53 protein-coding genes (1 of these 53 only partly in view) are annotated in these 53,027 nt (G+C 65.4%); 13 read left to right on the forward strand and 40 right to left on the reverse strand.

Annotation, left to right across the window (positions count from 1 at the left end):
• The 6 genes from HNR60_RS13610 to phnC form a co-directional block, all read right to left on the reverse strand.
• Nucleotides 1–120, reverse strand: partial view of a four-carbon acid sugar kinase family protein gene (locus HNR60_RS13610; RefSeq protein WP_184258348.1) — the 5' end (the start) only. The gene continues 1,131 nt to the left of window position 1, outside the view; the window shows 120 of its 1,251 coding nt (coding positions 1–120); its start codon is at nucleotides 118–120; its stop codon lies off the left edge, out of view.
• Between the two features lie 2 nt (nucleotides 121–122).
• A complete protein-coding gene (locus HNR60_RS13615) occupies nucleotides 123–1,163 on the reverse strand; it encodes a 2-keto-3-deoxygluconate permease (RefSeq protein ID WP_184258350.1) in 1,041 nt (346 codons plus the stop codon).
• Between the two features lie 548 nt (nucleotides 1,164–1,711).
• Nucleotides 1,712–2,560: a phosphonate ABC transporter, permease protein PhnE gene (phnE, locus tag HNR60_RS13620; protein ID WP_184258352.1), complete on the reverse strand. Its 849-nt coding sequence runs from the start codon at nucleotides 2,558–2,560 to the stop codon at nucleotides 1,712–1,714.
• Complete coding sequence (phnE, locus tag HNR60_RS13625; RefSeq protein WP_184258354.1) at nucleotides 2,557–3,438, reverse strand: phosphonate ABC transporter, permease protein PhnE; 882 nt, start codon at nucleotides 3,436–3,438, stop codon at nucleotides 2,557–2,559. Before phnE (HNR60_RS13625) ends, phnE (HNR60_RS13620) begins: the two co-directional genes overlap by 4 nt.
• Nucleotides 3,439–3,643: 205 nt before the next feature.
• Nucleotides 3,644–4,585 (reverse strand): phosphonate ABC transporter substrate-binding protein, encoded by a 942-nt coding sequence (gene phnD / locus HNR60_RS13630; RefSeq protein WP_184258355.1) that lies wholly within the window; start codon nucleotides 4,583–4,585, stop codon nucleotides 3,644–3,646.
• 66 nt (nucleotides 4,586–4,651) lie between these two features.
• A complete protein-coding gene (gene phnC / locus HNR60_RS13635; protein WP_184258356.1) occupies nucleotides 4,652–5,467 on the reverse strand; it encodes a phosphonate ABC transporter ATP-binding protein in 816 nt (271 codons plus the stop codon).
• Nucleotides 5,468–5,644: 177 nt separating this feature from the next.
• On the opposite strand from phnC, the gene HNR60_RS13640 reads away from it, so the two are divergent.
• The 3 genes from HNR60_RS13640 to HNR60_RS13650 are packed head-to-tail and all read left to right on the forward strand — an operon-like array spanning nucleotide 5,645 to nucleotide 8,255.
• Nucleotides 5,645–6,313, forward strand: a complete 669-nt coding sequence (locus HNR60_RS13640) for a DapH/DapD/GlmU-related protein (protein ID WP_184258357.1) — start codon at nucleotides 5,645–5,647, stop codon at nucleotides 6,311–6,313.
• Entirely contained in the window at nucleotides 6,310–7,500 is a 1,191-nt protein-coding gene (locus HNR60_RS13645) for an alpha-D-ribose 1-methylphosphonate 5-triphosphate diphosphatase (RefSeq protein WP_184258358.1), read from the forward strand. Before HNR60_RS13640 ends, HNR60_RS13645 begins: the two co-directional genes overlap by 4 nt.
• A 20-nt stretch (nucleotides 7,501–7,520) precedes the next feature.
• On the forward strand, nucleotides 7,521–8,255 hold the full coding sequence (locus HNR60_RS13650; RefSeq protein ID WP_184258359.1) for a DUF1045 domain-containing protein: 735 nt from the start codon (nucleotides 7,521–7,523) through the stop codon (nucleotides 8,253–8,255).
• A gap of 211 nt (nucleotides 8,256–8,466) precedes the next feature.
• Here the strand turns inward: HNR60_RS13650 and HNR60_RS13655 are convergent, their stop codons facing one another.
• A complete protein-coding gene (locus HNR60_RS13655; protein WP_184258360.1) occupies nucleotides 8,467–9,009 on the reverse strand; it encodes an NUDIX hydrolase in 543 nt (180 codons plus the stop codon).
• Nucleotides 9,010–9,340: 331 nt separating this feature from the next.
• On the reverse strand, nucleotides 9,341–9,547 hold the full coding sequence (locus HNR60_RS13660) for a hypothetical protein (RefSeq protein ID WP_184258361.1): 207 nt from the start codon (nucleotides 9,545–9,547) through the stop codon (nucleotides 9,341–9,343).
• A 217-nt stretch (nucleotides 9,548–9,764) separates the two neighbouring features.
• On the opposite strand from HNR60_RS13660, the gene HNR60_RS13665 reads away from it, so the two are divergent.
• From HNR60_RS13665 to HNR60_RS13675, 3 genes are all read left to right on the forward strand, one after another.
• Entirely contained in the window at nucleotides 9,765–11,003 is a 1,239-nt protein-coding gene (locus HNR60_RS13665) for an O-antigen ligase family protein (protein WP_184258362.1), read from the forward strand.
• Nucleotides 11,004–11,049: 46 nt separating this feature from the next.
• Nucleotides 11,050–12,048, forward strand: coding sequence for a UDP-glucose 4-epimerase GalE (gene galE / locus HNR60_RS13670; protein ID WP_184258363.1), 999 nt, complete (start codon nucleotides 11,050–11,052; stop codon nucleotides 12,046–12,048).
• Nucleotides 12,049–12,170: 122 nt separating this feature from the next.
• Nucleotides 12,171–12,761: a DUF2478 domain-containing protein gene (locus HNR60_RS13675; RefSeq protein ID WP_184258364.1), complete on the forward strand. Its 591-nt coding sequence runs from the start codon at nucleotides 12,171–12,173 to the stop codon at nucleotides 12,759–12,761.
• A 371-nt stretch (nucleotides 12,762–13,132) separates the two neighbouring features.
• Here the strand turns inward: HNR60_RS13675 and HNR60_RS13680 are convergent, their stop codons facing one another.
• On the reverse strand, nucleotides 13,133–13,339 hold the full coding sequence (locus HNR60_RS13680) for a TOBE domain-containing protein (RefSeq protein WP_184258365.1): 207 nt from the start codon (nucleotides 13,337–13,339) through the stop codon (nucleotides 13,133–13,135).
• 247 nt (nucleotides 13,340–13,586) lie between these two features.
• Here HNR60_RS13680 and HNR60_RS13685 point away from each other — a divergent pair, with 247 nt between their 5' ends.
• Nucleotides 13,587–14,141, forward strand: a complete 555-nt coding sequence (locus HNR60_RS13685; protein ID WP_184258366.1) for a peroxiredoxin — start codon at nucleotides 13,587–13,589, stop codon at nucleotides 14,139–14,141.
• Nucleotides 14,142–14,147: 6 nt separating this feature from the next.
• Nucleotides 14,148–14,693, forward strand: coding sequence for an alkylhydroperoxidase, AhpD family (gene ahpD, locus HNR60_RS13690; RefSeq protein ID WP_184258367.1), 546 nt, complete (start codon nucleotides 14,148–14,150; stop codon nucleotides 14,691–14,693).
• A 690-nt stretch (nucleotides 14,694–15,383) separates the two neighbouring features.
• Here ahpD and HNR60_RS13695 read toward each other — a convergent pair.
• From HNR60_RS13695 to HNR60_RS13845, 31 genes are all read right to left on the reverse strand, one after another.
• The gene (locus tag HNR60_RS13695) at nucleotides 15,384–15,680 is read right to left on the reverse strand and encodes a ferredoxin family protein (RefSeq protein ID WP_184258369.1); all 297 of its coding nucleotides are present in this window, start codon (nucleotides 15,678–15,680) and stop codon (nucleotides 15,384–15,386) included.
• A 50-nt stretch (nucleotides 15,681–15,730) separates the two neighbouring features.
• Nucleotides 15,731–17,038 (reverse strand): FAD-dependent oxidoreductase, encoded by a 1,308-nt coding sequence (locus tag HNR60_RS13700; RefSeq protein ID WP_184258371.1) that lies wholly within the window; start codon nucleotides 17,036–17,038, stop codon nucleotides 15,731–15,733.
• Nucleotides 17,039–17,049: 11 nt separating this feature from the next.
• Entirely contained in the window at nucleotides 17,050–18,159 is a 1,110-nt protein-coding gene (locus HNR60_RS13705) for an electron transfer flavoprotein subunit alpha/FixB family protein (protein ID WP_184258373.1), read from the reverse strand.
• Between the two features lie 23 nt (nucleotides 18,160–18,182).
• Complete coding sequence (locus HNR60_RS13710) at nucleotides 18,183–19,028, reverse strand: electron transfer flavoprotein subunit beta/FixA family protein (protein ID WP_041803198.1); 846 nt, start codon at nucleotides 19,026–19,028, stop codon at nucleotides 18,183–18,185.
• A 345-nt stretch (nucleotides 19,029–19,373) separates the two neighbouring features.
• Nucleotides 19,374–19,721: a nitrogenase stabilizing/protective protein NifW gene (gene nifW / locus HNR60_RS13715; protein ID WP_184258374.1), complete on the reverse strand. Its 348-nt coding sequence runs from the start codon at nucleotides 19,719–19,721 to the stop codon at nucleotides 19,374–19,376.
• 44 nt (nucleotides 19,722–19,765) lie between these two features.
• On the reverse strand, nucleotides 19,766–20,965 hold the full coding sequence (nifV, locus tag HNR60_RS13720) for a homocitrate synthase (protein WP_184258376.1): 1,200 nt from the start codon (nucleotides 20,963–20,965) through the stop codon (nucleotides 19,766–19,768).
• The gene (nifS, locus tag HNR60_RS13725; RefSeq protein ID WP_184258378.1) at nucleotides 20,958–22,169 is read right to left on the reverse strand and encodes a cysteine desulfurase NifS; all 1,212 of its coding nucleotides are present in this window, start codon (nucleotides 22,167–22,169) and stop codon (nucleotides 20,958–20,960) included. Before nifS ends, nifV begins: the two co-directional genes overlap by 8 nt.
• Complete coding sequence (nifU, locus tag HNR60_RS13730; RefSeq protein ID WP_184258380.1) at nucleotides 22,166–23,182, reverse strand: Fe-S cluster assembly protein NifU; 1,017 nt, start codon at nucleotides 23,180–23,182, stop codon at nucleotides 22,166–22,168. The genes nifS and nifU overlap by 4 nt, the downstream gene beginning before the upstream one ends.
• 19 nt (nucleotides 23,183–23,201) lie before the next feature.
• On the reverse strand, nucleotides 23,202–23,522 hold the full coding sequence (locus tag HNR60_RS13735) for a HesB/IscA family protein (RefSeq protein ID WP_011474856.1): 321 nt from the start codon (nucleotides 23,520–23,522) through the stop codon (nucleotides 23,202–23,204).
• Nucleotides 23,523–23,958: 436 nt separating this feature from the next.
• Nucleotides 23,959–24,666, reverse strand: coding sequence for a nitrogen fixation protein NifQ (locus tag HNR60_RS13740; protein ID WP_184258381.1), 708 nt, complete (start codon nucleotides 24,664–24,666; stop codon nucleotides 23,959–23,961).
• Nucleotides 24,667–24,678: 12 nt separating this feature from the next.
• Entirely contained in the window at nucleotides 24,679–24,990 is a 312-nt protein-coding gene (gene fdxB / locus HNR60_RS13745) for a ferredoxin III, nif-specific (protein ID WP_184258382.1), read from the reverse strand.
• A 69-nt stretch (nucleotides 24,991–25,059) separates the two neighbouring features.
• Nucleotides 25,060–25,266: a CCE_0567 family metalloprotein gene (locus tag HNR60_RS13750; RefSeq protein ID WP_184258383.1), complete on the reverse strand. Its 207-nt coding sequence runs from the start codon at nucleotides 25,264–25,266 to the stop codon at nucleotides 25,060–25,062.
• Nucleotides 25,267–25,282: 16 nt separating this feature from the next.
• Nucleotides 25,283–25,750 (reverse strand): NifX-associated nitrogen fixation protein, encoded by a 468-nt coding sequence (locus HNR60_RS13755; RefSeq protein WP_184258384.1) that lies wholly within the window; start codon nucleotides 25,748–25,750, stop codon nucleotides 25,283–25,285.
• Nucleotides 25,743–26,150 (reverse strand): nitrogen fixation protein NifX, encoded by a 408-nt coding sequence (nifX, locus tag HNR60_RS13760; protein ID WP_184258385.1) that lies wholly within the window; start codon nucleotides 26,148–26,150, stop codon nucleotides 25,743–25,745. Before nifX ends, HNR60_RS13755 begins: the two co-directional genes overlap by 8 nt.
• A 46-nt stretch (nucleotides 26,151–26,196) precedes the next feature.
• Complete coding sequence (gene nifN, locus HNR60_RS13765) at nucleotides 26,197–27,570, reverse strand: nitrogenase iron-molybdenum cofactor biosynthesis protein NifN (RefSeq protein WP_184258386.1); 1,374 nt, start codon at nucleotides 27,568–27,570, stop codon at nucleotides 26,197–26,199.
• Between the two features lie 8 nt (nucleotides 27,571–27,578).
• A complete protein-coding gene (gene nifE, locus HNR60_RS13770) occupies nucleotides 27,579–29,249 on the reverse strand; it encodes a nitrogenase iron-molybdenum cofactor biosynthesis protein NifE (RefSeq protein WP_184258387.1) in 1,671 nt (556 codons plus the stop codon).
• 25 nt (nucleotides 29,250–29,274) lie between these two features.
• Nucleotides 29,275–30,831 (reverse strand): nitrogenase molybdenum-iron protein subunit beta, encoded by a 1,557-nt coding sequence (gene nifK, locus HNR60_RS13775; protein ID WP_184258389.1) that lies wholly within the window; start codon nucleotides 30,829–30,831, stop codon nucleotides 29,275–29,277.
• Between the two features lie 71 nt (nucleotides 30,832–30,902).
• Nucleotides 30,903–32,363 carry a nitrogenase molybdenum-iron protein alpha chain gene (gene nifD / locus HNR60_RS13780; RefSeq protein WP_184258424.1) on the reverse strand — a complete coding sequence of 487 codons (1,461 nt, stop codon included), beginning with the start codon at nucleotides 32,361–32,363 and terminating at the stop codon, nucleotides 30,903–30,905.
• 79 nt (nucleotides 32,364–32,442) lie between these two features.
• The gene (nifH, locus tag HNR60_RS13785; RefSeq protein ID WP_011474866.1) at nucleotides 32,443–33,345 is read right to left on the reverse strand and encodes a nitrogenase iron protein; all 903 of its coding nucleotides are present in this window, start codon (nucleotides 33,343–33,345) and stop codon (nucleotides 32,443–32,445) included.
• 675 nt (nucleotides 33,346–34,020) lie between these two features.
• Nucleotides 34,021–34,926, reverse strand: a complete 906-nt coding sequence (locus HNR60_RS13790) for an SIR2 family NAD-dependent protein deacylase (RefSeq protein WP_184258391.1) — start codon at nucleotides 34,924–34,926, stop codon at nucleotides 34,021–34,023.
• A gap of 30 nt (nucleotides 34,927–34,956) precedes the next feature.
• Complete coding sequence (locus tag HNR60_RS13795) at nucleotides 34,957–35,229, reverse strand: DUF6129 family protein (RefSeq protein ID WP_184258392.1); 273 nt, start codon at nucleotides 35,227–35,229, stop codon at nucleotides 34,957–34,959.
• 2 nt (nucleotides 35,230–35,231) lie between these two features.
• Nucleotides 35,232–35,435 (reverse strand): putative nitrogen fixation protein NifT, encoded by a 204-nt coding sequence (nifT, locus tag HNR60_RS13800; protein WP_184258394.1) that lies wholly within the window; start codon nucleotides 35,433–35,435, stop codon nucleotides 35,232–35,234.
• 33 nt (nucleotides 35,436–35,468) lie between these two features.
• Nucleotides 35,469–35,699, reverse strand: coding sequence for a nitrogen fixation protein NifZ (locus tag HNR60_RS13805; RefSeq protein WP_184258396.1), 231 nt, complete (start codon nucleotides 35,697–35,699; stop codon nucleotides 35,469–35,471).
• A complete protein-coding gene (locus HNR60_RS13810) occupies nucleotides 35,699–36,007 on the reverse strand; it encodes a nitrogen fixation protein NifZ (RefSeq protein WP_184258399.1) in 309 nt (102 codons plus the stop codon). The genes HNR60_RS13805 and HNR60_RS13810 overlap by 1 nt, the downstream gene beginning before the upstream one ends.
• Before the next feature lie 27 nt (nucleotides 36,008–36,034).
• Nucleotides 36,035–36,574 (reverse strand): hypothetical protein, encoded by a 540-nt coding sequence (locus tag HNR60_RS13815; RefSeq protein WP_184258401.1) that lies wholly within the window; start codon nucleotides 36,572–36,574, stop codon nucleotides 36,035–36,037.
• A gap of 1 nt (nucleotide 36,575) precedes the next feature.
• Entirely contained in the window at nucleotides 36,576–36,932 is a 357-nt protein-coding gene (locus HNR60_RS13820) for a HesB/IscA family protein (protein WP_184258403.1), read from the reverse strand.
• 12 nt (nucleotides 36,933–36,944) lie between these two features.
• Nucleotides 36,945–37,169 carry a 4Fe-4S binding protein gene (locus HNR60_RS13825; RefSeq protein WP_184258404.1) on the reverse strand — a complete coding sequence of 75 codons (225 nt, stop codon included), beginning with the start codon at nucleotides 37,167–37,169 and terminating at the stop codon, nucleotides 36,945–36,947.
• Nucleotides 37,170–37,262: 93 nt separating this feature from the next.
• On the reverse strand, nucleotides 37,263–38,819 hold the full coding sequence (gene nifB, locus HNR60_RS13830; protein WP_184258405.1) for a nitrogenase cofactor biosynthesis protein NifB: 1,557 nt from the start codon (nucleotides 38,817–38,819) through the stop codon (nucleotides 37,263–37,265).
• Nucleotides 38,820–39,291: 472 nt separating this feature from the next.
• The gene (locus tag HNR60_RS13835) at nucleotides 39,292–39,486 is read right to left on the reverse strand and encodes a 4Fe-4S binding protein (RefSeq protein WP_184258406.1); all 195 of its coding nucleotides are present in this window, start codon (nucleotides 39,484–39,486) and stop codon (nucleotides 39,292–39,294) included.
• A 431-nt stretch (nucleotides 39,487–39,917) separates the two neighbouring features.
• Nucleotides 39,918–41,660, reverse strand: coding sequence for a nif-specific transcriptional activator NifA (gene nifA, locus HNR60_RS13840; protein ID WP_184258407.1), 1,743 nt, complete (start codon nucleotides 41,658–41,660; stop codon nucleotides 39,918–39,920).
• 274 nt (nucleotides 41,661–41,934) lie between these two features.
• Entirely contained in the window at nucleotides 41,935–42,777 is an 843-nt protein-coding gene (locus tag HNR60_RS13845) for an SDR family NAD(P)-dependent oxidoreductase (protein WP_430694932.1), read from the reverse strand.
• 368 nt (nucleotides 42,778–43,145) lie between these two features.
• Here HNR60_RS13845 and HNR60_RS13850 point away from each other — a divergent pair, with 368 nt between their 5' ends.
• The 5 genes from HNR60_RS13850 to adhE all read left to right on the forward strand — a co-directional run bounded on the left by HNR60_RS13850 (nucleotide 43,146) and on the right by adhE (nucleotide 52,797).
• Nucleotides 43,146–43,982 (forward strand): xanthine dehydrogenase, encoded by an 837-nt coding sequence (locus HNR60_RS13850; protein ID WP_184258408.1) that lies wholly within the window; start codon nucleotides 43,146–43,148, stop codon nucleotides 43,980–43,982.
• Nucleotides 43,983–44,222: 240 nt separating this feature from the next.
• Nucleotides 44,223–45,866, forward strand: a complete 1,644-nt coding sequence (locus HNR60_RS13855; protein ID WP_184258409.1) for a B12-binding domain-containing radical SAM protein — start codon at nucleotides 44,223–44,225, stop codon at nucleotides 45,864–45,866.
• A 55-nt stretch (nucleotides 45,867–45,921) separates the two neighbouring features.
• Nucleotides 45,922–46,701 carry an enoyl-CoA hydratase/isomerase family protein gene (locus HNR60_RS13860; protein WP_184258411.1) on the forward strand — a complete coding sequence of 260 codons (780 nt, stop codon included), beginning with the start codon at nucleotides 45,922–45,924 and terminating at the stop codon, nucleotides 46,699–46,701.
• Between the two features lie 147 nt (nucleotides 46,702–46,848).
• The gene (locus tag HNR60_RS13865; RefSeq protein WP_184258412.1) at nucleotides 46,849–49,938 is read left to right on the forward strand and encodes an AAA family ATPase; all 3,090 of its coding nucleotides are present in this window, start codon (nucleotides 46,849–46,851) and stop codon (nucleotides 49,936–49,938) included.
• Between the two features lie 162 nt (nucleotides 49,939–50,100).
• On the forward strand, nucleotides 50,101–52,797 hold the full coding sequence (gene adhE / locus HNR60_RS13870) for a bifunctional acetaldehyde-CoA/alcohol dehydrogenase (RefSeq protein ID WP_184258429.1): 2,697 nt from the start codon (nucleotides 50,101–50,103) through the stop codon (nucleotides 52,795–52,797).
• Nucleotides 52,798–53,027 lie beyond the last annotated feature (230 nt).

Genomic DNA, 53,027 nt, shown 5'->3' on the forward strand with positions numbered 1-53,027 from the left:
CTGCGCGGCGTCGGCCTCGCCCCAGGTCACCGCAGCCGCGCGTCCCCTTCGACCGAAGGCGATCGCGCAGTCCGCGGCGCCGGTGAGATCATCCGCGAGGATCAACCAGCCATGGGTCATGGTCAGCGACCGGCCACGGGCGCGACGGGCGCCACCGGCACCGCAGGGGCGATGTCGTCAGCCAACGCCACGGTGTCGTCGGCTTCATCGGCACCGCGGCCGACGATGCCGGCGAGCCAGGCGGTGACGATCGGGGTCAGGATCGCGGTGACCACGACGCAGGCCGCAACCAGGATGGTGGCGGGCCGCGCGGCGTCCGCATAGGCCGGGTTGGCGGCGGCGACGATCGCCGGGACCGCTGCGGCATTGCCCGCGGTGGAGGCCGCAGCGACGCCGGCGATGCCGGTGCCGCCGGTGAGGCGATCGGCGAAGAACAGCGGAATGCCGGTGACCACGACCACGGCGACGCCCATGCCGAGGCCGAGCAGGCCGGCCTGCCAGACCTTGGTGAGGTCAAGCCCGGTGCCGAGCGCGAAGGCGAAGAACGGGATCATCACCGGGACGGCGCGGCTGAGAAACGCGCGCATCTCGCGGTCGAGATTGCCGATGATCATGCCGACGATCAGCGGCAGGATGGCGCCGACCAGGGTCTGCCAGGGGAACGCCGACAGACCGGCGACGCCGAGCGTCACCATGGTGAGGAACGGGCCGCTCTCCAGCGTCATGATGGTGTAGGCGCCGACGTCCTTGGGACGGCCGTACTGGCCCATCAGCGCCATGTAAAGGCCGCCATTGGTGTCGTTCATCGCCGCGACGATCGCCAGCGTCGAAATCCCGGCGAACATGCCGCCGGTGACCGGCGACTCGCCGAGAATGCGGCCGAACACCACGCCGAGGATCACGGCGACGCCGACTTTTACGAACAGCAGCGTGCCGCCCTTCTTGACGATGTAGGGGGTGGAGCGGAAGTCGATGCTGGCGCCCATGCAGACGTAGAACACCGCCAGGATGGTGAGGGCGCCGGAGAACAGCGCGCCGGTGAAGGAGCCGAAGAATTGCGGGGTGCCGGGAAAGAACGTGGTGATCAACGCCCCGATCAACAGCGGGACCGTCATCATCCCGCCGGGCACTTTTTCGATCGCTCGCTTAATCGGAATCTGCATGTTGTGACCTTCCCGCGCCGCGCGCACAATTTGATCAGTTTGCGCAATTTTATGTCGGCAACCGCGCCTGATGGGGCTATTTATGCCCAGAACGCGCAAATCGCAAGCATCTTTGCGCGGTTTGCGCAAACTCTTTGCGCAAACGTGTCATGCGTGGATGCGCACGCGGAGTCATTCGGGGGCGAGGCGCGTTGCGGCGAGCCTCTTCTCCCCTCCCCCTTGCGGGGAGGGGGCGGGGGTGGGGTCCACAAGCACGGCGTTCGGATTCGCTCACCACTTGCAGATGGCCTGAGTGTGGCTCGCCCTGGATGATCCTGACGGCGCGGATCCCGCAGCTACCCCCACCCCCAACCCCTCCCCGCAAGGGGGAGGGAAGCGCGCTGCCGTTGTTGCCGGCTCTGCATTTCAATCTTGAGCGATAAGTGAGTCCAGGTCGCGCTTGGGCGATGAGTTAGTTCGGCAAGCAGAGGCTCTCAAGGAACAGACCGGACGCGTTCGCCGGTGCCGTCTGGCGCCTTCGCCCACCAGCAAAGCCACAAAGCGCAGCCTCACACCACCGCGCGGCGGCCGATGATGGCGAAGCGCAGCCGGCTGGAGATGGCGTCGATCGCCGCCACCGCGACCATGATCATCAGGATCAGGAACGACACCTTCTGCCATTCCAGCACCCGGATCTGTTCGGCGAGCTGCAGCCCGATGCCGCCGGCGCCGACGATGCCGATGATGGTGGCGGAGCGGGTATTCGACTCGATGAAATACAACAGCTGCCCGGCGATCACCGGCAGCACCTGCGGCAACAGCCCGAAGCGGATCTCGTGCAGCGGCGTGCCGCCGGCGGCGCGGATGCCCTCGACCTGCTTCTGATCGGCGGTCTCGAAAGCTTCCGAGAACAATTTGCCGAACGAGCCGAAATCCGACACCGCTATCGCCAGCACGCCGGCGAACGGGCCGAGCCCGACCACGTTGATCCAGACCAGCGCCCAGATCAGCGTATCGACGCCGCGGATCGAATCCAGAAAGCGGCGCACCGGAAACCGCACCAGATTGGTCGGCACGATGTTGCGCGCGGCGAGCAGGCTGACCGGCAGCGCCATCGCGGCGGCCAGCGTGGTGCCGAGCACCGCGATCGACAGCGTCTCGCCCATCGCCGCAAGGTAAGTCGGCAACGAGGCGCCGGGATCGGGCGGGATCATCAGCAACACGAACCAGCCGAGCTGATTGAGCCCCGCCCACATCCGCTGCGGCGAGAACTCCAGCTCGTTGAGGCCGAAGATGAACAACGCGAGTGCTGCGAGGATCAGCGTCGGCACGCCCAGCCGCGACGACGCCGGGCGGTCGAACACCGCGGGATAACGCGCCTTCAGCGCGCGCAGATCGGAGGTCGGAAGCTCGCTCATGTGCGTTCTCCGCCGAACAGGCGGCCGCGCACCCAGCCGGTGCCGATGTCGATCACGAACACGGTGGCGATGATCAGCAGCAGGATCGCGCTGACGTCGGAGTAATAGAATTTGCGGATCGCCACCACCAGCTCCTGGCCGATGCCGCCGGCGCCGACGAAGCCCATCACCGAGGCGCCGCGCACATTGATCTCGAAGCGCAGCAGCGCGTAGCCGGCGAAGCCCGCGGCGACCTGCGGCAGCACCGCAAAGCGCATGCAGGAGATCCAGCCGGCGCCGGTGGCGCGGACGCCTTCCACCGGCTTCATGTCGACGTTCTCGACGATCTCGGAGAACTGCTTGCCGAGCGCGCCGGTGGAATGGATCGCGATCGCCAGCACGCCGGCCATCGGCCCCAATCCGAAAGCGATGACGAAGATCAGCGCGAACACGATGTCCGGCACGGTGCGGCAGAATTCCAGGTAGCGCATCGCGACGATGCGCAGCCAGGGCTGCGGCGCGGTGTTCTTGGCGGCGACGAAATTCAGCACCAGCGCCAGCACCGCGCCGCTCAGCGTGCCGACATAGCTGATCAGCACGGTCTCGCCGAGCAGCGCCAGCCATTTATGAAAGCCCCAGAACCATTCGCCGGGATCCGACCACACCCGGGCGCCGCTCTCCAGCGTGAAGATGCGATCGAAATAGCTGACGAAATTGCCGATCTTGGCGACGAAGGTGGCCGGATCGACTTCGGCGCCGACGGCAGCCGCCAGCAGCGCGGCGACGGCGATCGCGGCGCTGAGCGCGAAGCGCAGCCGCTTGCGCGCCACCGCGCGGCGATAGCCGTCGTTCAGCGCGGCGAGCTGCTGCTCGGGCAGAACGGATATCGCAACCGCCATCAGATCCGACTTTCCAAAGTGCGACATAGAAAAAGTGCGACATAGAAAAGGAGCCGGATCTTGCGACCCGGCTCTCACCATAGCGGGCTCGTCGCTATCTTATTGGGCACCGACTTTCACCTCTCCCCGCACGCGGGGAGAGGGTGGCGATGTCGCACCGCTACTATCACCCGCGACGCCGGGCTCCCCGGCAACCGCTTCGTGCTTACGACGCCTTCTTCTTGCGCAGGGCGTCGACGAACTTGATCAGCTCGATGGTGGCGTCCCAATCCTTGGTGGTGGCGGCGTGGAAGCCCTTCTTCTGGCCGTCCGACAGCCGGTCGAACGCGGCCTTGTCCTTGGTCGGCGACTCCATGAACGCCTTGGCGATCGCCGCCTTGAGGTCGTCCGGCAGATCGGAGCTGTAGGCATACATCGACGGTCCGATGATCGGCGCCGATTTGTGGATGATGCGGAAGTCATCCTTCTTGAACGGCGTGCCATCGGCGTGCTTCAGCATGCCCTTGGTCAGCATCTGCGCCAGCGTGGAGTCGTCGTCGCTGGTCCACTGGTTGGCGGCGACGTCGACGGTGCCCTGCGCCAGCGCCAAGATCGCGTTCTCGTGGCTGCCGGTGAACACCACCTTGCCGAAGTAAGCGTCGGCGTCGGAGATGCCCAGCTTGTCGAGCTCGAAGCGCGGCACGTTGTTGCCGGAGGTGGAGTTCGGATCGACCAGGCCGAGGTTCTTGCCCTTGAGATCGTCGATCGTCTTGAACGGCGTCTTGGCGTTGACGAAGAACACCGAATAGTAGCCGGTGCCGCCATCCGCATTGAGATCGCTGGCGAAGGCATCGGTCTTGACGCCGGTCAGCCGCGCGCGGGCGAACGACGCCGAGCCATAGGCCGCGATCTGGATGTTGCCAGAACGCTGGCCCTCGATCACCGCGGCGTAATCGTTGGCGATCCGCAGGTTGACCTTGACGCCGAGCTCCTTGGACAGATAGGCGACGAACGGGGTCCAGCGCTCGGTGACGCCGGAGGCGTTTTCGGCGGGGACGATCGCAAAGGTCAGTTCGGGATACTTGGTCCTGTAGTCCTGCGCCGCGGCGGCGGAGGCGGTCATCGCCAGCGCGGCGGCGGCCAGAAGCATCGAACGACGGTTGATCATGGTGACATCCCTGTGGTTGTGGTGTGTTCGGTTGCGCGTTGGCAACCCTCGTCTGCGTGACGCGGCTTACGCCGCGGCTGCCCTGCCGAGCGCCGGCAGCATCGGTCCTGCGGGCTGCGGCGCCGAGGCCGCCCCCATCACCTCGTTGGCTTCGAGATCGTAGAGTTCGCGGGCGATGCTCTCGGTCAGCGCCGCGGGCGCGCCGTCGAACACGATGCGGCCGTTCGACATGCCGATCAGCCGGTCGCAATAGCTCCGCGCCAGATCGAGCGAGTGCAGGTTGCACAGCACGGTGATGCCGAAATGCTTGTTGATGCGCAGCAGCGCGTCCATCACGATCCTGGTGTTGCGCGGATCGAGCGAGGCGATCGGCTCGTCGGCCAGAATGATGTCGGGCTCCTGCACCAGCGCTCGGGCGATGGCGACGCGCTGCTGCTGGCCGCCGGACAGCGAATCCGCGCGCTGCGCCGCGACGCCGCCCATGTCGAACTGTTCCAGCGCCGACATCGCCAGCGCGCGGTCGCGCTCCGGCCAGGCCTGCACCAGCGACCGCCACGGCGGCATCTCGGCGAGCCGGCCCATCAGCACGTTGGTGAGCACGTCGAGCCGGCCGACCAGATTGAACTGCTGAAAGATCATCGCCGAGCGGGCGCGCCATTGCCGCAGCTCGCGGCCGCGCAGCGCGGTGACATCCTGGCCTTCGAACATGATGCGGCCCGCGGTCGGTTCGGCGAGCCGGTTGATCATCCGCAGCAAGGTCGACTTGCCGGCGCCGGAGCGGCCGATGACGCCGACGAAGCTGCCGGGCTTGACCGCGAACGACGCATCATCGACCGCGGCTTTCGAACCGAAACAACATGTGAGTCCTTCGACAACCAGCATGCGCCACTCCTGACAAGACTACACACCGCTACCGCCGCCGCTTTACACTGGTGTGACGTTTGTTCGACAGCGCACCGCTTGCCGCGCGTTGCAGGATCGTCATTCAGCCGTCACGGAATGCATCGAAGGAAGGCCATCCCCACCCTGGATGCGCGCGCATTCACAACGGACGTGCTGATGGCTGCTAAAAATCTCTCCGTGGTTCCCTCGATCGCGGCGACCGCCAGCGTGAACGACTGCACGCTCGGCGCCTATTGCGAAGTCGGCGCCCGCACCTCGCTGCTGGAAGTGGCGATGGGCGATTACTCCTACGTCGTCAACGACAGCCAGATCGCCTATGCGACGATCGGCAAGTTCTGCTCGATCGCGGCAATGACCCGGATCAATCCCGGCAATCACCCGATGCAGCGCGCAGCACAAGCGCATTTCACCTATCGGGCCAGCGCTTACTTCGACGGCGAAGCCGACGACGCGGAGTTCTTCGCGTGGCGGCGGCAGCATCACGTGACGATCGGTCACGACGTCTGGATCGGCCACGGCGCGATTCTGCTGCCGGGCCGCAACATCGGCACCGGCGCGGTGGTCGCAGCCGGCGCGGTGGTCACCAAGGACGTCGCGCCCTATAGCATCGTCGGCGGCAATCCGGCGAAGCCGATCCGGCAGCGGTTCTCCGAGCAAGTCGCGGAGCGGCTGATGGCGCTCGCCTGGTGGGACTGGGATCACGCCGCGCTGCGCCGCGCGCTGCCGGATTTCCGCAATCTTGCGATCGAGGATTTTCTCGACAAATATCAACACCGCGCCGGGGCGCCGGCGCCAAGCAGTTTTGAGCGGAGCCAGCACGCATGATTGGATTGACGATCGAGGGCAGCAGCGTGCTGCTGGGCGAGGATTTTTTCGAGGTCTGCGTCAAGCTCGACGGCGAGCGGATCGCCGAGATCGACCGCAAGCCCGATGGCGGCGCGCGGCTCGACGCGCGCGGACTGAAGCTGTTGCCGGGCATCGTCGACATTCACGGCGACGCCTTCGAGCGGCAGATGATGCCGCGCCCCGGCGTCGACTTCCCGATCGACATCGCGTTGTGCGAAAGCGACCGCCAGGCGATCGGCAACGGCATCACCACGGTGTTCCACGCCGCGACCTGGTCGTGGGAGCCGGGGCTGCGCAGCGGCGCCAATGCCGAGCGATTGTTGACCGCGATCGAAACGCTGCGGCCGCAGCTCGCCGCCGACACCCGCTTCCACCTGCGCCACGAGACCTACAATCTCGACGCCGAGCGCACCATCAAGCACTGGATCGCCGCCGGCCGCATCGATCTGTTGGCGTTCAACGATCACACCGACTCCACCGTCGCCAGCCTCAACACGCCGGCCAAGCGCAACCGCATGGTGGAGCGCGCCTGCGTCAGCCATGACGCGTTCGACAAGATCGTCGCGGCCGTGGTGTCGCGGCATCACGAGGTGCCGGGCTCGATCGCCCGGCTGGCGGAATCCGCCCGCGCGATGCAGCTGAAGATGCTGTCGCACGACGACGACAGCCCGGAGCTGCGGCAGGCGTTCCGCGACCAGGGCGTGGCGATCGCCGAATTTCCGGTCAACGAGCCGACCGCGGTTGCGGCGATCGAGGGCGGCGACTTCACGGTGTTCGGCGCGCCGAATGTGGTGCGCGGCGGCAGCCACACCGGCTGGACCAAGGCCGCCGACATGATCGCCAAGGGGCTGTGCTCGATTCTCGCCTCCGATTACTACTACCCGGCGCCGCTTTTGGCGGCGTTCCGGCTGGTCGCCGATGGCATCCTGCCGCTGCCGGACGCCTGGGCGCTGGTGTCGTCGGCGCCGGCCAAGGCGGTCGGGCTCACCGACCGCGGCGTGATCGCCGAAGGCCGCCGCGCCGATCTGATCCTGGTCGACGACAGGGTGGCGCTGCGGCCGCGGCTGGTCGCGGCGATCGCCGCCGGCCGCGTGGTCTATCTCAGCGAGGCCTGGCGGCTCAGCGGCGGCAGCGCGCAGCAGCGCACTTCATTTGCAGCGGCGTGACGGCGGGCTATTCTGGATCGATGTCCCGCTTTCCCCGTTACGCCATCTATTATGTCCCGGCCGCCGACAGCGCACTCGCTCGGTTCGGCGCCGCGTTGCTCGGTTACGACGTCCATCGCGGCGCCGAGCTCGATTTTCCTGCCGATGTTGCGGCGGCTATTGAGGACTGGCGCGAACTGACCGCCGACCCGCGCGGCTACGGCTTCCACGCCACGCTGAAGGCGCCGTTCTCGCTGGCGCCTGCGCAAAGCGAAGCCGCGCTGCTCGCCGCATGCGAGGATTTCGCCGCGGCCGCGCCGACGGTGCCGGTGATTGAGCCGACGGTGGCGGCGATCAGCGGCTTCATCGCCGTGGTGCCGGCGACGGTGTCGCCGCAGCTGATGGACTTGGCGCAGGCCTGCGTCACCGGCTTCGACGGCTTCCGCGCGCCGCTGACCGAACAGGATCGCGCGCGGCGCAATCCGGCCAGGCTGACGCCGGCGCAACTCGGCTATCTCGACCGCTGGGGCTATCCTTACGTGTTCGAACAATTCCGCTTCCACATGACGCTGACCGGACGGCTGCCGGCGGAACGGCAGCCGCCGGTGCTGGCGCTGCTGCAGCAGCGCTTTGCCGCGCTGGCTTTGCCGGAGCTTGCGATCGACCGCATCGCGCTGTTCCGCCAGAGCGATGCCGGGGAGCGATTTCGGGTGATCGGGGAGTTCGAATTGCGACCGGCAGCGGCGGGCGCGTTGCCGGCAGCGGCGCGATTGTAGCGAAGGCAAGCTGCCCAACCGCGGCCGTCATTCCGGATTGCGAGTTCGAAGAACGAGCAAGTCCGGAATCCATACTCCCTGCAGGGGTTATGGATTCCGGGGTCGCTCGCAGTTTACGCTGCTCGCGCCCCGGAATGACGGCGCGGGACTCTTGAAGCGCATCGATCCAATTCGAACGTGAGCCATTTGCCGAGGTTGAAGTCTTCCACCTCTAACCGCCGCCGAGCCAGCGCCAGAATCGTTGCACCGCGGTGACCGGGGGCGGTGCGGGCGGCGGCGGCGCGGGCGGCTCACGCCGCGGACCTTCGCGGTCACTGACCGCGTCGGTCGCGGCCTGCAGCGCCAACGGCCCGACATGGCTGAGAAACGCCTGCTCGTAGCCGCGCGACAGCCGCTCCACCGCGACCTCAAGCGGCAGCCACGCCACCTCCTTGACGTCGTCCATCAGCGGCAGCGTCGGCTCGTCGGTGGCTTCCATGCGCCAGAAATGCACCACCTTGGAGCGACCGCCGGTGTTGTAGGCCAGCGTCCCGATGAACTCGTGCACCATCACGCGGTGTCCGGTCTCTTCCAGCACCTCGCGCTCGGCGGCCTGCCGCGGCGTTTCGCCGGCATCGAGCTTGCCCTTCGGCAGCACCCATTGATTGCGCTTGCGCAGCCGCACGATCGCGACATGCGGCGCCGCCCCGCTCCGCAGCACGACGCCGCCCGCCGCCAGCGACGGCTCCGCCAAATTACGCCGATCCGATTTCATGCCTGTGCCGATCCGCATTTGCGGGCATGATGCCCGCTGGCCCGGCGCAGCGCAAATTGCGGGGATGGGCCAGGAGCGGCCTCACAGCCTGGAAGATAAGCGCACCAGCCCGCTGCGCGGACGCCCTCACCTCTCCCCGCTTGCGGGGAGAGGTCGACCCGGCGTAGCGCTAGCGAAGCCGGGTCGGGTGAGGGGGCGCCTCGACATAACGAGGCGCCCCCTCACCCGGCGCGACAAGCTTCGCTTGTCTCGCCACCCTCTCCCCGCAAGCGGGGCGAGGGGAAAGATGCCGCACCGCTCCAATCAGACTGCGTGCATTTTGAGTAGCCGCTCAGGGCGCCGGCGGTGGCGCCACTTTCACATAGGCGCGGTCGGGGCTGAGCATACAGCGATAGACCCGCGTGGTGGCGGTGTCCCAGCGCTCGACGGTCTGGCCGCAGGTGCTGCAGGCGAAGCTGCCGGGCCGGCCGGCCAGCGTCTCGGACTCGGCGCAGCGATACTGCGCGCCGCACTCACATTCGATATCGAACATTTTCATTGCGATCGACCTCCGGAGAGCTCCGCAATGCAGCTACGCCCGAATTATGACACTCAGACGACAGTTCGGCGGGCGAACCGCGACGGCGGCGTGCCATCCCCAGCGAACTCGCGGAATTGGCGATAATGCCCTGTTAATCTCGTTTTCGTAGCATCGGGCAACCATCCTCACGGGCAACGCGGGAGCCGGCGGCGCAGCGGCGACGCAGGGTTGAACAATGACCGATCTCGCCATTGCGACCCGTCCCGAGCTCGCGGCGGCCCCTGGATTGCAGGCGCTGCAGCTGCGCCTGCTGTGGCTGGTCGGTGGCTGCGGCGCCATCGTATTCATCGAGCCGAGCCCCTACGAGATCGCCATCGTGATGGCGGTCGTGGTGTTCGCCGCCACCGGGCTGCGAATGGCGCCGCCGCTCTTGGTGCCGCTGACATTGCTCGCCGGCATCGGGCTCGGCTACGCGATCGGCGCCATCGCGCTGATCGACGATCCGGAAATTCTGACCTGGCTGCTGACCTCGTGGTACATGGCGATCACCGCGATGTTCTTCGCGATGCTGATGCTGCAGGACACCAGCGCGCGGCTCGACGCGCTGCTGCGCGGCTATCTGTTCGGCGCGATCATCGCCGCACTCGCCGGCATCGCCGGTTATTTCGGCCTGATCCCCGGCGCCGACGAGCTGTTGACCTTTGCCGGGCGGGCGCGGGGCACCTTCAAGGACCCCAACGTGCTCGGCGCCTTCCTGGTGCTGCCCGCGCTCTACACGCTGCAGCGGATCATCGAAGGCTCGTTCTGGACCGCGACGCGCAACGGCGTGGCGTTCGGCATCCTGAGTCTCGCGATCTTCCTGGCGTTCTCGCGCGCCGCCTGGGGCACCTTCGCCGGCGCTGCATTGCTGATGGTCGCCTTGATGTTCGTCACCGCGCCATCGCAGCAGGCCCGCTTCCGCATCGTGATGCTGACGATGATCGCGCTGGTGCTGGCGGCCGCGGCGATCGCCGTGCTGCTATCGCTCGACCAGGTCGCCGCCTTGTTCAAGGAGCGCGCCAGCTTCCACCAGCCCTATGACAGCGGCCGGTTCGGCCGCTTCGGCCGGCATCTGCTCGGCGCCGGCATGGCGCTGGACTATCCGACCGGCATCGGCCCGCTGCAATTCCGCCGGTTCTTCCCGGAAGACACCCACAACTCGTTTCTCAACGCCTTCATGTCCGGCGGCTGGATCAGCGGCGTGCTGTATCCGGCGCTGGTGTTCACCACCGCGATCTACGGCGTCCGCAACGTGTTCGTCCGCACGCCGTGGCAGAAGGCCTATATCCTGGTGATCTCGACGCTGGTGGTGACGCTGCTGGAAAGCTTCATCATCGACACCGATCACTGGCGGCACTATTTCATGCTGCTCGGCTTGACCTGGGGATTGGCGGTGGTCAGCAGCGGCTATCGCCAGGCCGCGCTGCTCCGATGACCGCCGCGGCTTCCCGCAAGGCGGCCCTACGCCGAGGCAATCTCACATGACCGAACCACGACACATCCTGGTCAGCGGCGGCGCCGGCTATATCGGCAGCCACATGGTGCTGGCGCTGCTCGGCGCCGGCGAACGGCCGATCGTGCTCGACGATCTCTCCACCGGGTTTCGCGCCGCGGTGCCGGCCGGGGTGCCGTTCGTCGAAGGCAGCAGCGGCGACGCCGCGCTGATCGGCGAGCTGATCGAGCGCTATCCTATCGAGGCGATCATCCACTTCGCCGCCAGCATCGTGGTGCCGGAATCGGTGGCGCATCCGCTGGACTACTACGCCAACAACACGGTGAACGCCCGGGCGATGCTGGCCTGCGCGGTCGCGCACGGCGTGCCGCATATCGTGTTTTCCTCGACCGCGGCGGTGTATGGCGAGCCGGAGCGCGTGCCGATCGACGAAGAGCAGCCGACCGCGCCGATCAATCCCTACGGCCGCTCCAAGCTGATGGTGGAATGGATGCTGGAGGACGCCGCCAAGGCGCATCCGATCAGCTACGCGGCATTGCGCTACTTCAACGTCGCCGGCGCCGACCCGCAGGGCCGCGCCGGGCAATCGTCGCGCGACGCTACGCACCTGATCAAGATCGCCGTGCAGGCCGCGCTCGGCAAGCGCCCCGGCATCGACGTGTTCGGCACCGACTATCCGACGCCGGACGGCTCCTGCATCCGCGACTACGTCCATGTCGCCGATCTGGCGCAGGCGCATCTCGACGCGCTGCGCTATCTGCGCGGCGGTGCGCCGAGCCTGGCGTGCAACATCGGCTATCAGCGGGGTTTTTCGGTGCTGGAAGTCATCGATACGGTGAAGCGGGTGTCCGGCGTCGATTTCGAGGTGCGGCTGCGCGAACGCCGGCCCGGCGATCCCGCGAGCCTCGTGGCCACGAATGAGCGGGCGATCTCGCGGCTCGGTTGGACGCCGCGCTACGACGATCTCGACACCATCGTGCGCCACGCGCTGGACTGGGAGCGCAGCCTGTCGTCGCGCGCAGCCTAGCGCTGCAGCACTGCTGACCCGCGCGCGAGCGGTATTGAGATTGATTTGCCGCAAAGCATAAAAGTTCGCGCTCTGCCAGAAATCAGCAAGAAGATGTCGCGGGTCTGCAACGGATACAGCGAATGTTTCGCGTGAACAGGATCTCGGCCACTCCCAAGATCCTCGCCATCGTTTATTCGGACGGCGAGGCCGCCAGCTCATACATCGCCGAACTGGGCTACCGGCTGCGGGAGGCCGGCACCTCGATCGCGGGCATCGTGCAGTACAAGCCGACGCTGCCCAAGCAGAGCCGCTGCGCCATCGAGGTCGAGGAATTGACCTCGCGATTCGTGCTGCAGCTGTCCGAAGAAGACGCCGATCAGCCGTTCGGCTGCCGGGTCGATCCCGAAGCGCTGGCGGAAGCCGCCGCGTTGATCACCGCGGCGCTGCGCAAGAATCCCGACGTGGTGATTCTCAACAAGTTCGGCCGGCTGGAAGCCGAGGGCGGCGGCCTGGGCGAGACCATCGCCGAGGCGATCCAGCTCGGCACGCCGTTGATCGCAGGCGTGCCGCGGCGCAATCTCGCGCCGTGGCGGGCGTTCACCAAGGGCCTCGCCGAAGAAATCTCAATCGGCTCGACGCGGCTCTACCAGTGGCTCGCCGCGCACCGCATAATTTTGGATTGCGAGATCGCGGTGGCGCCGTCGATGGCGACGATCCGCGCCACCGGCTGAGCCGCTTCCCCTTCCCTTCCGCCGCCATCGGGTGCCTTCGGAAGAAACGCCTCGCTGCGGGCACTGATTCACCTCTCCCCGCTTGCGGGGAGAGGTCGACCTGGCGGAGCGCAGCGAAGCCGGGTCGGGTGAGGGGGCGTCTCGGCATAACGCGGCGCCCCCTCACCCGGCGCGCCAAGCTTCGCTTGTCACGCCACCCTCTCCCCGCAAGCGGGGCGAGGGAAGCTGCGCGCCGCTCGATCAATCTCGATACGGCAGCACATGACGGCGTCGGCGCTGCGCGCCGATCTCGGCTCGCAACGACACCAGCCGCCCTGCCCGATCCGCGCCGGCCGCAGCCGGCGCGGTTCGAGGCGACGATGGCGGAAGGCCTACTTGCCGATCATCACGTCGGACGACTTCACCACGGCGGAGACCGTGTCGCCGACCTTGAGGGCGAGATCGTCGACCGCCTCGTTGGTGATCGCCGAGGTGATGGTCAGGCCGGAGGCGAGCTCGACCTTGACGTGGGCGGTGGTCGATCCCTTGGTGACCGCCACAACCTTGCCGGGAAGAATATTTCGGGCGCTCAGCTTCATTTGAAATCCATGGATTGCGGGAAGAATTTTCCCTGGGATGCGCGTTAACTACACGACTCGCGCTGCGAAGTCTAAGGGCCGCAGCGAATGTCTGCGCCGCCGCCGGCTCATGCATAGCGGAGATGCTCGCAGGCCATTTACATTGCCGCCCGATCCGGGCTTTTCGTCTTATTGCGATGGCATATCGCTTGCATCTAGCTCAGCGGCGATTGCCATCGCCAGACTCAGAACCACAAGGATCGATAAAATGCTCGGAATTGGTGACCACCTGCCGCCCTTCGAAGTCGTCGGCGTGAAGCCCGGCTTTCATGTGCAGGAGGAAAACGGACAAAGCGCGTTCGAGACGCTGACGCAGGCCAGCTTCCCCGGGAAGTGGAAGATCATTTTCTTCTATCCGAAGGACTTCACCTTCGTGTGCCCGACCGAAATCGCCGAATTCGCCCGGCTGTCGAAGGATTTTGCCGATCGCGACGCCGTCGTGCTGGGCGGCTCGACCGACAATGAATTCTGCAAATTGGCCTGGCGCCGCGACCACAAGGATCTGCACAAGCTGGCGATCTGGCAGTTCGGCGATTCCAAGGGCTCGCTGGTCGACGGCCTCGGCGTGCGCTCGCCCGATGGCGTCGCCTATCGCTACACCTTCATCGTCGATCCCGACAACGTGATCCAGCACGTCTACGGCAACAATCTGAATGTCGGCCGCAGCCCGAAGGACACGCTGCGGGTGCTCGACGCGCTGCAGACCGACGAACTGTGCCCGTGCAACCGCGAAGTCGGCGGCGAAACCCTCAAGGTGGCGTAGCGCGGCATGTCGATCGATGCATTGAAGGAGCGGATTCCCGACTTCGCCAAGGATGTGAGGCTCAACCTCTCGTCGATGGCGGGCGACGAGACGCTGGCGCCGCAGACCAAATACGGCTTGTTCGTCGCGGCCTCAGTGGCGACGCGCAATCAGGAGGTGATCGCGGCGATGCAGGCGCTCGCCCGCGACAACGTCGCCCCCGCGGTGATCGCGGCGGCGAAATCCGCAGCCGCGATCATGGCGATGAACAACGTCTACTATCGCTTCGTGCATCTGGCGTCGAACAAGGACTACGCCACGATGCCGGCGCGGCTGCGGATGAACGTCATCGCCAACCCTGGCGTCGACAAGGCCGACTTCGAATTGTGGTCGCTGGCGGTGTCGGCGATCAACGGCTGCGGCATGTGCATCGATTCGCACGAAAAGGTGCTGCTGGCGGCCGGGGTGAGCACCGCGGCGATTCAGACCGCGGTGCGGTTCGCGGCGGTCATCCAGTCGGTCGCGGTGTCGATCGAGGCCGGCGCGCCGGACCTCGCGATCGCGGCGGAGTAGTCACGAGCACGGAGTTGTCGCGAGCACGGCTTCACCTCTCCCCGCTTGCGGGGAGAGGTCGACCCGGCGAAGCGGAGCGTAGCCGGGTCGGGTGAGGGGGCGCTTCGGCATAACGAGGCGCCCCCTCACCCGACTCGAACGCGCTGCGCGCATTCGAGCCACCCTCTCCCCGCAAGCGGGGCGAGGGGCCGATGCGGCACCGCTGTGATTACGATGGTGTTGGTCAGCTCGGTGCGAGCACGGCTTCGCCCTCTCCCCGCAAGCGGGGCGAGGGGCCGATGTGGCACCGCTTGGATTACATGATCAGTTGCAGATTGAGCCGTTCGCCCACGGTCGTCATTCCGGGCGCGAGCACTTGCGAGCGAACCCGGAATCTTGCTGCGGATGCAGGAGTCCGCGGCGCGTTGCAAGATTCCGGGTTCGCTCGAGCTATCGCTCTCGCGCCCCGGAATGACGGTCATGTGTTAGTGAGAAGCGCGTACCAAATCAGCGACGCGACGTGCCCCGGACGAAAGCGCAGCGCGCCGCACTTGCGGCGTGGTGCGCTGAGAGCCGGGGCCGTTACGGACCGCGGCTTCTCCCGGCATCACTCGTGACGGTCCCGGTTCTACGGCGCAGCGCTTCGCGCTGCACCGCGCCCGGGACACGAGTCTTGCCTGCGGCGCCAATGCTTACCAGCGCCAACCCCGCTCAGCCGAATTTGAACAGCACGCCGTAGCCGCCGCGCGGGTAGCTCCATTCGATCTCGCCGGAGCCTTCCGCGATCACCCGGCAGGTGCCGCATTCGACGCAGCCGTCCGGTGCGATCTCGACCTGGCCGTTGCTGTTGAGATCGTAGCAATGCGCCGGGCAGACCTTGAGCAGCGTCAGCAAGGCGGCCGACGGCTTGGTATGCGGCTTGACCTTGATATGGGCCTGGCCGGCGTCGACCAGATAGCGATTCTGGAACAGCTTGTCCTCGACCCGCACGCCCGGTTCCGTTGTCATGGTTTCGACCTCCGAATAATTCGATCAATCAGTTGCGCTTGCGACGCTACTCAGCGCCACGCCCGGGCGAAGCGGATGGCATCGCCGAACAGCCCGGTCCAGGACCGCGCCGCCACGAACGACTTCAGCGTCAGCTTTTCCTTCTCCGCCTTCGGCGTGCCGTCGACGCGGACGAAATTCTGCAGCGCCTTTGACACCAGCTGCGGATAGGTCAGGAAGAAGTTCTGCGACTGGATGTGCAGGAGACCCGGCATATCCTTGTACTTCTTCAGGTCCTTGATGACGAAGGAGTCGTCGATCATCTTCTTGTAGAGCGCGAGATTCGCCGCGGTCATCGGATCCTTGCGCGACTTGATCTGGAAGATCGCCTCGCCGGCGAGCCTTCCCGAAGTCATCGCGAGATTGGAGCCTTCGCGGTGCATCGCGTTGTTGAGTTGCGCTGCGTCGCCGACCACCACCCAGCCGTCGCCGAACAGTTTCGGGATCGCGTTGTAGCCGCCTTCCGGAATCAGATGGCCGGCATATTCCTTGACTTCCGAGCCTTCGATCAGCGGCGCCACCGACGGGTGCTTCTTGAAGCGCTCGAGCAGGTCGTAGGGCGTCTCGCCGGTCTTCTGGAAGTCCGCCACCAGACAGCCGATGCCGAGCGACACCGATTCCTTGTTGGCATAGATGAAGCCCATGCCGGTCATGCCGCGGGAGATGGTGCCGGCGGCTTCGATCACCACGCCTTCGTCACCCTTGAGGTTGAACCGCGCCTCGATGGTCTCGCGCGGCAGGAAGTGCATTTCCTTGACCGCGAGTGCGACGTTGTCCGGCGTCGGGCGGTCGCGCAATTCGGCGCGGGTGCCGAGCAGGCCGTTGACGCCTTCGGCGAGCACGACCACGTCGGCATGAACCTGGCCGCCTTCGCGATCGGTCAACACGCCGATCACCTTGCCATAGGCGTCCTTGACCAGTTCCTTGACGGTGGTTTCGCACAGCACGATGGCGCCGGCTTCACGCACCTTGGAGGAGAACCAGCGGTCGAACTGCGCCCGGATGATGGTGTAGCGGTTCGGCTTCTCTTCGTTGAAATCGTCGGAGCGATAGTGCAGCCCGGTGTGGGCGCGCTCGTCCATGATCCAGAACCGCTGCTCGACGAGGTGGCGCTCCAGCGGCGCGTCCTCGCGGAAGTTCGGCACCAGCTTTTCCAGCATGTCGGCGTACAGGATGGCGCCCTGCACGTTCTTCGAGCCGGGATATTCGCCGCGCTCGATCTGCAGCACTTTCAGACCGCGCTTGGCCATGGTGAGCGCGGCGGCATTGCCGGCCATGCCGGCACCGACGACGATCGCGTCGAAACGTTCCTCAATCATGGCGATCTCCTCTAGCTTGCGATCCGGTCGCGGGTATGTGCGGACAGCCGCTTGCGGAAGGCTTCCGTCAGCGCCGGCAACAGCCGGATGGCGTCGGTGACAATGGCGAGATGGGCGAAGTCGAAGATCGGCGCGTTCTTGTCGGTGTTGATCGCCACGATCAGATCGGCGCCGTCGACGCCGACGCGATGCTGGATCGCGCCGGAAATGCCGGCGGCGATGTACAGCTTCGGCCGGATGGTCTTGCCGGTCTGGCCGATCTGGCGATCGGCGGCGACCCAGCCCTTCTGCACCAGCGGCCGCGAGCAGCCATATTCGGCGCCGAGCACGGAGGCGAGTTGCTTGACCAGCTGGAAGTTTTCCAAGGAGCCGAGGCCGAGGCCGCCGGAGACCACCACGTCGGCGAATGCGAGGTTCGAAGTCGCCTTGTCGCGGTCCGGCACGAAGGCCAGGATCTTGGTGACGATGTCGGCCTCGACCATGCCGAGCTTGTGCTCGATGACGCGGGCGATCGGCTTTTCGACGCGGTCCGGCATCGGCATCACGCGCGGGCGGACGGTCGCCATCTGCGGCCGGAAGTTCAGCGTGTAGATGGTGCAGAGCAGCGAGCCGCCGAAGGTCGGCCGGGTCGCGGCGAGCGAGCCGTCGGTGTCGACTTCGAGCTCGGTGCAATCGGCGGTGAGGCCGGTGAGCAGCGTGGTCGCCACCGCGCCGGCGAGGTCGCGGCCGAGCGTGGAAGCGCCGAGCAGCAGCACTTCCGGCTTATAGGTGTTGACCATGTCGGTCAAAGCCTTGCTGTAGGGCTCGTTGCGATAATCCTGCAGCACCGGGTCGGCGCAAACGTAAGCGAGGTCGGCGCCGTAGCAGAACGATTCCGCGACGGCGGCGTTCAACGCCTCGCCCGGCGCGCCGATCAGCACCGCGGCGAGATCGACGCCGAGCTTGTCGGCGAGCTTGCGGCCGGAGCCCATCAGCTCCCAGGAGACCGGATGAACGTGGCCGCGCTCTTGCTCGATGAACACCCAGACGTGCTTGTACTGCTTGAAGTGCTCGGACAGCTCCTTCTTCGCAGCCGCGCGTCCGGCGGGCGCAGGGGTCGGGGTTTTGGTCGGCTGTGCCATCGGAAGCAGCTTTCGTTGGTGTTTCAGAAACCGCGGGCGAGTTGGAACATGTCGTCTTCGAGCTTCGGCCTGAGCTTGAAGATCTCCTCGATCAGCGCGTCGGCCGGCGGACGACCGGCCGGATCGACCAGCGCGGCCTTTTCGGCGCGCGGGGTCGGCGCAAACACGCGCTTCACCACGGTGGGCGAGCCGCGCAGGCCGCATTTGCCGATATCCTCGACGCCGGCATCCTGGGCGCTCCATTTGACGATCTCGGCGCGCGCTGCGCTGAGCGCATTGACCATCGAGCCGCGGCGCACCTCGTTGGTGCCCTCCAGCATGGTGATCAGCACCGGCAGCGTCGAGCGCAGCACCTGCACGCCACCCTCGGAGCGGCGCTCCACTTCGATGCTGCGGCCCTGCAGGTCGAGGTTGACGACCTTGGAGACATAAGTGAGCTGCAGGAAGCCGAGCCGCTTGCAGACGCCGGGGCCGACCTGGGCGGTGTCGCCGTCGATGGTCTGCTTGCCGGTGAACACGATGTCGACCGGCGCGATGCTCGAGCCGATCTTGCGGACGGCGGCGGCGAGCGCATAGCTGGTCGCCAAAGTGTCGGCGCCGGCGAAGAAACGGTCGGTCAACAGCACGGCGCGGTCGGCGCCGAAGGTCAGCGCCTTGCGCAACGAGTCCTCGGCCGAGGGCGGGCCCATGGTCAGCACCGTGACCTCGCCGCCGAATTTGTCGCGCAGCCGCATCGCCTCTTCGAGGGCGAACAGATCATAGGGATTGATGATCGTCGGCACCCCTTGGCGCATGATCGTGTTGGTGACCGGATGGACGCGGATCTGCGCCGAATCCGGGACTTGTTTGATACATACGACGATATGCATGTGCGGCTCCGAAGCTTTCATCTGCCTTGCTAACAGCAAGCCTCATACCAACTTTTGCGGAGCGCGATTTATCGCGGTGCTACAAAGACTTATAGCGGGCGCCGGGGGACCGGCCGGCGGCCCGTCAACTGCGCGCGACAATGCGGGTCCGACACTTGTCGGGAAGATGACAGCGACGCGGGGGAATGGGGACAATGAAACCCGCGCGGCCGTAGGGATTCTGTCGCCCGGTCCGCGGAACCCGGGCCCGACATGCGACGAGCGGCGCTTGGCGGCGCCGCTCGGGGGTGTTCGTCGATGTCGAAAACCGCACCCGCTGTTCGCGCGGGTACGATCGCCAAGATGTTACTTCAGGGTCTCGAGCGGGACGAAATGGCTCTTCTTCGGCGCCACCGCGTCCTTCAACACCTTGAACACCCGCTGATCCAGCGGCGTCGAGGTGAGGAAGTCCTCATAGGCGCGTTCCAGCACCGCCTTGCAGCGCGCCGCGACGACCGAATTCGGCACGCCGTCGAGATCTTCGCTGGCGAGATATTGTCCCATCCGCTTCAGGATATGCAGCCGCGCCACGTCGAGCACCTTGGGATCGAAGCAGACGCCGAGCAGGGTGAAGAACTCCTCCGCCGAGCCGGCGCGCTTCAGCTGGTCGACCACGTTGCCGGCGGCGAGAGTGGGTTGGGTGGGCGAGCACATGTTTCGGCGTCCTTCTGTTGGCGGTGGACCGCGGCGCGCGGCCGTTAGGCGCAATTCGGTAGGCTAGGGTCGCAGACCTCGCGCCAGATCGCGGCCAGCGTCTCGGCTTCGACCGGCCCCTTGTTGGCGACGGCGTGTTCGCGGACCCGGGCGAGAATGCCCTGCAGCTCGGCCGGCGTCGCCGGCAGGTTCAGCGCCGCCAGCGTCGAGGTGATCGCCGACAGCCCGGAATGCTTGCCGATCACGATGCGGTTGGAGCGGCCGAACAGCCGCGGGTCGAGCGACTGGTAGGTGCGGTGATCTTTCAACAGCCCGTCGACGTGGATGCCGGACTCATGGGTGAAGACGTGCTCGCCGACGATCGCCTTGTTGAGCGGGATGGTACGCGACGCCGCCGCCGCCACGATCGCGGCGACGCGGCCGAGCTCCGACAGCACCACGCCGGTGTCGCGGCCGTAGAGCTGCTTCAGCGCCACCGCGACTTCCTCGAGCGGCGCATTGCCGGCGCGTTCGCCGAGCCCGATCACCGTGACCGAGGCGTGGCTGGCGCCGGCCTTGATCGCCGCCAACGTGTTGGCGGTGGCGAGGCCGAGATCGTCGTGGCCGTGGAACTCGAGTTCGAGATCGGTGGAGCGGCGCAGCGCCGCCATCAATTGGTAGCTGGCGTCGGGATCGAGCACGGAGAGCGTATCCGCGATACGAAAGCGGCGGGCGCCGGCGGCTTTGGCCTCGGCGATGATCTCGGTGAGAAAGCCGACATCGGCGCGCGAAGAATCCTCGCCGCCGACCGCGACCGCAAGCCCCTTGTCGCGGGCGTAGCCGACCACGCGCTTCAGCATTTCGATGGCGTTAGAGCGCTTGCCGCCGAGCTTGGCGGCGATCTGCACGTCGGACACCGGCACCGACAGGTTGACCATCGCCACGCCGGCAGCGAGTGCGGCGTCGACGTCCTCGGTGCGCATCCGGCACCAGGCGATGGTGGTCAGCGGCAGGCCTTGCTCGACGATGGCGCGGATCGCGGTGATTTCTTCGCGGCCCATCGCCGGGGTGCCGGCTTCGATCTCAGGAACGCCGGCCAGTGCCAGCGCCCGCGCAATCGCGACCTTTTCGGTGGTGGTGAAGGCGACGCCCGGCGCCTGCTCGCCGTCGCGCAGCGTGGTGTCGTTCAGCACGATGGCGGGAAGCGTGGTCGGGCCGGCGGCGGGACGGGTGCGCGGCACGTCGAATCCGAAATCTCTAAACATGCGCCTGGTCGAGCGCCTGCGGCGCCCCCTCCTGTGATCCGAACGGCGAAATCGCCCGCAGCTTGGCAACGATCGGCGGCACCGCGGCAATCGCGCGGTCGATGTCGGCTTCCGTGGTGTCGCGCGACAACGAGAACCGCACCGCGCCGCGCACCGCTTCCTTGGCGACGTGCATCGCGGTCAGCACATGCGACGGCTCGAACGAGCCGACCGAACAGGCCGAGCCCATCGACACCGCGATGCCGGCGCGATCGAGCAAGAGCACGATGCTTTCGCCTTCGATGAAAGAGAACGCGATGGTCGAGGTGTTGGGCAGCCGCTCGGCGCCGGCGCCGACGGCAACGCACTGCCCCACCTCCGCGAGGATGCCTTGCTCCAGCCGGTCGCGCAGCGCGCGGACCCGCACGTTCTCGTCGTCCATATGCGCCGCGGCGAGTTCGGCGGCGGCGCCGAGGCCGACGATGCCCGGCATGTTCTCGGTGCCGGGGCGACGGCCGCGTTCCTGATGGCCGCCCTTGAGCTGCGGCTTGAAGCGCACGCTACTCCGCAGATACAGCGCGCCGACGCCCTTCGGCGCGTGAAACTTGTGGCCGGACAGCGACAGCATGTCGATCTCGGTCGCCTTCAGGTCGATCGGCAGCTTGCCGACCGCCTGCACCGCGTCGGTGTGAAACAGCGCGCCGAATTCCTTGGCCTGTTCGGCCAGTTCCGGCACCGGGAAGATCACCCCGGTCTCGTTGTTGGCCCACATGATCGACACCACCGCGACGCGCTCCGACAACGCGGCCTTGTAGGCGGCGAGATCGAGCCAGCCTTCGCGGTCCACCGGAATGACGTGGATGCGGATGCCTTTGTTCTTTTCCAGCCAGGCGCACAGCGCCAGCACCGCCGGATGTTCGACGGCGCTGATGATGATCTCGCGCCGCCGCGGCGAAGCTTCCAGCGCCGACATGATCGCAGCATTAGCGCCTTCGGTGCCGCCGGAATTGAACACGATCTCGGCCGCCTGTTCGGCGCCGAGCAACGCCCTCACCTGCTCGCGGGCGCGCCTGAGCGCTGCGCCTGCGGCTTCGCCGAAGCCGTGCTTCGACGACGGATTGCCATAGGTTTCGGTGAACAGCGGCAGCATCTTGTCGACGACGCGGGGATCGACCGCGGTGGTGGCGTTGGCGTCGAGATAGACCATTCGCGCTGCTCCGCTCATGACACCGGCACCACGCGCACCACACGCTGCAGCTTCTCGGCGAGCTGCGCCTGCACGCCGGACAGCGTCACCGACGCCAACTGGCAGTCGACGCAATTGCCCGACAGCCGCAGATAGATGGTGTTGCCGTCGACATCGACCAGCTCGCAGTCGCCGCCGTCGCGCTGCAGATGCGGGCGCAAGGCTTCGACCGCCTGCTTGATCAGTTCGAATTGTTCGGGCGTGCCGCGGTCGCGATTTTCCGACGGCGGCAGCACCGGGCGCGGCGCGGCCGACGTCGGCGCCGGGCGCGGCGGAATCGCGATGTGGCTCGGAATATTTGCGCGCGCGCCGGAGCCCAGCGGCGGCGGCGCGTCGCCGCGCGGCTTCAAAGCTTCACTGGACGGCGGCACCGAGCCCGGCCGGTAGGCCTGCCGCGGCGCCAGATTGCCTTCGGCGACCATCTCGGCATTGACCCGCGCCAGCACGGTTTCGACCTGCTTGTAGCAGCCAAAGCAGCCGCCGCCGGCCTTGGTATGAAACGTCACCTGGTGCGGATCGGTGAGATGATTGATGCGGATGGTGCGCGCGGCCATCGCCTCGGTGACGCCGAAGCATTTGCAGATCGTCGCGGAGTCCGCGGCGGGGGCCGGCGCGCCATGCCGGCGATAGTCGGCGATGGCGTTTTGGACGGCTTCGTAGGTCATCACCGAACAGTACATCCGCTCGGCCGGCAGCCCGCCGAGGAAGTCGACGACGTCGGCGGCGGTGATTTCCAACGCCTCGTCGGTGGTCTTGCCGGTGATCAGTTCGGTGATCGCCGAGGACGAGGCGATCGCAGAGCTGCAGCCGAAGGTCTGGAACCGGGCCTGCTCGATCCGGTCGGTCGCGGGATCGATCTGCAGCATCAGCTTGACGGCGTCGCCCCAGCCCATGGTGCCGACCGAGCCGACCGCGTTGGCCTGCGCCAGCACGCCAACATTGCGCGGGTTGGCAAAGTGCTCGCCGAAGGCGTCGTGCTGCATCGTCGGCATCAGGCGGCCTCGCGCGGAGTTAGCCGAAGGATTTGCCGCACCCGCATTTGGTGCCGGCGTTGGGATTGTCGAAGGTGAAGCCGGAGCCTTCCAGGCTTTCGACGAAGCCGATCTTCAGCCCGGTCAACAGCGGCTGGGAGTCCGGGTCGAGGAACACTTTCACCCCGCCGGCGTCGATCACGGCGTCGTCGGCGCGCGGCTCGGTGTCGAGCCCGATCAGATATTTGAAGCCGGCGCAGCCGCCGGTCTCGACCATGACGCGCAACCCGCCATCGGACTTGCCGGCGCGAGACATCGCGGCCTTGACGGCGTTACCGGCTTCTTCGCTCAGGGTGATCATGTCGCACGCTCCTCTGCATCGCTTGTGACCATCACTAAGCAACAGCCGTGCCATCGTGGCTGCAGGCTCATAAACCCGCGAAAACGTAGGGGTTTCTCGCTGTCGGGCCGGAATGTCGGGATTGCGACAAGGCGAGCTGATTGCGACAGCGTCGCAAAGACGACGGCGGGAAGAAGCGATTACGAGACGAAGATGACGAGACGCCTCCGCAAAGAGTGCCGTCATTCCGGGGCGCGAACAGCGTCAGCTGTGAGCGAACCCGGAATCTCGCAACCGGGCCGGCGATCGCCTCGCAGCGAGATTCCGGGTTCGCTCGGCCTGCGGCCTCGCGCCCCGGAATGACGGCGTGGTAATGGGTTGAAAGCCTCTACCCAAAGAGTGGCTTCAAACCGAGACAACGGGGCAAGACTGGTCCGACTGGTCCGACCAGTTCGAACTAGGACGCCTGCAGCGCGGCGGTGCGGCGGCGGTCGGCCATTCGGCTTTCGCCGCTCTCGTCGCCGAAGCAGCGCGCGAAATCGCCGCAATGGGTGCAGACCGGCGTCGAGCACATCACGATGCCGTCGTCCTCGCAGAGCTTGCGGTAGAAGAACCGCTTCCAGCGCATATTGCCGGTGTTGCTCAGCGCCAATGGAGCGAAATGCCGGGTCAACAGCCGCGACAGCTCGTTGCGGTCGCGCAGCCCGAGATCTTCCCACAGATGGTTCGGCTCCATGGCGCGGCGCGCCACCATCGCGGCGAGCCAGCGGCCGACGTCGCCCTCGCTCGAGCGATTGGCGAGCAGCAGGTCGCGTACCATGCCGGCCTCGTCGTCGTCGAGCGGTTCGCCGGCGATCGAGGGGATGAACAGCTTTGCGATATGCGGAAACCAGCGCCCCAGCAGCTCCACCAGATCATCTGCCAAAAGCCCGCTGCGTTCGGCGAGCGCGCCCTGCTCGGTCAACGCCACCGCAAGAATCGACGCCAGCACGTGGCGGTCGAACTCGCGATCGTCGTCGATCCGGGCGCTGGCCGCGGCGCGGCCGGTGAGCACGCGGTAGATCGCCGCCGCCGGCGACGCCTCGTCGCAATCATCGGTGACCACCAGATGCGGCGCGCGCCGTGCTGGTCCGACCGAATTGTGCTGCAGCGCTGCGCCGATCACGGGGAAACTCCTTTAGATGCCGAGTTCGCTGGCCTTGACGTGGGTCTGGCAATCCTTCGGGCAGACCCGGTTGCACGCCGAGCAGCCGATGCAATTGCCGGCCTTGTCGAGCACCATCACCTTGCGGACGAATTCCTCGTCGTCATCGTCGTCGTCGGTGCTGCAGCCGACCAGCTCGCCGTCCTCGTTGACGCCCATCAGGTGCATGACGTCGCGCGAACAGACCTTGTGGCAACGGCCGCAGCCGATGCATTTGGCGCCGTCGATCGCGGTGATGTAGGTCGGCTCCCACGGCTTGCCGTCGCGGGTGGAAAATATGCTCATCTGGTTCTCCTGCGGCGCAGCCTCTTTTTGGCTGCGCGAAAAATTCGTACCGGCTGCGTCGCACCGCGCTCAGGCGGCGCTGGCCTCCAGCTGTTTCAAGGTCTTGCGGGCGGCTTCCAGCGCCGCATAGGCGTCGTGGGTGTCCTGCGCGACGGCCATGATGGTCTGCCAGTTCACCGGCAGCTCTTCCGACAGATCGTGCAGATTCATCTTCGCGTTGATGGCGCGCGAAGACAGTTTCTTGATTTCGGCTTTCAGCGTCTCGATGTCAGACATCAGCGGGCTCCGACGGCTAGTACGCGGCGACTTCCGGATATTTGCGGATCATCTCGATGCCGGAGATGACGAATTTGTCGCCTTCCTCGGCAAGCTTGCCGAGCGAGTCGAAGCCGAAGCGATGCACGTCGCGCAGCTGCTTGTTGACGACGATCAGCCGGCCGGCGGCCAGGATCATCCGGCCAAAACCTTCGTGATGCATCTTCATCATCGGCGACACCATCAGTCCGGTCTCGCGCTCGATCGCCAGGCACACCGCGTTGTAGAACAGCTCCAGCCGCCACAGCGTTTCCGGATCCGGATCGCCGACGATCGGAATCTCGCGGCGCATCTCCTTGGTGATGATGTAGGGCTCGATCAGGTCGAAGTCGCTCTTGCCTTCCCAGGCACCATGGGTGTCCTGGGCGCGCCACTGCTTGATCAGTTCCTTGACGAAGACCGAATCCAGCGCGGGATCGCGTTCGGCGACCGATGCCTCAACCATGCTCCACCTCCTCGGCGAAATCGAACTTGCGCTCTTCGCCCTTGAGCAGCGCCTTGCGCAGCCACGGCGGCGGATTGCCCTTCAGCACGGCGCAGAGCTTTTCCAGCAGCTCGGCGATCGGCTGCGGCTCGGCCACCTTCATCGGATGGACGTTGGCGGCGACCACGCGGGCGGCGCCGGAGCCGCCGATCGCCGCGACGTAGAGGATCGCGCAATCGCGAATCGCGTCGATGCGGGCGGTCAGCTTGTCTTCGTTGCCGTCTTCGACGTCGTCGCCGAACTGCACCGCTTCGATGAAGCGCGAGCCCTCCGGCGCGATCTCGTAGATCGCCAGATTCTTGGCCCAGCCGAAATGCGCGTCGACGCGCTTCATGTCCTGGGTGGCGAACGCGACCTTCATGCTGGCTCTCCTCTGCTTGTCATCCAGTATTCCGCCCGACGGACTCTTAATGAGTCGCAGGCGTCGCACTGACGGAATCCGTGGGTGTGACCGGCTGACGCCAGGTGCCGACATCCGGTTCGTGAAGATCGGCGATGAACAGATTGCCGACGGTGAAAATCAGGTCGCGGGTGCCGCGGTAGCCGACCGAGACTTGATGCGCCGCGCCGAGCCGATCGAAGATCGGCAGGCCGATGCGGAGAAACGGCACCGCGAGCCGCTCGGCGGCCTGGCGGCCGTGCGAATGCGACACCAACAGGTCGCAGCCCTCGGCGCCGGTCTCGAGATCCTCGAGGTCGCCGATCAGCACCTCGTCGCACGGCATCTGATCGAGCACCGGCGAGGTCGTGGTGGTCACCGCGGTGGTGATGCGGCAGCCCATGTCGGCGAGCCAGCCGCCGATGTTGAGCAGCATGTCGGGCTCGGCGCCGATCGCAACCTGCTTGCCGCCGAAGTAGAAATGCCCGTCCAGCATGGCGTCGATCAGCTGGCTGCGCTGGCGGCGATATTTCGCCGGCACCGGCTTGCCGCTGATCTTCGAAAGGCAAGCGATGAATTCGTCGTTCGGCGCGAGCCCGGTCAGGCGGCGGAACAGGGTGAACGGAATGCCGGTGCGGGCTTCCATCGCTTCGGCCGCGGGGCGCATCTGTTCGCCGATCGCGATGGTGTGGATCGCCGTTCCCATCGCGGCGATCTGCGACACCGAGACGCCGCCATGGGTGGTCGGCGTGAAGTCATCGGGGACGTGGCCGTCGAGCGAGCCGGAGATATCCGGCAGGAAGGTCGGCTGCAGCCCGAACGCCTCGATGATGTCGCGGAGTTCGTCGAGATCGCCCGGGGTGAGATGGCTGCCGGGCAGCACGTTGAGCCGGCCCTGGCGCCGCGAGGTGCCGGACGCCGGACGCAGCACCAAGGCTTCGACGAGGCGCGTGGTGGCTTTGGCCCAGCCGTCTTCGAAGGCGTCCTTGAAATCCGGGGTCGCGACATTGACCAGCGCCACATGGGCGAGCTCGGGGTGCTTGCTGCGGATGGTCTTGATGAAGCTGTCGACGTCGTCGCCCTTGATCTCGGTGACGCCGGTCGAGCAGATCCCGATCATGTCGGGTTTGGTACGTCCGACAATGTTGACAATCGCCTGTTCGACATTGTCGTAGCCGCCAAGCACGGTGGCGACTTCGCTCATCGCCGTGGTCTGCAGCGGGATCGATTCCCGGAAGTGACGCACAAACAGTACCAAACCGAACGAAGTACAGCCTTGTGAACCGTGCAGTAGCGGCATGCAGTTGCGCACGCCCATGAAAGCCAGCGCGCCGCCGAGCGGCTGGCTCATTTTCAGCGCGTTGACGGTGCAGGACTTGGTGGACGTTGTGATCTTTGTCATTGCCGACCTCATGCGACCTGGGCAGAAGGCGCATCCGCGGCGGCCTTCGCCTCGCGCGCCAACATCGCCGCGATGGTCTCCTTGCAAGAACCGCACCCACCGCCGGCCTGGGTCAGCTGGGTGACTTGCGCGATCACGGTGAGGTCGTGGCTGCGGATTGCATCCTCGATGGTGCCGACGCTGATCTCCTTGCACTTGCAAACGATGGTCGCCCGGCGCTCGGCCTCGGCGCGCGCCGGATCGGCGGCGAGCGCTGCTTCGTCGGCGGCATTGGCGGCGTCGGCGCGGTCTTCCCAGCTGACCTCGTCCCACGGCGGGGCCTTGCGGACCTGCTCCCACACCGGGTTGGACAACGCCTTGTCGATCTGCCGCACCATCTCGATGATGCCGACATAGCCCGCATAGGCGTAGTGCCGCTCCTGGTTGATATCGAGCCAGGGCATCTTGGCCTTCAAGGCGACGAATTGCGAACGGCCGCCCGACAGCATGATGTCGGCCTTGGCCTCCTTCAGCATCTTGTACATTTCGCGCGGCCGCAGATCGTCGATCTGGTGGACGTCGGGGCTCATCTCCTTGAGCCGCTCCTTGTCCTCCTTGGTCGACTTCTTGACGCTTGAGCCCACGATGCTGAGCCCGGCTTCCTGCAGCGCCGCCACCACCGACCAGGATTTGACGCCGCCGGTGATCAACAAAACCTTCTTGCCGGTGAGCCGCGGGGTGAACGCCTTGAGCGCCTCCCAGGCCCGGGCCTCCTCGCGGGCGATCACCGCCTCGACGCGGTCCATCAGCTCGGCGTCGGCACCGCGCGCGATCAGCAACTTGGCGATCTGCCGCAGCGAATCCGAGGTGTCGGTGATGCCGTAGAACGAGCCTTCGAAATACGGAATGCCGTAGCGCTCTTCCATCTTGCGGGCGACGTTGATCATCGCCGTCGAGCACACCATCATCGCCGCACGGGCGCGGTGCGAACGGGCGATCTCGTGGTAGCGCGCGTCGCCCGACAGGCACGACAGGATGCGGATGCCGAGTTCGTCGAGCAGCGGCTTGACCTGCCAGAGTTCGCCGGCGACGTTGTATTCACCGATGATGTTGATGTCGTAGGGCGTGGTGAAATCCGGCTCCTGGGTGCCGATCACATAGTCCAGCATCGCCTCGCCGGCGAGCTTGTTGCCGAGATTCTTCGGGCCGACGAAGCCCGGCGCGATAATCGGAATGCACGGCTTGCCGAACTTCTCGCTCGCCACCTTGCAGACCGCGGCGATGTCGTCGCCCATCATCGCCGGCACGCAGGTTTGATAGACGAACACCGCCGGCGGATCGTATTTTTCGATGATTTCGCGGATCGACTTGAACAGCCGCTTCTCGCCGCCGAACACCACGTCGTTCTCGCTCATGTCGGTGGTGAAGCTGGTGCGATACAGCTTCGAGCCGGACGACTTGACGCCGCGGTTGTCCCACGAACTGCCTTCGCAGGCGATCGGGCCGTGCACCAGATGGGCGACGTCGGTGACCGGCTGCAGCGCGATCTTGGCGCCGTCAAAGGCACAGCCGCCAGCAGCGCCGCCCGGCTGCAGCGGTTTGCTGCAGCCTTTCTTGCGCTCCTTGGCGGCTTTGCCGGTATTGGTGGAGCAGCCTGGCTCGTTGAAGACGTCTTGAATCTTGTCGGCCAGGCTGCTCATTTTCGGACGTCCTATCTCAGTGACCTCAGCGGATGATGTCGAAGCTGATGTCGTTCACGCCGGCGACGACGTTCTTGTCCATTTCGTCGAAGATCTTGTCGAGGATCTTGACCAGAACGTTGAGGCCACCCTGATAGCCCCAGACCGGATAGCGATGCTGATGGTGCCGGTCGAAGATCGGGAAGCCGAGCCGGATCAGCGGGGTGCCGGTGTCGCGCTCGAGATACTTGCCGTAGGTCGAGCCGATCAGGAAGTCGACCGGCCGGGTGAACAACAGCGAGCGCAGGTGCCAGAGGTCCTTGCCGGCGAACACCTGGCAGTCCTTGCCGAACGGCGAGGCATCGAGCAGCGCCTTCACCTTGGCTTCCCAGGCCTTGCCGCCGTTGGTCGACAGCACGGTGGTCGGCTCGGCGCCGAGTTCGAGCAGGAACTCGACCATGCCGAGGCAGAGATCGGGATCGCCGAAGATCGCGAACTTCTTGCCGTGGATGTGGGCGTTGCTATCGGCGATGGCGTCGACCAGACGGCCGCGTTCACGGGTGATCGAGGCCGGGATCGGCTTGCCGGTGATCCGCGACACTTCCATCAGGAAGCGGTCGGTGCCGGTGACGCCAACCGGGTGGTTCAGCGCGACGACTTCCTGACCGGCGTCGGCGATCAGGGACAGCGTCTTCTCGGTGCAGAATTCCTGCATCGAGATGGTGGCCTTGGCGTGGATGGCGTTGGCGGTGTCTTCCAGCGTGGTGCCGCCGTCATACATCCGGAACTCGCCGTCGGTCGGGGTATCCCAGACGTCGCTGGTGTCGCCGAGGATGGTGTAGCTGACACCCATGGTGTCGAACAGGCGCTTGACTTCGCGCAGGTTGCCGACGGTGTAGCCGTCGAAGCCGCCGATGAAGTTGATCGACTCGTTGGGCTGCCGCTCGGTCTTGGCGACGGTGCCGGCCTTGCCGTTCCAGAAGTGCTCGACGATGCCCTTCATGGCGTTGTCGTAGCCGGTGACGTGGCTGCCGACGAAGGCCGGGGTGTGGGCGAAGGGAACGTCGAAATCGGCCGGGACCGAACCCTTTTCCTTGGCGCCCTTGATGAAGGCATTGAGGTCGTCGCCGATGACTTCGGCCATGCAGGTGGTGGAGACCGCGATCATCTTCGGCTTGTACAGCGCATGCGCGTTGGCCAGGCCGTCGACCATGTTGTTGAGGCCGCCGAACACCGCGGCGTCTTCCGTCATCGACGAGGAGACGCAGGAGGTCGGCTCCTTGAAGTGGCGCGACAGATGGCTGCGATAATAGGCGACGCAACCCTGCGAGCCGTGCACGAACGGCAAGGTCTTCTCAAACCCGACCGCGGCGAACACCGCGCCGAGCGGCTGACAGGCCTTGGCGGGGTTGATGCACAGCGCCTCGCGGGCGAAGTTCTTGTCCTGGTACTCGACCGTCTTGGTCCATTCACGAACCCGGTCGATTTCCGCCTGCGGCGGCGCGTTCTCAAAATTCTTGCGCTTGGCTTCGATCATGGAGTCATATTGCGGCTCCAGGAACAGGGCGGCGTGGTCGATGACGTTATCGGCACTCTGGCTCATGACGTGTTCTTTCCGAAAAAATCGTTGGCTCGGCTCCCGGCCGATCGGCCGGGAGCGGCGGGGCGGTCCCTTTAGCTCCAGGGCGCCTTGGTCAGTTTCCAGATCGGCGAGTTGATCGCGATGTCCATGTCGCGGGCGAAGATCGCGAAGCCGTCGTAACCGTGATACGGACCCGAATAATCCCAGGAATGCATCTGGCGGAACGGCACGCCCATCTTCTGGAAGATGTACTTTTCCTTGATGCCCGAGCCGACCAGGTCCGGCTTGACCTTTTCGACGAACTTCTCGAACTCGTAGCCGGTGACGTCGTCATAGATCAGCGTGGTGTCTTTGATGTAGTGGGTGGTGCGCTGATAGTCGTCGTTGTGGCCGAATTCGTAGCCGGTGCCGACCACTTCCATGCCGAGGTCTTCGTAGGCGCCGATGACGTGGCGCGGACGCAGACCGCCGACATACAGCATCACTCGCTTGCCCTGCAGGCGCGGCTTGTACTTGTCGATCACCGCCTGCATCAGCGGCTTGTACTTGGCGATGACCTTCTCGGCGCCTTCCTTGATCTTGTCGTCGAAGTGGCTGGCGATTTCGCGCAAGCTCGATTCGATCTTGGTCGGCCCGAAGAAATTGTACTCGACCCACGGAATGTTGAACTTCTCTTCCATGTGGCGGGTGATGTAGTTCATCGAGCGGTAGCAGTGCAGGATGTTCAGCTTGGCCTTCGGGGTGGCCTCGAGCTCGGCGATGGTGCCGTCGCCGGACCACTGCGCGATCACCCGCAGACCCATTTCCTCGAGCAGGATGCGCGACGACCAGGCGTCGCCGCCGATGTTGTAGTCGCCGATGATCGCGACGTCATAGGGGGTGGATTCGAACTGCGCGAGCTTGTCGCCGGTCTTTTCGAACACCCAGTCACGGATCGCGTCGTTGGCGATGTGATGGCCGAGCGACTGCGACACGCCGCGGAAGCCTTCGCAACGCACCGGAACGATCGGCTTGCCGACGTCCTTCGACTTCGCCTTCGACACCGCCTCGATGTCGTCGCCGATCAGACCGATCGGGCATTCCGACTGGATCGAGATGCCCTTGGAGAGCGGGAACAGCACGCCGATTTCGTCGATCAGCTTGCCGAGCTTCTTGTCGCCACCGAACACGATGTCCTTTTCCTGGAAATCGGAGGTGAACTGCATGGTGCCGAAGGTGTCGATGCCCGTGGTGCCCTTGTAGTAGTTGCGGCGCGAACCCCAGGAATACTGGCCGCAGCCGACCGGGCCGTGGCTGATGTGGACCATGTCCTTGATCGGGCCCCACACCACGCCCTTCGAGCCGGCGTAGGCGCAACCGCGAATGGTCATGACGCCCGGAATCGATTTGATGTTGGACTTGACGCCGCAATCCGGCTTGTCGCCTTCATAGGTGCCAAGATGCTTGGCGCGGCGCTTGGCGAACTTTTCCGGATAGGCCTTGAGGACCTCCCCGATCAGTTCCTGGTTGCGCGCCTTGATGTCTTCGGTGGTGGCTGCGATCGCAGAGCTCATGGTCATACCTCGTTTCGCGGGACCGCTGATCTGGGCGCCGGCTGCCCAAAGACAGCCGGCCCCGTCAGACGCGTGTTAATCAGGCCGTGGCTTCGGCGGCGGCTTTCGCCGCTTCCTTGGCGGCCAGTTCGGCGAGCGCCTGCTCGTCGGTCTTCATGATGCCGAAGTCGAGCAGCATGCCTTCGAGCTCTTCCATGGTGATCGGGGTCGGGATGGTGCCCTTGCCGGAGTTGGCATGGATCTTCTCGGCCAGCGCGCGATATTCCTTGGCCTGCTGGCTGTCCGGCGCGTATTCGATCACGGTCTGGCGGCGCAGCTCGGCGTGCTGCACGATGTTGGCGCGCGGCACGAAGTGGATCAGCTTGGAGTTGAGGCGAGCGGCCAGCGCTTCGGCGAGGTCGAGCTCGCGGTCGGTCTGGCGTTCGTTGCAGATCAGGCCGCCGAGCCGGACGCCGCCCGAGGAGGCGTACTTCAGAATGCCCTTGGCGATGTTGTTGGCGGCGTACAGCGCCATCATCTCGCCGGACATCACGATGTAGATTTCCTGCGCCTTGTTCTCGCGGATCGGCATCGCGAAGCCGCCGCAGACCACGTCGCCGAGCACGTCGTAGGAGACGTAGTCGACGTCTTCATAGGCGCCGTTCTCTTCCAGGAAGTTGATCGCGGTGATGACGCCGCGGCCGGCGCAACCGACGCCGGGCTCCGGGCCGCCGGCTTCGGTGCACTTGATGCCCTTGTAGCCGATCTTCATCACGTCTTCGAGTTCGAGGTCTTCCACCGAACCGGCTTCAGCGGCGAGGCTGAGCACGGTGTCCTGCATCTTGGTGTTGAGGATCAGGCGGGTGGAGTCCGCCTTGGGGTCGCAGCCGACGATCAGGATCTTCTGACCCATCTCGACCAGTGCCGCGAGCGTGTTCTGTGAAGTGGTGGACTTGCCGATGCCGCCCTTGCCGTAGAACGCGATTTGCCGAAGTGCCGCCATGTTTTCTCTCCGTTGCCTTGAACCGTTTGATCGATGTGCGCGGCTGCGCAGTGAGTTTCCGTTTGAAGAACCGTCGCACGGCTCAGATGCGGACGTTGCTCCTTGCATTCACTGCTCAGACAACAACCCATCGCCTTGCTGACCAGTGTTTTGCAACGACCGTGCCAACGCGTTTAGAATTAGAAAAACTCTGTGATTACTTGAAGATAACGCATCTGGCCGGCGCTACCGGGGTGTTGTTTCAAACCCGACATCGGGGGGATCGGGCCGACATCGGCGGCCGCTCCTGTCCGAAACAAAACAACCGATGCGGCGAGGCGCGCTAAGCGAGAACGACATGTCGTGCGACTGCGTTGCGACAGCCGAAGTCGGGCTTTGCTGTCGAAGGTGTGATTGGTCGACGTTGCGTCGCGCCAGCGAAACATCGTGCCCCGGACGAAAGCGCAGCGCCGCACTGCGGCGCTGCGCTGCAGATCCGGGGCCTTTACGGAACGCAGCCCTTGGAACGATCCCGGCTCGCGGCGCCGCGTGAAGAACGCGGCCCCGCGTCCGGGACACGAGACCTTCGAGCAACGCCGATTTGTTTGAGAGGAATAGCGACGAGGCCGACGCCTGGCGTCGGCCTCGGCTCAAAATGAGGCGTGAGATCTTTCGCTCGTTACCGCTAGCGCCTTGTTACGCCGTCGCCGGCTCGGGCTGGGTCTGCGCCAGCGCGGCGCAGAACTCCGACAGCGGCAGGTCGATCCGGGTGATGTTCTGCTCGTCCAAGAACTTGGCTTCGTTCTTGGTGAGTTCATCGGGCAGCACCGCCCAATGCCGGTCGGACGAGCGCTTCATGATCTGGCGGGCGAACAGCCGGTCGAGCTGTTCGGCGAAGCGGCAGCCGAGGAACAGGAAGTTGCGGCCGCTGCGGATTTTCTGCACCGGCTCGGGCAATGGGGTCTGGATGTCGATTTCGGTCAGCACTTCGACAAAGTCACTGTCCGACACCAAAAAATTCGCCGCCGGCGCCACCGAGCCGAGCGGCTGATACAACAGCGTCGACCATGCCGCGGCCTCGGCCGGAGCCGGCGCGAACAGCGGCATGTCGGCATCCTCGGCGACGATGCTCGGGGTGTCGTCCGGCACCAACGCGCCGTCGCCGCGGAAATAATTCACCCAGTGGCCGAAATGCTCGGTCTGGCTGACGCCCTGCGCCATGCCCCAACCGGCGCGGCCGGCCAGCGCCTTCATCGCCAGGTCGTCGTACCAGGCGTTGACCCACAGCGGCAGATTGGGCTGCGCCGCGAGGAAGCGATGCAGCGCGGTCGGCGCCATGTCGGAGCGGAACGCCTCGATCATCGCCTTGGTCAGCGTCGAGCGGTGCTTGAAGTTCTCGATGTATTGCGCTGCGCCGGTGACGTTGTTGCGCACCTTGTGCGGCACCTTGATCTTGGCAGTGAGCCGACCGACCAGCGCCAGCGGCGAGTCCGGCACCACGCAGGCCTCGCCGGCGAGCGCCAGCACGCCGGGCCCGAGATAGGGGATCACCTGGCCGGCGCCCATCCGGGCTTTGATGTCTGCGAAGGTCGCTTCCGTCATGGTTTCAACCTCGTTGTGCCGGCTGCGCGATTACGCCGCCAGCTTATGCGGCACCACCACCAGGCCGGTGGCGCGCGCGGGATCGGATGTCAGCTTCCAGCAATGCTCCATGCCGTCGACCAGATAGAGGTCGAACAGCGGATATTCGCGAAACGCAGTCTCGTCGGCCATGTCGGACGCGTCGCAACGCGTCAGCGACAGTTTCGGAAACCGCCGGCGCAACTCGGCCACGATCTGCGGGTCGGCTTCGGGCGCGCCGAGCAGCGCGCCGATTTCACTGAGGTCGTCCGCCGACAACGCCATGGCTACATCTTTCGCGCTTCGACGGTGATCGGCAGCCGGGTGTCGGCCGCCAGCGCCGGCAATTCCAGCTGCCAGCCATTGGCCAGCGTGATGTGGCCGCCCCACATTTCCGGCTTCTCCATCGAGACGATCGGCTCTTCCAGGTCCTTCTTCGGCACATAGGCCGAGAGCTGCCCCTGCGATCCCTTGCGGATCATGATCTTCATCACTTGGATTCCTTGATTGGCCGCACGCGGCGGCTAGTACGCTACGATTTCATCTTCCAGACAGCCGACCACGCGGCTCGGCCCGAATTCCACCAGATAGACCGGCGTGTCGGTCTCGACATGGCTGCCGATTTTGACGATCTCGCCGGCATCGCCGGTCTGCACCAGCAGCGCGCCTTCCGGCGCTTCCGGAAACGAGCCGTCGTTGAGCAGATCGATCGCGGCCTTGACCTTCTGGCCCCATTGATACTTCGGCTCCGCCATCACGCCACGTCCTGTTCCGGCAGCGCGTCGTGCTGCTGTTCGATCGACTCGATCTCGCGGCCCTTCATGCCGACCTTGCGGCCGAGTGCGACGAAATCGACGCTGTAGATGTAGAACTGCTGCAGGAAGGTGCCGATTCCGACCACGTAGCCTTCGTCGCCCTTCTTCACCAGCACCTCGCCGATCTCCTTGCCGGGAAAGGTGCCGTCGTTACGGATGTTGAGCCTTGACCGCACCTTCTCGCCGTATTCATAGGCGGGCGGGCCGTCGAGCTCGACGATGTCGCTGTCGCGGCTGATCTTGCTCATCGGCGGTTCTCCGTCGTCATGGGGATTTTACTCGTCATCGGATTTTCCGATCCGCTGCCAGACGCCGAGCAAGAGCCCGGCATTGACCTTGTCGGTGGGGTCGAGCTCGAGCAGCTTCGTGACCGCGGCGTGGCCCTCGTCGGTGTCGCCGAGCCGCATCTGCAGATAGGCGTAGGCCTTCAGCGTGAACAGATAGAACCGCGGCAGCACCGCGGCGAAATTGCTGAAGTCCGCGTCGGAAGCGCACACGCAATGCCAGTCGGCGTTGAGGTTGTTGTCGCGCGCGGCCTTGCCGAGGCAGCTGCAGGCGACGTCGAGCGCCTCTTCCAGCCGGCCTTTGTAGAAGTAGAAGCGATACAGCGCGATCAGCACCGCGGCGTGGTCCGGCGCCAGCGCGCGGGCCTCGTAGAGATGCTGTTCGGCAAGTTCGGCGCGATGATACAATCCCGCCGCCTGATCGAGATGGCGCTCGGCCTCGGCCGGCAGGCCGGCGCCGAGCAGCGCGTCCGCGAGCAACGACGGCTCCGCTCCGAACATCGGCGGTTCGTTGCTCGCGGCCGGCGCCATGTCAGATCTCCCGCAATTGATGCAGGGTGACGGTGGGCTTCGGCGTGGTGTCGGTGGCGCAGCCGCAGGCGCTGCGCTTCGGATCGTGGAACATGAAGCCGCTCGAGGTCGGGGTCTCGACGAAGTCGACCACCACGCCGTCGAGCAGCTGCTGGCTCGCCACCGGCAGGAAGAAAGACAGATCGCCGACGGTTTCGACCACCTCGCCCGGGCGCACCGCGGGCTCGACGTCGAATTCGGCCGTGAGCCCGGCACAGCCGCCGGCGCTGACATTGAGGCGGAAGCCGCCGGCGCCGGGGCTGAAGCGCAACATGCGACGGATGAATTTTTCGGCGGACGGCGTCAGCGTGAAGCTCATGCGCGCCTCCCCTTACGCCGGAGCCTGATAGCGCGGCACCGACTTGTCGATCACGCAGGTGCCTTCGACCGGGCAGACCGCGACGCATTGCGCCATGTCGAAATGGCCGAGGCACTCGGTGCATTTCTTCGGATTGATGTGGAAGGTGCCGCCCTTTTCGAAGATCGCCACATTGGGGCATTCCGGCTCGCAGGCCGAACACGCGGTGCACTGGGAGGAGATGATCTTGTAAGCCATGCTATTGCGTCCTTCGTCTTCCATCCTTCACGGCCGAGCGGAACATCCGCGCGGCGACTGGTCGAAATCGGCGAACCAAATGCGCGGCCCGGTTCAGGCCTCGGTGAATGCTCCCTGGCGGATATCGGCGTCGCCCTTGGCGACGTGGTTGATTTCCTTCTTCTCGACGCGCTGCAGGTAGTCCTTGAAGTAGGCGATCACCGAGGTCTCGATGAATTCGAAGGCGTAGGTTTCCACCGCCTCGATGCCGGCCTCCGCCAGCGCATCCTTCGGACAGATGCCGATCTTGGCGACCAGCACCGCGGTGCAGTCGTTCAGCGCGCGGATGATGGTCGCAGCGCCGTCGGCGGCGGCGTAGCCGCCCTCGCAATACAGATCGACGCGGCGGTGGCCGACGAACTTCGCGCCGGCGGTCGAGACCTCGTAGATCTGGAACTCGTGGGCGTGGCCGAAATGCTCGTTGACCCGGCCGCCGCCCTTGGTGGCGATCGCCACCTGGATCTTGATCGCACTGGTCTCATCCGCGAGTTTCACCAGCTCGGCGGTCTTGGCCTTGGCGATCGCCTCGCGCTCCAGTTCGACCTTGGCCTGATAGGCCTTGCGGGCCTCGAGGTCGTAGGTGATCTCCATCGCCGCGACCTTCTCGTTGGAAAACTCGTCGCTGCGGTCTTCGCCGAGCAGGCCGACGGCGTCGGCGCGGCACTGCCGGCAATGCCGCATCATGTTCATCTCGCCTTCGCAGGCGTCCTGCAGCGCCTTCAATTCCTGCGCCGACGGGCCGCGCAGCCCGGACAACCCGTACACCGTGCCGTGCTCCGGCTCGGAAATCAGCGGCATGATGTTGTGCAGGAAGGCGCCGCGCGACTTCACCGCCTTGTTGACTTCGACGAGATGCTTGTCGTTGACGCCGGGGATCATCACCGAATTGACTTTGACCAGGATGCCCCGCGCGGTCAGCATTTCGAGGCCAAGCAATTGCCGCTCGGACAGGATGCGCGACGCCTCGACGCCCTCGTAGCGGCGGTGATTGTAGAAGATCCACGGATAGATCTTGGCGCCGATCTCCGGGTCGATCATGTTGATGGTGATGGTGACGTGATCGACGTTCATCGCCTGGATGCGATCGACGTGATCCGGCAGCGACAGCCCGTTGGTCGACAGGCACAGCTTGATGTCGGGCGCGGTGGCCGACACTAGCTCAAACGTCTTGAAGGTCTTTTGCGGATTGGCCAAGGGATCACCGGGACCGGCGACGCCGAGCACCGTCATCTGCGGCACGCTGGAGGCCACCGCCAGCACCTTCTTCGCCGCCTGTTCCGGGGTCAGCTTCTCGCTGACCACGCCGGGGCGGGATTCGTTGGCGCAATCATATTTGCGGTTACAGTAGTTGCACTGGATGTTGCAGGCCGGCGCCACCGCGACGTGCATGCGGGCGAAGTGATGATGCGCTTGTTCGCTGTAGCAGGGATGGTTCTTGACCTTCTCCCAGACCTCCGGCGGCAGATCGCCCTGCCCCGCCGCGGAGCCGCAGCTCGACTTGCCGCTGCCGCCCTTCGAACTGCAGCCTGCGCTGGCGACCTGCTGCCGAATTTCCTCGAGCGATTTCGCTCCGGGCGCCCCAAACTCCAGCAGTTGTACCAGCTTCTGCATGTCGTCCTCGCTGTTTGCCGCGCGGTGATGGTGCGGGCGCGCCCGTGACTGTCTCGATGCGTGAAGCCGGGCCGCAGCCTAACCTCACGCCACGACAGTTACGCAACTAACGTGCCAGCGCGCGGGCGAGGAATAGCGCGTTGAAAACATGATGATTTCGAAGGCTTGCCGGGTGTCACGATGCCGACACTCGGGAATGCGGCGCGATCCGTCGCTGTTACAAAGGTGACATTGTACGCGGGCGGGCGTGTCGGATTTCCGCAATGTGCAAAGCGGCGTGTCGGCGCACGCGCCGGTGCGAAATCGCGCTCACGGCAGAGCCGGCGCGAACGCCAATATCACGAGCCGCAACCGCGCATCGTCAAGGTGATGCGCGTTGCTGAGCTCGGATCAAACGGTGCCGACTTCGGCATAGCCGCGGTCGCAGGTTAGTGTCGTGATGCTGGCGGCAATACCGCGCCAGGGCAGTGATTTAGACCGGAACGCAGGTGTTCTCGACCGGGCACACCGAGGCGCATTGCGGCTTTTCGAATTGGCCTTCGCACTCGGTGCATTTGGCGGCTTCGATCACGTACATATCGCGCTTCAGGGTGATCGCGGCGTTCGGACATTCGAACTCGCACGCACCACACACCGAACACTGCGAGGCGACAATTTTGTAGGCCATAGGAGACTCCTTAGCTGGCGGATGATGCCACGCCTTACAAACCTTGTGCCAATCGGCAAATATTTGATCTAGAGCAATATTGCGCGATGCCCACAGCCGCGGGGCGCGTGTTGCCGCTGACATCGCGTCGCAACTGAGACAAGCGTGTCGCGGCGACGCGCTCGCGCCGGCGAACTACGCGAGTGATTTGCAGTAATCTCCGCTGTGGACCAAGCCGGTCGCGTGGCCGACCGGGACGGATGGAGCTGATAGCAGGCGTGCCCCGGACGCAGCGCAGCGCGCCGCTCTTGCGGCGTGGTGCGCTGCAGAGCCGGGGGCCGTTGCGGGTCGCATCGCTTGGAACGGTCCCGGGTCAGCGGCGCAGCGCCAAACGGCGCTGCACCTTGCCCGGGACACGAGGCGTCAATCGGGCCCATCTTCTTCGACCAGGCTCAGAAGTGCTTGACCTCGATGTCGTACTTCTTCAGCGCGTAGCCGATCTGGCGCGGGGTCAGCCCCAAGATGCGCGCGGCCTTGGCCTGCACCCATCCCGATCGCTCCATGGCGTCGACCAGCCGCTCGCGCTCCGACATCTGCGCGTCGGAGTTAGGCTCGACCCGGGCCGGCGGCTGTTGCGGCTGCGCGGCCGGCACCCGCGCAACGACGTTGCTGCGGCTGCCGTCGGCCGGGCCGATCGGCGCGACCTCGAGCGGAATTTCCGGCCGTGGTCGCTGCGCGGTGCGTTCGGTGTGGCTCTTCCACAGGATCGACGACAGGCACTCGTCGTGATGGCAGGCGAAATCGTCCTGGTGAATCGCCGGTCCCGGCGCCAGCGTCGCAGTGCGGCGCACGCAGTTTTCCAACTCGCGGACGTTGCCCGGGAACGAACAACCCTGCAGCAGTTCGATCGCGGCGGGGTCGAACTCCAGGTCGCGCTCGTTCTCTTTGTTGAAGTTCTTCAAGAACTCGTCGGCCAACAGCGGAATGTCGCTGGAGCGATCGCGCAGCGGCGGCAGCATCATCGGCACCACGTTAATGCGGTAGTAAAGGTCAGCGCGGAATTCGTTGCGCGCCACCGCTTCCTCGAGATTGCGGTTGGTCGCCGCCACGACGCGGACATTGACCTTGATGGTGTGATTGCCGCCGACCCGCTCGAACTCCTGCTCCTGCAACACGCGCAGCAGTTTGGCCTGGAACGAGGGCGAGATTTCGCCGATCTCGTCGAGGAACAGGGTGCCCTTGTCGGCCAGTTCGAAGCGGCCCTTGCGCGCCGCGATGGCGCCGGTGAAGGCGCCCTTCTCGTGGCCGAACAATTCGGATTCCAGCACCGACTCCGGCAAGGCGGCGCAGTTGATCTTGATGAACGGGCCGTTGGCGCGCGACGACAATTCGTGGATCGCCTTGGCGATCAGTTCCTTGCCGGTGCCCGATTCGCCGCGCAGCAGCACCGGCGAATGCGACTTGGCGATGATGCCGACCTTGGCCAAGAGCCCGCGGATCGCCTGGCTTTCGCCGATGATGCCGTCGACCCGCACCTTCTTGCGTTCGCGCGGCGGCTTCAGCTCGGAGAGCTGTTTCTGCAGGCGATGGCTTTCCGCCATCAGCCGCTCGCGGTCGCGCGCCACCACGCGGTGCAGCTTGACGGTCTGGCCGATCAGATTGGCGATCATGGTGAGGAAGCGGACGTCGGCGTCGAGCCGGAAGATCGAGCGGCCGTCGCGGACGCGGTCGATGGTCAGGGTGCCGACCACCCGGGAATCGATCCGGATCGGCACGCCGATGAACGAGACGCGGACCTCCGGCGAGGCGCCGAGCGCATCGGCGTCGGCGCGCGAGAACATCGGATGCGAGGAGACGTTTTCGACCACCAGCGGCACCGAGGTGGCGACGATCTGGTCGATCGCCTTGGCCGGCAGCCGGGCGCGATAGCGGTCGTCGGTGCCCTCGTTCCAGCCGGCGCCGACGGTAATATCCGGCACGCCATCGTCGGCCAGCAAGGACACCGTGCCATGCCGCATCTGCATGAACGACTGCAGCAGATTGACCACATTGGCGAGGGTGGTTTCCAGCCGCGCCGGCGCGGTGAGAATCTTCGAGATCTCAAAGATACCCGTCAGAGCGATTTCGCTCAGTGGTATCAGAGTGGTCGGGCGCGACTGCTCAGTTTCGGCGACTTGCGCTTCGCGAAAGACCATAATGGTATCTCCGTGCTCCGGACCTTCCCCGCCTACTGATGGGAGCTTTTAATGGATAGTGCCTTGGGTTCAAGCAGATGTCGTGCACAACTTCGGCGCATCACTGAGGAAGTTGATAGCGTTACCTGCTCACTATTTACCCAAATGGAAGGTGCTGCGGCACAGCGAAAATACTTAGTGCGCGACGCCTGCAAAACCGCGCATTGATCCAGCGCAAACTCTTTCGCGCAAATAAGCGCCGGCGCTCTATTACCACTCAGGTAGAGCAAAACCGTCAGACGTGCTGCCCGCCATTGATGTGGATTTCCTCGCCGGTGACGTAGCTCGCCGCCTCCGAGCACAGGAAGAACATCACCTTGGCGACCTCGTCGGGCGTGCCGATTCGCCGCATCGGGATCGTCGGCGCCAGCCGCGCCTCGGTCTCCGGCGACAGGATGTCGGTCTTGATTTCGCCGGGCGCGATCGCATTCACCCGGATCCCATAGGGCGCGTAGTCGTGCGCCATCTCCCGGGTCAGACAGGCCAATGCGGCTTTCGAGGTCGCATAGGCGGTTCCGGCGAACGGGTGGACCCGGGAACCGACGATCGAAGTGACGTTGACGATCGAGCCCGAGCCGGCGCGTAGCTCGTCGAACAGCCCCTGCGCCAGCAGGATCGGCGCCAGCAAATTGACGTGGAACACGCCCATCCAGGTCTCGACCGGGGTGTTCAGCGAGGTCAGGCGCTCGCCTTCCAGCCCCTTCGGCGAGATCGCCGCGTTGTTGATCAGCGCGTGCAGCGGCGAACCGCCGAGCCGCTCCTTCAGTGCTGCGATCGCCCGCGGCAAGGCGCGGTAATCGCCGAGTTCGATCTCGACGTGATCCTCGACGCCGGTCGCCCACGGGCAGCGCTCGTCGTTGAACGGCTGCCGCGAACAGGTGACGATCCGCCAGCCGGCGTCGGAGAACAGCTTGCCGGTGGCGTGGCCGATGCCGCGCGACGCCCCGGTCAGCACCAGGGTCTTCTGCTTGCCGGCCCGGCTGTCGCGCTGATCGGCGTGGAACGGGCAAGCGCCGGTGCCGGCCGCGGCCGGCGGCGCGCCGGGGTGGCGCAGCTCGGTGGACTCGGGGTGACGCAGCTCGGCCGCGGCCGGATGCGCCGATCCCGGGTGATGATGCAACGGTGACGACGGCGGCGGCGGCGCGTTGACGCTTTCCAAGGATGTCTCCCTCGCCACCGGGCTCGGATGGCACCAAGGGGGTTTGCAGGATTCGGGCCACTGCGGCTGGGAGCGATTGTCGCAATGAGGGCGGCGGCTGTGTCGTCAGTTCGACATCGTGGCGCGTCCGCAACACGCCGAGCGTTGCTTTCTCGACAAACCGAGCCGGCAAAACCGGCCGAAACGCCCCGCTACGGTACCCGCCGGCATTTTGACGGTGTGATGACGGCTGGTCCGGCTCTTGCTTTGAGCGCTGCGAAGTTGGGATTGGGCCTGGGGTGACGCGGATGTCTCGAGCAGCCGACCACAGAAGAAAGCGCTTCGCCATCGTCCTCGGCACCAACGAGATCGCCTCGGCCGTGGCGGTGTTCCTGCATCGCGCGGATTTCGGCGTGGTGCTGTCCCACGATCCGGACTTTCCGGTGATCCTGCGCAAGATGGCGTTCGCCGACGCGCTCTATCGCGACGACGTCAAACTCGAAGAGGTTCGCGGGGAGCGGGCCGACGATGGTATGCAGGTATTCCAAGGCCTACGCACCGGCGACCGGGTGTCGGTGACGCGGCTCGGCCTCGCCGATCTGTTGCCGGTCGGCACGATGGACGTGCTGGTCGACGCAAGGCTGCAGCAGCACCGCACCACCCCCGACCTGCATCGGCTGGGGAAGCTGACGATCGGCATCGGCGGCGGCTTTTCCGCCAGTTCCAATTGCGACGTCGCCATCGAGGCGCCGCCCGACCGCAATGCGGCTGCTCGGCATGACGGCCCGCTGTCCGGCAACGCCGGCGCGACCGCCACCGAAACGTTCGCTTGTGCGCAGGGAGCCGGGCGTTGGCGCACCGCGGTCGAGATCGGCACGCCGGTGCAGCGCGGCGCGGTGCTCGGCCTGCTATCAGGAATGCCCTATCGCGCGCCGTGCGACGGCGTGGTCCGCGGCCTGGTCCGCGACGACAGCAATGTGCCCGCCGGAGCACGGCTGCTGGAAATCGACCCGCGCGGCCGCCACGCGCAATGGACCGGGATCGACGAGCGCGGTCGCAGCATCGCCAAGGCGGTGCTGTACGCGGTGCAGCTGCACAGCGAGCCGACCCGCCCGCTGATCGCCGCCTCACATCACGCGGTCTGAGCGGCGGCTGGATCCATTGCTATCAGCTAGGGAGGATCCCGCCCGGTCGCGGGCTTCGCTGTGCCGTATCCAAGATCCCGTCCAAGACGCTGCCCCACCGGCTGATCCAGCGTGGCGTCGCCGCTACTAATATACTGCAAGTGACTTGCGGCGCCGCGGCGCTATGTTACGCTCTCCCCAGTGTCTGGTAACAGACCGCTGCAATTGGCGTCGTCGTTCGCATCGAACAGAGAGTTCGCCATGGGGGGTTACGGAACGGCCGGTTTGGGCACGGCGAAGCTACGGCCGCAGGTCGGGGCCGCCCCCGCGGCGGCGCTGAAAATCCTGTTTCTGCATCCGAAGACGCTGGTGGATTCCTGGCCGGTTCCGGTCGACACGCTCGGCGAAATCGTCAAGTTTCCCAGCGCGGTCTATCCGGTGCTCGCCGCCACCATCAAGGACCTCGCGGTCGAGACGCAGTTTCTTGACGGTTACGTGGCGCGGATTTCGCTGGCCGACTATCGCGCCCGGCTGCGCTGGGCCGATGTGATTGCGATCTCCTGCATGTCGCCGCTGAAGGCGCTCGATACCGAACTCACCGTCAAGCTGGCGCGCGAGGTCAATCCCGCGGTGAGAATCGTGGTCGGCGGCAACCACGCCACCGCCTGGCCGGACCGCTGGATCGACGCCGGCGTCGATTTCGTGGTCACCGGCGAAGGCGAAGCCGCGTTCCGGGCGCTGATCACGGCGCTGATCGCCGGCGCCAGTACGTTCGACGCCGTGCCCAACCTGTGCTGGCGCGACGGCGACAGCTGCCGGCGCTCGGCGGTGAAGGCCGAGCCGACCGACCTCGAAACAGCACCGATACCGGACTGGAGCGGTTTCGACCTGCGGCCTTATGGCCTGGGCATGAGCAATGGATTCGGCGCCGCGGTGGAGATTTCCCGCGGCTGCCCGCATCGCTGCGACTTCTGCAACATCAACACCTTCTGGAACTACAAGCAGCGCTACAAATCGGTCGACAAGGTGATCGCCGAACTGCAGGCGCTGAAAGCGGCCGGCGTCGGCGAGTTCATCTTCACCGACGACAATTTCGGCGGCGACGAGCGCAAGACCGTGACGCTGCTCAAGGAGATGATCACCCACCGCCTCGACCTGCGGTTCGGCTGTTTCCTGCGCGGCGACACCGTGCATCGCAATCCGGACTTCGCGCGCCTGGCGCACCAGGCCGGGATGCGGTTCTGCATGATGGGGATCGAGACCCTCGACGCCGAATGGCTGAAGACCCACCGCAAGGGCGTGCGCGCCCACGATGCGATCGCCATGTACAACAAGATCTACCGCACGCTGCGGGCGCAGGGCATCTTCGTGGTCGGGCTGTTCATCATTCCGGCGCAACGCGGCAAGACGCGCTACGTCAAGCCGACCGGAATCGTCTGCGACTATCAGTTCACCGCCGACCTGGTGGCGCTGCGCGGCAGCGCGCTGTTCGAACACCACGCCGAGGCCGACACCGTCTCCAAGGACATGTTCTACCACGACTGGAACCTGTCCAGCATCCTGGTCGACGACCGTGCCGAACAGCGCAGCGGCAAGTCGTTCCTTCATACCCTGCGCGAGAATATGTCGCTTCATGCGTTGCGTCAGGCCTTTGCTGGCTCGCCGGTGGCGCGGCGGTTTCGCTGGCGGCCGGTCTGGATTCTGCTCGAGCGCGCAATCTGCACCACCGCGGCTGACGTGAAACGTTACCGGGTGGCGCGTTCGAAAGCTTTGACCATGCAGCAGAAGCAGGACTACGCTGTCGGGAGCGTGCTTGATCCGGCGCATATCGCCCGCTTGGCGCGCCGACGAGGGGTGTTGACTCCGCTCGGACTGCGCACCAGCCTGTGGACCCGCGCAAGATAGTGGCCAGACGATCATGGCCAGGCAAAACGGCGCCGGGACTGCGGAGGGAACATCGATGCAGACGATCGTGGTCACGCGCTCCGGCAGGATTGCCACGGTCACGCTGAACCGTCCCGCGGCACGCAACGCCATCAACGGCGTGATGCATCAGGAGCTGAAAACGTTCTGGACGACGTTCGATCGCGACCCCGAGCTCGACGTCGCGATCCTGACCGGCGCAGGGCCGGACGCGTTCTGCGCCGGCGCGGATCTCAAGGAATACATCCCGCAATGGCTGTCGCGCACGTTTCAGGACGTCCGCGACAATGTCGACGACGGGCTCGGCGGCATCACCCGCGGCATCCGGGTGAAGAAGCCGGTGATAGCCGCAGTCAACGGCTGGGCGCTGGCCGGCGGCTTCGAACTGGCGCTGGCCTGCGACGTGCGCATCGCCAGCGACACCGCGCGGTTCGGCAGCTTCGAGATTCATCGCGGCTTCCATCACGGCGATGGCGGCATCGTCCGGCTGGTCGCCAGCATCGGCGTGTCACGGACCATGGATATTCTCTACACCGGCCGCGAAGTCAGCGCGCAGGAGGCCCACGCCATCGGCCTGGTGGCGCAGGTCGTGTCGCCAGGCGAACTGATGGCGACCGCGCAGGCCTACGCCGCCAAACTGGTCGAAAAGAGTCAGGTCGCGCTGCATTCGATCAAGGAGACCGTGCTCGAAGTGGTCGGCAAGTCGATGGGCGAGGCTCTGAAACTCGAGGCGATCCTCGGCTATTCCAGCGGCGACGTCGCCCATATCCGCGAGCAACTCAGGGAGTTTGCCGAAAAGAACGCCGTCAAAGTTTGAATCGTGCGGGGATCGGCGAACGTCGGATGACGCGGCGCCGACCGATCTTTGAACCAGTCCATCGTTCGAACAGACCGTCTGAGCGACCCTGACGCCGTAGCGCCAGGCCGGAGCCTTTTCGATATGCTGACTTGTCCAGACTGTGCGGTGACCGTGCAACCCACGCAGCGGTTCTGCGCCAATTGCGGAGTTCCGCTCACCACAGCCAAGCCGTCGGCCAGGCCCGCAGCCACGCCGGACATTGCCGAACACCGACAATTGACGCTGATCTTCTCCGACATCGTCGGCTCCACCACCTTGACGGCGACGCTCGGCGCCGAGACCTATCGCGAGCTGCTGCGCAGCTTCCGCGAAATCACCGCGCGGATCGTCAACCAGTATCAAGGCCAGCTCGCCCGCTTCGAAGGCGACGGCATGATGATTCATTTCGGCTTTCCGATCGCGCGCGAGGACGACGCGTTCCGCGCGGTACAGACCTGCCTCGATCTGCAGGAAGCGGTCGGTGGGCTCAACGAACGCTATCGGCCGGGCGACGAGGGCGAGTTCTTTCAGATCCGCATCGCGGTGCATACCGGCACGGTGATCGCCGGCGACATCCAGTCGGAGACCACGCGCGAGCAGATGGCGATCGTCGGCGAAGCCGCCAACATCGCCGCGCGGCTGCAGAGTCTCGCCAGCCCGGGCTCCACCATCATCAGCCAGGACACCTACGATCTGGTCGGCGCCAGCTTCGATTGCCGCTATCTCGGCGCGCCGCCGTTGAAGGGCGTCGATCGCCCGATCAAGATTTTCGAAGTGCACGTCGCCGAAGCCGGCGAGGAGCTGCGCCGCGGCCCGGCGCCGGGCCGCATGATCGGCCGCGAAAAGGAGATCGCCCGGCTGGAATGCCTGTGGCAACGCACGCTGACCGGCGAAAGCACGCTGATCGTGGTGGCCGGCGAGGCCGGGGTCGGCAAGTCGCGACTGCTACGCGAATTGTTCGCGGCGCTCGGCGACCAGAAATTCCTCAGCATCGTGCTGAAATGTTCGCAGCTCTATCAGCAGTCCGCGCTGCATCCGTTCGTGTACTACCTCACCGACACGCTCGGCCTTTCGCGGGTGCCGCGCGCGGAGAAATTCGACCGGCTGACGCGGGCCCTGCGGCTGCGATTCGCCGATCCGTCCGAACACATCGCGCTGCTCGCCAAGGTGCTGTCGGTGCCGCTGCCGGACGACTATCGGCCGGCGCGGGACTACACGCCGCAGCAGGAGAAGGCGCGGTTTCAGGAAGTGCTCACCGGCTGGCTGTTGCGCGAAACCGAGTCGCAGCCGGTGCTGCTGGTGGTCGAGGATATGCACTGGGCCGATCCGTCCACCGTCGAACTCTTGTCGGAGATCCTGCCGAAGCTGAACAACGCCCGCACCTGCGCGATCATGACGTTTCGGGACGATTGCGACCGCACCTGGATCGACCGGCTGCAGCCGCGGCTGATCCCGCTGCAGCGGCTCGACGCCCACCAAACCACCGACCTGATCCTGGAGATCGCCCATGGCCGCTCGCTCAGCACCGAGCTTCTGGAAACGCTGAGCGCGCGCACCGACGGCGTGCCGCTGTTCATCGAGGAGATGACGCGGCTGGTGGTGGAGAGCGACCTCGGCGATACGCCGGGCGGCGAGCAGGCGTCGCCGCCGAGCCTGCCGGCGACGCTGCAGCAATCGCTCAACGCCCGGATCGACCGCGCCGGCGCCAACCGCGAAATCCTGCGGCTGTGCGCCACCATCGGCCGCGAATTCGACCACGAGATGATCGCCGCGGTGTGGGACGGCGATCCGGCGCTGCTCGGCGCCGAACTCGACAAGCTCACCGTCGCCGGCATCCTGGAGCCGTCCGGGGTGCCGCCGCGGCGCAAATGGCTGTTCCGTCACGCGCTGATCCAGGAGAAAATCTACGAGCTCGGGCTGTCGACGCACCGCCGCGCCGCGCACGCCAAGATCGCCGCCGCGATCGAAGCCCGGCTGCCATCGATCTGCGCCGACAATCCGGAGATTCTCGCGCATCATTATCTCGAGGCGCGAATCGACGCCCGCGCGTTCCCGTTCCTGTGCATGGCCGCCGAACAGGCGATCCAGCGCTCGGCGCATCGCGAGGCCGCGCATCATCTCAACGCCGCGCTGAAGATCGTCGCCGCGATGCCGCCGAGCCCGCAGACCACCTCGCAGAAGCTGCAATTGCTGCTGCAGGCCGGCGTGGTGCAGACCGCGATCGGCGGCTACGCCGCGCCCGAGGTCGGCAGCAAGTTCGAAGAGGCGCGCGAACTTTGCCGCGCGCTCGACCTGTCGGTCGGGCTGTTCCCGGCGCTGCACGGGCTGTACCGCTATTACTTCGTCCGCGCCGATCTCGACGACGCCTGCGAACTCGCCAGCGAATTGTTCTCGATCGCCGAGAGCAGCGGCGATCCCGGGCTGCGGCTGGAGGCGCATCGCGCGGTCGCCAATTGCGCGTTCCAGAAGGCCGAATTTCACCGCGCCGCCGAGCATTTCGACATCAGCCTCAGCCTCTACGACGACGAGCGGCACGCCTCGCATCGCCACACCTTCGGCGTCGATCCGTTCGTCGGCGCCTCCTCGATGGCGGCGATGAACGCGCTGCTATTGGGCGACGCCGCGGCGGCCGCCGAGATCAACGCCCGCGGCGTCGCCAAGAGCGAACGCCTCGGCCATCCGTTCACGCTGTGCTGGGCGCTGAACTACGCGCTGGTGCAGCTGCAGCTCGCCGGGCGCACCGACGACGTCAAGACGCTGGCCGACCGGGTCAGCGCGCTGACCGCGCATTATCGGTTTCCGTTCTGGCAGACCGGCGGACTGATCATGCAGGGCTGGTGGTTGCATGCCACCGGGACCGACCGCGCCGCCGGCATCCAGATGATGACCCAGGCGGTCGACAGCTGGGAACGGCTCGGCGCCATCACCTTCCACGCCTATTATACCTCGCTGTTGGTCGAGGCGCATCTGCGCGACCAGGACGCGGTCGGCGCCGAAACCATCGCGCGCCAGGCCATCGTCACCGCGCAGCGCAAGGGCGAGAGCTGGTGGGTCCCGGAATTGCTGCGGCTACTTGCCGCGGCGCGGGCGTTGGACGGCGCGCCCGGCGGCGAATCGCCCGACGCGATCATGGCGCAGGCGCTCGATCTGGCGCGCCGGCAATCCTCGCGATTTCTGGAACAGCGCCTGCTTGCCTCACCGCTGCTGCATAGTTGAGCAATAAGGACCGCTCCGGGGAATCCCCAGCCGGTATCATAACGCCACTCCTTTGACCTCGATCAATATCTCCTTCGCAGATGCATATAAAACGCATGCATAACTGAAACGTCATTTTGTTAGATAAATCGTGGGACTATCATCCTGGAGTATCGCTCCAGAATCGGACTCCCACTTCCCTGCAATCAAGAATGGACGTTGACCGTGACCCTTTCCTCCCCGTCCGACCTCGACAAATTGGTAGCGCGCGTCAAAGCCGCCCAATTGATCTTCGCTACCTATTCGCAGGAACAGGTGGACCTTATCTTCCGCAGCGCCGCACTGGCGGCCTCGGACGCCCGGATCTCGCTGGCGCAGATGGCCACCGCGGAAACCGGCATGGGCGTCGTCGAAGATAAGGTGATCAAGAATCACTTCGCGTCGGAATACATCTACAATGCCTATAAGGACGACAAGACCTGCGGCATTGTCGAGGTGAACGATGAAGCCGGCATCATGGTCGTCGCCGAGCCGATCGGACTGATCTGCGGCATCGTGCCGACCACCAACCCGACCTCGACCGCGATCTTCAAGGCGTTGATCTGCCTGAAGACCCGCAACGGTATCATCTTCAGCCCGCATCCGCGCGCCGCACGCTCGACCAACGCCGCCGCCAAGCTGGTGCTGGACGCCGCCGTCGCCGCCGGCGCGCCGCCGGATATCATCGGCTGGATCGAAAAGCCGACGCTGGAACTGTCCAACGCGCTGATGCACCACCCCGAGGTCAACCTGATCCTGGCCACCGGCGGCCCCGCGATGGTGAAGGCCGCCTACTCTTCAGGCAAACCGGCGATCGGCGTCGGCGCCGGCAATACCCCGGTAGTGATCGACGAAACCGCGGATATCAAGCGCGCGGTGGCCTCGATCCTGATGTCCAAGACCTTCGACAACGGCGTGGTCTGCGCCTCCGAGCAATCGATCATCGTGGTCGACGAAGTCTACGACGCGGTGCGCGAGCGTTTCGCCAGCCATGGCGGCTATATGCTGAAGCCCGCGGAACTCGACGCGGTGCGCGCGGTGTTGCTGGTGAACGGCAACGTCAACGTCAACATCGTCGGGCAATCCGCCGCCCGCATCGCCGACCTGGCCGGCATCTCGGTGCCGCATGATACCAAGATCCTGATCGGCGAAGTCGAACAGACCTGCACCTCGGAACCCTTCGCGCACGAAAAACTGTCGCCGACGCTGGCGATGTATCGGCGCAAGGACTACACTCAGGCGGTCGCGGCCGCGGTGGAACTGGTGGCGCTGGGCGGCATCGGCCATACCTCGGCGCTGTATACCAACCAGGACCTGCAGCCCGAACGCGTGGTCGATTTCGGCACCAAGATGAAGACCGCCCGGATCCTGATCAACACCCCGTCGTCGCATGGCGGGCTCGGCGATCTGTACAACTTCAGCCTGGCGCCATCGCTGACGCTCGGCTGCGGCTCATGGGGCGGCAACTCGATCTCCGAGAACGTCGGCCCGAAGCACCTGATCAACAAGAAAACCGTCGCCAAGCGAGCCGAGAACATGCTGTGGCATAAGCTGCCGAAATCGATCTACTTCCGCCGCGGCGCCACCAGCGAAGCCTTGAAGGATCTCGCCGGCAAGAAGCGGGCGCTGGTCGTCACCGACGGCTTCCTGTTCAGCAAGGGTTACACCGACGACGTCATCCGGCTGTTGAAGAAGAACGGCATGGAGGTCGAGACCTTCTTCCAGGTCGAAGCCGATCCGACGCTGTCGATCATCAAGAAGGGCGTCGAGATCGCACAGGCCTTCAAGCCCGACGTAATCGTGGCGTTCGGCGGCGGCTCGCCGATGGATGCCGCCAAGCTGATCTGGGTGTTGTACGAACACCCCGACGTGCAATTCGAAGATCTGGCGCTGCGCTTCATGGACATCCGCAAGCGGATCTACAAATTCCCCAAGCTCGGCATCAAGGCGGATCTGGTGGCGATTCCCACCACCTCGGGCACCGGCTCCGAAGTGACGCCGTTCGCGGTGGTCACCGACGACGCCACCGGCATCAAGTATCCGATCGCCGACTACGAACTGACCCCCAGCATGGCGATCGTCGACGCCAACTTCGTGATGCATCTGCCGAAGTCGCTGACTGCGTTCGGCGGCATCGACGCCGTGGTGCACGCGCTGGAATCCTATGTCTCGATCATGGCCAGCGAGTTCACCGACGGCCAGGCGCTGCAGGCCTTGAAGCTTCTCAAGGACAACCTGCCGTCGGCCTATGCCAACGGCGCCAAGGATCCGATCGCACGCGAACGGGTGCACAGCGGCGCCACCATCGCCGGCATCGCCTTCGCCAACGCGTTCCTCGGCGTCTGCCATTCGATGGCGCACAAACTGGGCGCCGCGTTCCACATCCCGCACGGTCTGTCCAACGCGCTCTTGATCTGCAACGTGATCCGCTACAACGCCAACGACAACCCGACCAAGCAGACCGCGTTCTCGCAATACGACCGGCCGAAATCCCGCCATCGCTACGGCGAGATCGCGATCGCGCTCGGCCTCGAGGGCGTCAACACAGCCGCCCGGATCGACGCTCTGCTCGAATGGCTGGAACAGTTGAAGCGCGACCTGGAAATCCCGGCGTCGATCCAAGCCGCCGGCGTGCCGGAGGCTGCGTTCCTCGCCAAGCTCGATGAGCTCGCGGTCGAAGCGTTCGACGATCAGTGCACCGGCGCCAACCCGCGCTTCCCGCTGCTGGCGGAACTGAAAGCCATCCTGCTCGACAGCTATTACGGCCGGGCCTTCAGCGAGGCGCACGAGGAGCCCGAGCACGAAGTGGTGACGCTGGCGATCCCCGACGCGGCGGAGTAAGGCCGCAGGCCCTTCGCAGGCACGGAGACTTTCCCCCCGCGCCCGCGTTACGAAGTAACTATCAAGTCAACGCCCGGTGATCGCTCGCCGGGCGTTGGCGTTTTGGCCACGTCATGACGACGTGCCGCGAGTTACTGAGTCATCCGTGAAGAACACATAAGTCGTTGAGCGAGAATCGGTTTTGTGCGGCTGCAAGTATAGATTTTTGCCGGTTTGGGCGGGTCTGACGC

It is taken from the genome of Rhodopseudomonas rhenobacensis (assembly GCF_014203125.1).
GTDB lineage: Bacteria > Pseudomonadota > Alphaproteobacteria > Rhizobiales > Xanthobacteraceae > Rhodopseudomonas_A > Rhodopseudomonas_A rhenobacensis.

What these genes read in the sequence shown, in the direction of transcription:
- HNR60_RS13615 (WP_184258350.1), bottom strand. Translation starts at nt 1,163, where the DNA reads ATGCAGATTCCGATTAAGCGAGCGATCGAAAAAGTGCCCGGCGGGATG.
- phnE (WP_184258352.1), bottom strand. Translation starts at nt 2,560, where the DNA reads ATGAGCGAGCTTCCGACCTCCGATCTGCGCGCGCTGAAGGCGCGTTAT.
- phnE (WP_184258354.1), bottom strand. Translation starts at nt 3,438, where the DNA reads ATGGCGGTTGCGATATCCGTTCTGCCCGAGCAGCAGCTCGCCGCGCTG.
- phnD (WP_184258355.1), bottom strand. Translation starts at nt 4,585, where the DNA reads ATGATCAACCGTCGTTCGATGCTTCTGGCCGCCGCCGCGCTGGCGATG.
- phnC (WP_184258356.1), bottom strand. Translation starts at nt 5,467, where the DNA reads ATGCTGGTTGTCGAAGGACTCACATGTTGTTTCGGTTCGAAAGCCGCG.
- HNR60_RS13640 (WP_184258357.1), top strand. Translation starts at nt 5,645, where the DNA reads ATGGCTGCTAAAAATCTCTCCGTGGTTCCCTCGATCGCGGCGACCGCC.
- HNR60_RS13645 (WP_184258358.1), top strand. Translation starts at nt 6,310, where the DNA reads ATGATTGGATTGACGATCGAGGGCAGCAGCGTGCTGCTGGGCGAGGAT.
- HNR60_RS13650 (WP_184258359.1), top strand. Translation starts at nt 7,521, where the DNA reads ATGTCCCGCTTTCCCCGTTACGCCATCTATTATGTCCCGGCCGCCGAC.
- HNR60_RS13655 (WP_184258360.1), bottom strand. Translation starts at nt 9,009, where the DNA reads ATGAAATCGGATCGGCGTAATTTGGCGGAGCCGTCGCTGGCGGCGGGC.
- HNR60_RS13660 (WP_184258361.1), bottom strand. Translation starts at nt 9,547, where the DNA reads ATGAAAATGTTCGATATCGAATGTGAGTGCGGCGCGCAGTATCGCTGC.
- HNR60_RS13665 (WP_184258362.1), top strand. Translation starts at nt 9,765, where the DNA reads ATGACCGATCTCGCCATTGCGACCCGTCCCGAGCTCGCGGCGGCCCCT.
- galE (WP_184258363.1), top strand. Translation starts at nt 11,050, where the DNA reads ATGACCGAACCACGACACATCCTGGTCAGCGGCGGCGCCGGCTATATC.
- HNR60_RS13675 (WP_184258364.1), top strand. Translation starts at nt 12,171, where the DNA reads ATGTTTCGCGTGAACAGGATCTCGGCCACTCCCAAGATCCTCGCCATC.
- HNR60_RS13680 (WP_184258365.1), bottom strand. Translation starts at nt 13,339, where the DNA reads ATGAAGCTGAGCGCCCGAAATATTCTTCCCGGCAAGGTTGTGGCGGTC.
- HNR60_RS13685 (WP_184258366.1), top strand. Translation starts at nt 13,587, where the DNA reads ATGCTCGGAATTGGTGACCACCTGCCGCCCTTCGAAGTCGTCGGCGTG.
- ahpD (WP_184258367.1), top strand. Translation starts at nt 14,148, where the DNA reads ATGTCGATCGATGCATTGAAGGAGCGGATTCCCGACTTCGCCAAGGAT.
- HNR60_RS13695 (WP_184258369.1), bottom strand. Translation starts at nt 15,680, where the DNA reads ATGACAACGGAACCGGGCGTGCGGGTCGAGGACAAGCTGTTCCAGAAT.
- HNR60_RS13700 (WP_184258371.1), bottom strand. Translation starts at nt 17,038, where the DNA reads ATGATTGAGGAACGTTTCGACGCGATCGTCGTCGGTGCCGGCATGGCC.
- HNR60_RS13705 (WP_184258373.1), bottom strand. Translation starts at nt 18,159, where the DNA reads ATGGCACAGCCGACCAAAACCCCGACCCCTGCGCCCGCCGGACGCGCG.
- HNR60_RS13710 (WP_041803198.1), bottom strand. Translation starts at nt 19,028, where the DNA reads ATGCATATCGTCGTATGTATCAAACAAGTCCCGGATTCGGCGCAGATC.
- nifW (WP_184258374.1), bottom strand. Translation starts at nt 19,721, where the DNA reads ATGTGCTCGCCCACCCAACCCACTCTCGCCGCCGGCAACGTGGTCGAC.
- nifV (WP_184258376.1), bottom strand. Translation starts at nt 20,965, where the DNA reads ATGTTTAGAGATTTCGGATTCGACGTGCCGCGCACCCGTCCCGCCGCC.
- nifS (WP_184258378.1), bottom strand. Translation starts at nt 22,169, where the DNA reads ATGAGCGGAGCAGCGCGAATGGTCTATCTCGACGCCAACGCCACCACC.
- nifU (WP_184258380.1), bottom strand. Translation starts at nt 23,182, where the DNA reads ATGCCGACGATGCAGCACGACGCCTTCGGCGAGCACTTTGCCAACCCG.
- HNR60_RS13735 (WP_011474856.1), bottom strand. Translation starts at nt 23,522, where the DNA reads ATGATCACCCTGAGCGAAGAAGCCGGTAACGCCGTCAAGGCCGCGATG.
- fdxB (WP_184258382.1), bottom strand. Translation starts at nt 24,990, where the DNA reads ATGAGCATATTTTCCACCCGCGACGGCAAGCCGTGGGAGCCGACCTAC.
- HNR60_RS13750 (WP_184258383.1), bottom strand. Translation starts at nt 25,266, where the DNA reads ATGTCTGACATCGAGACGCTGAAAGCCGAAATCAAGAAACTGTCTTCG.
- HNR60_RS13755 (WP_184258384.1), bottom strand. Translation starts at nt 25,750, where the DNA reads ATGGTTGAGGCATCGGTCGCCGAACGCGATCCCGCGCTGGATTCGGTC.
- nifX (WP_184258385.1), bottom strand. Translation starts at nt 26,150, where the DNA reads ATGAAGGTCGCGTTCGCCACCCAGGACATGAAGCGCGTCGACGCGCAT.
- nifN (WP_184258386.1), bottom strand. Translation starts at nt 27,570, where the DNA reads ATGACAAAGATCACAACGTCCACCAAGTCCTGCACCGTCAACGCGCTG.
- nifE (WP_184258387.1), bottom strand. Translation starts at nt 29,249, where the DNA reads ATGAGCAGCCTGGCCGACAAGATTCAAGACGTCTTCAACGAGCCAGGC.
- nifK (WP_184258389.1), bottom strand. Translation starts at nt 30,831, where the DNA reads ATGAGCCAGAGTGCCGATAACGTCATCGACCACGCCGCCCTGTTCCTG.
- nifD (WP_184258424.1), bottom strand. Translation starts at nt 32,363, where the DNA reads ATGAGCTCTGCGATCGCAGCCACCACCGAAGACATCAAGGCGCGCAAC.
- nifH (WP_011474866.1), bottom strand. Translation starts at nt 33,345, where the DNA reads ATGGCGGCACTTCGGCAAATCGCGTTCTACGGCAAGGGCGGCATCGGC.
- HNR60_RS13790 (WP_184258391.1), bottom strand. Translation starts at nt 34,926, where the DNA reads ATGACGGAAGCGACCTTCGCAGACATCAAAGCCCGGATGGGCGCCGGC.
- HNR60_RS13795 (WP_184258392.1), bottom strand. Translation starts at nt 35,229, where the DNA reads ATGGCGTTGTCGGCGGACGACCTCAGTGAAATCGGCGCGCTGCTCGGC.
- nifT (WP_184258394.1), bottom strand. Translation starts at nt 35,435, where the DNA reads ATGAAGATCATGATCCGCAAGGGATCGCAGGGGCAGCTCTCGGCCTAT.
- HNR60_RS13805 (WP_184258396.1), bottom strand. Translation starts at nt 35,699, where the DNA reads ATGGCGGAGCCGAAGTATCAATGGGGCCAGAAGGTCAAGGCCGCGATC.
- HNR60_RS13810 (WP_184258399.1), bottom strand. Translation starts at nt 36,007, where the DNA reads ATGAGCAAGATCAGCCGCGACAGCGACATCGTCGAGCTCGACGGCCCG.
- HNR60_RS13815 (WP_184258401.1), bottom strand. Translation starts at nt 36,574, where the DNA reads ATGGCGCCGGCCGCGAGCAACGAACCGCCGATGTTCGGAGCGGAGCCG.
- HNR60_RS13820 (WP_184258403.1), bottom strand. Translation starts at nt 36,932, where the DNA reads ATGAGCTTCACGCTGACGCCGTCCGCCGAAAAATTCATCCGTCGCATG.
- HNR60_RS13825 (WP_184258404.1), bottom strand. Translation starts at nt 37,169, where the DNA reads ATGGCTTACAAGATCATCTCCTCCCAGTGCACCGCGTGTTCGGCCTGC.
- nifB (WP_184258405.1), bottom strand. Translation starts at nt 38,819, where the DNA reads ATGCAGAAGCTGGTACAACTGCTGGAGTTTGGGGCGCCCGGAGCGAAA.
- HNR60_RS13835 (WP_184258406.1), bottom strand. Translation starts at nt 39,486, where the DNA reads ATGGCCTACAAAATTGTCGCCTCGCAGTGTTCGGTGTGTGGTGCGTGC.
- nifA (WP_184258407.1), bottom strand. Translation starts at nt 41,660, where the DNA reads ATGGTCTTTCGCGAAGCGCAAGTCGCCGAAACTGAGCAGTCGCGCCCG.
- HNR60_RS13850 (WP_184258408.1), top strand. Translation starts at nt 43,146, where the DNA reads ATGTCTCGAGCAGCCGACCACAGAAGAAAGCGCTTCGCCATCGTCCTC.
- HNR60_RS13855 (WP_184258409.1), top strand. Translation starts at nt 44,223, where the DNA reads ATGGGGGGTTACGGAACGGCCGGTTTGGGCACGGCGAAGCTACGGCCG.
- HNR60_RS13860 (WP_184258411.1), top strand. Translation starts at nt 45,922, where the DNA reads ATGCAGACGATCGTGGTCACGCGCTCCGGCAGGATTGCCACGGTCACG.